At 62.9% G+C, this 57,671-nt stretch carries 50 protein-coding genes and 1 pseudogene (2 of these 51 only partly in view); 20 read left to right on the forward strand and 31 right to left on the reverse strand.

Annotated elements, in window-relative coordinates; translation table 11 throughout:
* Both CFE35_RS09475 and CFE35_RS09480 read left to right on the forward strand, forming a co-directional pair.
* Window positions 1-160: the 3' portion of a TonB-dependent receptor gene (locus tag CFE35_RS09475; protein WP_292930341.1), read on the forward strand. Its footprint begins 2,189 nt before the window's first position; the window shows 160 of its 2,349 coding nt (coding positions 2,190-2,349); its start codon lies beyond the left edge, outside the window; it ends in the stop codon at window positions 158-160.
* Between the two features lie 53 nt (window positions 161-213).
* Window positions 214-1,254, forward strand: coding sequence for a Rieske 2Fe-2S domain-containing protein (locus tag CFE35_RS09480; protein WP_292930343.1), 1,041 nt, complete (start codon window positions 214-216; stop codon window positions 1,252-1,254).
* Between the two features lie 178 nt (window positions 1,255-1,432).
* Here CFE35_RS09480 and CFE35_RS09485 read toward each other — a convergent pair whose 3' ends face one another.
* On the reverse strand, window positions 1,433-2,068 hold the full coding sequence (locus tag CFE35_RS09485; RefSeq protein WP_292930345.1) for a TetR/AcrR family transcriptional regulator: 636 nt from the start codon (window positions 2,066-2,068) through the stop codon (window positions 1,433-1,435).
* A 135-nt stretch (window positions 2,069-2,203) separates the two neighbouring features.
* On the opposite strand from CFE35_RS09485, the gene CFE35_RS09490 reads away from it, so the two are divergent.
* Together CFE35_RS09490 and CFE35_RS09495 are read left to right on the forward strand one after the other, a co-directional pair.
* On the forward strand, window positions 2,204-3,466 hold the full coding sequence (locus CFE35_RS09490) for an acyl-CoA dehydrogenase family protein (protein ID WP_292930346.1): 1,263 nt from the start codon (window positions 2,204-2,206) through the stop codon (window positions 3,464-3,466).
* 285 nt (window positions 3,467-3,751) lie between these two features.
* On the forward strand, window positions 3,752-6,235 hold the full coding sequence (locus tag CFE35_RS09495; protein WP_292930347.1) for a cytochrome P450: 2,484 nt from the start codon (window positions 3,752-3,754) through the stop codon (window positions 6,233-6,235).
* Window positions 6,236-6,253: 18 nt separating this feature from the next.
* Here CFE35_RS09495 and CFE35_RS09500 read toward each other — a convergent pair whose 3' ends face one another.
* The 4 genes from CFE35_RS09500 to CFE35_RS09515 form a co-directional block, all read right to left on the reverse strand.
* A complete protein-coding gene (locus CFE35_RS09500; protein WP_292930348.1) occupies window positions 6,254-8,350 on the reverse strand; it encodes a PQQ-binding-like beta-propeller repeat protein in 2,097 nt (698 codons plus the stop codon).
* The gene (locus tag CFE35_RS09505) at window positions 8,347-10,416 is read right to left on the reverse strand and encodes a PQQ-binding-like beta-propeller repeat protein (RefSeq protein WP_292930349.1); all 2,070 of its coding nucleotides are present in this window, start codon (window positions 10,414-10,416) and stop codon (window positions 8,347-8,349) included. The genes CFE35_RS09500 and CFE35_RS09505 overlap by 4 nt, the downstream gene beginning before the upstream one ends.
* 40 nt (window positions 10,417-10,456) lie before the next feature.
* On the reverse strand, window positions 10,457-11,131 hold the full coding sequence (locus CFE35_RS09510; protein WP_292930350.1) for a glutathione S-transferase family protein: 675 nt from the start codon (window positions 11,129-11,131) through the stop codon (window positions 10,457-10,459).
* Between the two features lie 140 nt (window positions 11,132-11,271).
* A complete protein-coding gene (locus CFE35_RS09515; RefSeq protein WP_292930351.1) occupies window positions 11,272-12,537 on the reverse strand; it encodes an acyl-CoA dehydrogenase family protein in 1,266 nt (421 codons plus the stop codon).
* 308 nt (window positions 12,538-12,845) lie between these two features.
* Here CFE35_RS09515 and CFE35_RS09520 point away from each other — a divergent pair, with 308 nt between their 5' ends.
* Together CFE35_RS09520 and CFE35_RS09525 are read left to right on the forward strand one after the other, a co-directional pair.
* Window positions 12,846-13,433, forward strand: a complete 588-nt coding sequence (locus CFE35_RS09520) for an NAD(P)H-dependent oxidoreductase (protein WP_292930352.1) — start codon at window positions 12,846-12,848, stop codon at window positions 13,431-13,433.
* 151 nt (window positions 13,434-13,584) lie between these two features.
* Window positions 13,585-14,793 (forward strand): TCR/Tet family MFS transporter, encoded by a 1,209-nt coding sequence (locus CFE35_RS09525; protein WP_292930353.1) that lies wholly within the window; start codon window positions 13,585-13,587, stop codon window positions 14,791-14,793.
* 38 nt (window positions 14,794-14,831) lie between these two features.
* Here CFE35_RS09525 and CFE35_RS09530 read toward each other — a convergent pair whose 3' ends face one another.
* The 11 genes from CFE35_RS09530 to CFE35_RS09580 form a co-directional block, all read right to left on the reverse strand.
* Window positions 14,832-15,617 (reverse strand): sulfite exporter TauE/SafE family protein, encoded by a 786-nt coding sequence (locus tag CFE35_RS09530; protein WP_292930354.1) that lies wholly within the window; start codon window positions 15,615-15,617, stop codon window positions 14,832-14,834.
* Between the two features lie 12 nt (window positions 15,618-15,629).
* Entirely contained in the window at window positions 15,630-16,553 is a 924-nt protein-coding gene (locus CFE35_RS09535; protein ID WP_292930355.1) for an MBL fold metallo-hydrolase, read from the reverse strand.
* A 183-nt stretch (window positions 16,554-16,736) separates the two neighbouring features.
* The gene (locus CFE35_RS09540; RefSeq protein WP_292930356.1) at window positions 16,737-17,621 is read right to left on the reverse strand and encodes an enoyl-CoA hydratase; all 885 of its coding nucleotides are present in this window, start codon (window positions 17,619-17,621) and stop codon (window positions 16,737-16,739) included.
* 66 nt (window positions 17,622-17,687) lie between these two features.
* Window positions 17,688-19,265 carry an acyl-CoA synthetase gene (locus tag CFE35_RS09545; RefSeq protein ID WP_292930357.1) on the reverse strand — a complete coding sequence of 526 codons (1,578 nt, stop codon included), beginning with the start codon at window positions 19,263-19,265 and terminating at the stop codon, window positions 17,688-17,690.
* 53 nt (window positions 19,266-19,318) lie between these two features.
* Window positions 19,319-20,077 carry an SDR family oxidoreductase gene (locus CFE35_RS09550; RefSeq protein ID WP_292930358.1) on the reverse strand — a complete coding sequence of 253 codons (759 nt, stop codon included), beginning with the start codon at window positions 20,075-20,077 and terminating at the stop codon, window positions 19,319-19,321.
* Window positions 20,074-22,467, reverse strand: a complete 2,394-nt coding sequence (locus CFE35_RS09555; RefSeq protein ID WP_292930359.1) for a xanthine dehydrogenase family protein molybdopterin-binding subunit — start codon at window positions 22,465-22,467, stop codon at window positions 20,074-20,076. Before CFE35_RS09555 ends, CFE35_RS09550 begins: the two co-directional genes overlap by 4 nt.
* Window positions 22,464-23,225 (reverse strand): N-acyl homoserine lactonase family protein, encoded by a 762-nt coding sequence (locus CFE35_RS09560; protein ID WP_292930360.1) that lies wholly within the window; start codon window positions 23,223-23,225, stop codon window positions 22,464-22,466. Before CFE35_RS09560 ends, CFE35_RS09555 begins: the two co-directional genes overlap by 4 nt.
* Entirely contained in the window at window positions 23,222-23,704 is a 483-nt protein-coding gene (locus tag CFE35_RS09565; protein WP_292930361.1) for a (2Fe-2S)-binding protein, read from the reverse strand. Before CFE35_RS09565 ends, CFE35_RS09560 begins: the two co-directional genes overlap by 4 nt.
* Window positions 23,701-24,564, reverse strand: coding sequence for a xanthine dehydrogenase family protein subunit M (locus tag CFE35_RS09570; protein ID WP_292930362.1), 864 nt, complete (start codon window positions 24,562-24,564; stop codon window positions 23,701-23,703). Before CFE35_RS09570 ends, CFE35_RS09565 begins: the two co-directional genes overlap by 4 nt.
* Window position 24,565: 1 nt before the next feature.
* Entirely contained in the window at window positions 24,566-25,354 is a 789-nt protein-coding gene (locus CFE35_RS09575; protein WP_292930363.1) for an enoyl-CoA hydratase-related protein, read from the reverse strand.
* Window positions 25,351-25,803 carry a thioesterase family protein gene (locus CFE35_RS09580; RefSeq protein ID WP_292930364.1) on the reverse strand — a complete coding sequence of 151 codons (453 nt, stop codon included), beginning with the start codon at window positions 25,801-25,803 and terminating at the stop codon, window positions 25,351-25,353. The genes CFE35_RS09575 and CFE35_RS09580 overlap by 4 nt, the downstream gene beginning before the upstream one ends.
* Window positions 25,804-25,968: 165 nt before the next feature.
* Here CFE35_RS09580 and CFE35_RS09585 point away from each other — a divergent pair, with 165 nt between their 5' ends.
* The 6 genes and pseudogenes from CFE35_RS09585 to CFE35_RS09610 form a co-directional block, all read left to right on the forward strand.
* The gene (locus tag CFE35_RS09585) at window positions 25,969-27,102 is read left to right on the forward strand and encodes a zinc-dependent alcohol dehydrogenase family protein (RefSeq protein ID WP_292930365.1); all 1,134 of its coding nucleotides are present in this window, start codon (window positions 25,969-25,971) and stop codon (window positions 27,100-27,102) included.
* Between the two features lie 12 nt (window positions 27,103-27,114).
* The gene (locus CFE35_RS09590) at window positions 27,115-27,831 is read left to right on the forward strand and encodes a carbon monoxide dehydrogenase subunit G (protein ID WP_292930366.1); all 717 of its coding nucleotides are present in this window, start codon (window positions 27,115-27,117) and stop codon (window positions 27,829-27,831) included.
* A 41-nt stretch (window positions 27,832-27,872) separates the two neighbouring features.
* The gene (locus tag CFE35_RS09595) at window positions 27,873-29,423 is read left to right on the forward strand and encodes a class I adenylate-forming enzyme family protein (RefSeq protein ID WP_292930367.1); all 1,551 of its coding nucleotides are present in this window, start codon (window positions 27,873-27,875) and stop codon (window positions 29,421-29,423) included.
* A 29-nt stretch (window positions 29,424-29,452) separates the two neighbouring features.
* Window positions 29,453-30,637 (forward strand): acetyl-CoA C-acyltransferase, encoded by a 1,185-nt coding sequence (locus CFE35_RS09600; protein ID WP_292930368.1) that lies wholly within the window; start codon window positions 29,453-29,455, stop codon window positions 30,635-30,637.
* Window positions 30,638-30,649: 12 nt separating this feature from the next.
* Window positions 30,650-31,444 carry an enoyl-CoA hydratase-related protein gene (locus CFE35_RS09605; protein ID WP_292930369.1) on the forward strand — a complete coding sequence of 265 codons (795 nt, stop codon included), beginning with the start codon at window positions 30,650-30,652 and terminating at the stop codon, window positions 31,442-31,444.
* Window positions 31,445-31,552: 108 nt separating this feature from the next.
* Window positions 31,553-32,332, forward strand: a pseudogene (locus tag CFE35_RS09610) (helix-turn-helix domain-containing protein); the annotation flags it as partial.
* 125 nt (window positions 32,333-32,457) lie between these two features.
* Here CFE35_RS09610 and CFE35_RS09615 read toward each other — a convergent pair.
* The gene (locus CFE35_RS09615; protein WP_292930370.1) at window positions 32,458-33,150 is read right to left on the reverse strand and encodes a TetR family transcriptional regulator; all 693 of its coding nucleotides are present in this window, start codon (window positions 33,148-33,150) and stop codon (window positions 32,458-32,460) included.
* 234 nt (window positions 33,151-33,384) lie between these two features.
* Between CFE35_RS09615 and CFE35_RS09620 the strand changes: the two genes are divergently transcribed.
* The 6 genes from CFE35_RS09620 (at window position 33,385) to CFE35_RS09645 (ending at window position 39,820) form a co-directional block, all read left to right on the forward strand.
* Window positions 33,385-34,527: an acyl-CoA dehydrogenase family protein gene (locus CFE35_RS09620; protein ID WP_292930371.1), complete on the forward strand. Its 1,143-nt coding sequence runs from the start codon at window positions 33,385-33,387 to the stop codon at window positions 34,525-34,527.
* Window positions 34,528-34,600: 73 nt separating this feature from the next.
* Complete coding sequence (locus tag CFE35_RS09625) at window positions 34,601-35,380, forward strand: SDR family NAD(P)-dependent oxidoreductase (RefSeq protein WP_292930372.1); 780 nt, start codon at window positions 34,601-34,603, stop codon at window positions 35,378-35,380.
* A 1-nt stretch (window position 35,381) separates the two neighbouring features.
* The gene (locus tag CFE35_RS09630; RefSeq protein WP_292930424.1) at window positions 35,382-36,428 is read left to right on the forward strand and encodes a CaiB/BaiF CoA-transferase family protein; all 1,047 of its coding nucleotides are present in this window, start codon (window positions 35,382-35,384) and stop codon (window positions 36,426-36,428) included.
* A 104-nt stretch (window positions 36,429-36,532) separates the two neighbouring features.
* The gene (locus CFE35_RS09635; RefSeq protein ID WP_292930373.1) at window positions 36,533-37,936 is read left to right on the forward strand and encodes an NAD-dependent succinate-semialdehyde dehydrogenase; all 1,404 of its coding nucleotides are present in this window, start codon (window positions 36,533-36,535) and stop codon (window positions 37,934-37,936) included.
* A 189-nt stretch (window positions 37,937-38,125) separates the two neighbouring features.
* The gene (locus CFE35_RS09640) at window positions 38,126-39,052 is read left to right on the forward strand and encodes an alpha/beta fold hydrolase (protein ID WP_292930374.1); all 927 of its coding nucleotides are present in this window, start codon (window positions 38,126-38,128) and stop codon (window positions 39,050-39,052) included.
* A gap of 24 nt (window positions 39,053-39,076) precedes the next feature.
* Complete coding sequence (locus CFE35_RS09645; RefSeq protein ID WP_292930375.1) at window positions 39,077-39,820, forward strand: glucose 1-dehydrogenase; 744 nt, start codon at window positions 39,077-39,079, stop codon at window positions 39,818-39,820.
* A gap of 116 nt (window positions 39,821-39,936) precedes the next feature.
* Here CFE35_RS09645 and CFE35_RS09650 read toward each other — a convergent pair whose 3' ends face one another.
* The 5 genes from CFE35_RS09650 to CFE35_RS09670 form a co-directional block, all read right to left on the reverse strand.
* Window positions 39,937-42,870 carry a TonB-dependent receptor gene (locus tag CFE35_RS09650; RefSeq protein ID WP_292930376.1) on the reverse strand — a complete coding sequence of 978 codons (2,934 nt, stop codon included), beginning with the start codon at window positions 42,868-42,870 and terminating at the stop codon, window positions 39,937-39,939.
* A 211-nt stretch (window positions 42,871-43,081) separates the two neighbouring features.
* Window positions 43,082-43,606, reverse strand: a complete 525-nt coding sequence (locus CFE35_RS09655) for a VOC family protein (protein WP_292930377.1) — start codon at window positions 43,604-43,606, stop codon at window positions 43,082-43,084.
* 28 nt (window positions 43,607-43,634) lie between these two features.
* Window positions 43,635-44,630: an NADP-dependent oxidoreductase gene (locus CFE35_RS09660; protein WP_292930378.1), complete on the reverse strand. Its 996-nt coding sequence runs from the start codon at window positions 44,628-44,630 to the stop codon at window positions 43,635-43,637.
* Window positions 44,631-44,700: 70 nt separating this feature from the next.
* The gene (locus tag CFE35_RS09665) at window positions 44,701-45,585 is read right to left on the reverse strand and encodes a crotonase/enoyl-CoA hydratase family protein (RefSeq protein ID WP_292930379.1); all 885 of its coding nucleotides are present in this window, start codon (window positions 45,583-45,585) and stop codon (window positions 44,701-44,703) included.
* 49 nt (window positions 45,586-45,634) lie between these two features.
* Window positions 45,635-47,269 carry a GMC family oxidoreductase N-terminal domain-containing protein gene (locus tag CFE35_RS09670; protein WP_292930380.1) on the reverse strand — a complete coding sequence of 545 codons (1,635 nt, stop codon included), beginning with the start codon at window positions 47,267-47,269 and terminating at the stop codon, window positions 45,635-45,637.
* 193 nt (window positions 47,270-47,462) lie between these two features.
* Between CFE35_RS09670 and CFE35_RS09675 the strand changes: the two genes are divergently transcribed.
* Window positions 47,463-48,320 carry an MBL fold metallo-hydrolase gene (locus CFE35_RS09675; protein ID WP_292930381.1) on the forward strand — a complete coding sequence of 286 codons (858 nt, stop codon included), beginning with the start codon at window positions 47,463-47,465 and terminating at the stop codon, window positions 48,318-48,320.
* A gap of 166 nt (window positions 48,321-48,486) precedes the next feature.
* Window positions 48,487-49,278 (forward strand): IclR family transcriptional regulator C-terminal domain-containing protein, encoded by a 792-nt coding sequence (locus CFE35_RS09680; RefSeq protein ID WP_292930382.1) that lies wholly within the window; start codon window positions 48,487-48,489, stop codon window positions 49,276-49,278.
* Here CFE35_RS09680 and CFE35_RS09685 read toward each other — a convergent pair.
* The 9 genes in view from CFE35_RS09685 to CFE35_RS09725 are tightly spaced (at most 21 nt apart) and all read right to left on the reverse strand, a layout consistent with a single transcriptional unit that may run on beyond the window.
* Complete coding sequence (locus CFE35_RS09685) at window positions 49,275-50,231, reverse strand: electron transfer flavoprotein subunit alpha/FixB family protein (RefSeq protein ID WP_292930383.1); 957 nt, start codon at window positions 50,229-50,231, stop codon at window positions 49,275-49,277. The two genes, CFE35_RS09680 and CFE35_RS09685, sit on opposite strands and share 4 nt — an antisense overlap.
* Window positions 50,228-51,007 (reverse strand): hypothetical protein, encoded by a 780-nt coding sequence (locus CFE35_RS09690; protein WP_292930425.1) that lies wholly within the window; start codon window positions 51,005-51,007, stop codon window positions 50,228-50,230. The genes CFE35_RS09685 and CFE35_RS09690 overlap by 4 nt, the downstream gene beginning before the upstream one ends.
* Window positions 51,007-52,398 (reverse strand): FAD-binding protein, encoded by a 1,392-nt coding sequence (locus tag CFE35_RS09695; protein WP_292930384.1) that lies wholly within the window; start codon window positions 52,396-52,398, stop codon window positions 51,007-51,009. Before CFE35_RS09695 ends, CFE35_RS09690 begins: the two co-directional genes overlap by 1 nt.
* A gap of 16 nt (window positions 52,399-52,414) precedes the next feature.
* Window positions 52,415-53,572, reverse strand: coding sequence for an acyl-CoA dehydrogenase family protein (locus CFE35_RS09700; RefSeq protein ID WP_292930385.1), 1,158 nt, complete (start codon window positions 53,570-53,572; stop codon window positions 52,415-52,417).
* Window positions 53,569-54,816 carry an alpha/beta hydrolase gene (locus CFE35_RS09705; RefSeq protein ID WP_292930386.1) on the reverse strand — a complete coding sequence of 416 codons (1,248 nt, stop codon included), beginning with the start codon at window positions 54,814-54,816 and terminating at the stop codon, window positions 53,569-53,571. The genes CFE35_RS09700 and CFE35_RS09705 overlap by 4 nt, the downstream gene beginning before the upstream one ends.
* Complete coding sequence (locus tag CFE35_RS09710) at window positions 54,816-56,069, reverse strand: cytochrome P450 (RefSeq protein WP_292930387.1); 1,254 nt, start codon at window positions 56,067-56,069, stop codon at window positions 54,816-54,818. Before CFE35_RS09710 ends, CFE35_RS09705 begins: the two co-directional genes overlap by 1 nt.
* Window positions 56,070-56,090: 21 nt before the next feature.
* On the reverse strand, window positions 56,091-56,783 hold the full coding sequence (locus CFE35_RS09715) for a glutathione S-transferase family protein (RefSeq protein ID WP_292930388.1): 693 nt from the start codon (window positions 56,781-56,783) through the stop codon (window positions 56,091-56,093).
* On the reverse strand, window positions 56,780-57,637 hold the full coding sequence (locus CFE35_RS09720) for an SDR family NAD(P)-dependent oxidoreductase (protein ID WP_292930389.1): 858 nt from the start codon (window positions 57,635-57,637) through the stop codon (window positions 56,780-56,782). Before CFE35_RS09720 ends, CFE35_RS09715 begins: the two co-directional genes overlap by 4 nt.
* Window positions 57,638-57,651: 14 nt before the next feature.
* A protein-coding gene (locus CFE35_RS09725; protein ID WP_292930390.1) for an aldehyde dehydrogenase family protein crosses the window boundary here: on the reverse strand, window positions 57,652-57,671 show its end. It continues 1,420 nt past the right edge of the window; 20 of the gene's 1,440 nt are visible here — the last part of the coding sequence; its start codon lies off the right edge, out of view — the gene reads right to left on this strand; its stop codon occupies window positions 57,652-57,654.

The raw sequence follows: 57,671 nt of genomic DNA on the forward strand, positions 1-57,671 counted from the left end.
CTCCTCAGACTCCTTGTGGCAGGTCGCTGCAGCGGTCACCAACCTCACGAACAAGTTCTATACGGTCGGCACTAGCGAGAACGTGGCCAACTTCGGCCTCGCCACTGCAATTGTGGGCCGCCCCCGCGAATGGTCGCTCAGCATCAAGCGCCGCTTCTAATAACCTGCTCGGGCCGGACACCGTCCGGCCTGCGCCCAATGTGAGCATACCCCATGTATCCCTTCACCGAAGGTAGCTATGCCCCGCGCAACGGCTGGTACGTTGCCGCTTTCACACACGAGATCGGCGAAGAACTGCTCTCGCGCTGGATCCTCAACCAACCGGTCGTGCTTTATCGCAAGGCTGACGGAACTGCCGTAGCAGTCGAAGGACGCTGCCCGCACCGGCACTATCCGCTCGGCGCCAGCAAGCGCGTCGGCGATGCCATCCAGTGCGGCTACCATGGCATTACCTTCAATTCGGGCGGTAAATGCACCTTCGTGCCTAGCCAGCAGTCGGTTCCGGGGGTCTATTCGATCCGCAGCTATCCGCTAATCGAACGCGGTCTATGGGCGTGGATCTGGCCGGGTGATCCCGAAAAGGCCGATCCCGCGCTCATCCCGGATATGGACGAGATCGGCTTCGGCATCGAAGGCTATCTCAGCAAGCCCTTCTACTTTCACGAGGTCGATGGCCGCTATCAATTGCTCAACGACAACCTGCTCGATCTAACCCATCTCGGCTATCTTCATGCCTCGTCGATCGGCACGCCGGATGACGCTGCCACACCGGAAGAGCGCGACGCCAACGAGCGCCGGATCCGCAGCCGCCGCACCATGCGCAACACCCAGCGCCAGGCGATTGCCGAAGGGCGGATCGATTTCGACGGGCCGATCGACCGCATATCGGGCATGGACTTCCACTTTCCCGGCTTCCACGCTGGCATTGGCGAAATGCTCGTTTCCGAAGGCCATCCCCGCGCGGGCGAAGTGCTCAATTCCTCGCGCGTGTGGCACGCGGTGACGCCCGCCAAGCGGTTCACAACAAACTATTTTTTCGCAATGGGCTCGAGCGACCACAAGGGGGTCGATGAAATGATCGAGTATCTTAAACCGGTGCTGGCCGAAGACATGTTCGCCACAGTCGAGATTGAGAAGATCATCCGCACGGTGGACGAGCTGCCGCCAGAACTGATGCTGAAAAGCGACGGCACTGCAGTGCTAGGCCGCCGCGCCTTGCAGAAGATGATGGATGCCGAGCGCGCCAACGGGTGAAGGTCATCCCGGGACGTGAGGCCAGCGAAGCTGAGGCGGTTATTGCATTGATTTTACTGCAATAAACAAGATCGATACCCCCAATGCTTCCCCCGAAAGGAGACCTTTTCGATGGTCAGTTTTCGACTTGCGGTGAGGTAATTCCGACAATACGACCCTGTCAAACTAGTACTACATCCTAGCTGCCCAGATCGGCCGCCGCAGGCCAGACCCGGCCCAGTTGCTCGAAATGGTAAGCAACGATCTCGCGCACGTGGGTGGGAGGAAAACGATCAGGTTCGCCCACGACGGCCATCATCAGTCCATCAACCAATGCACAAAGGCGATCCGCCTCGACCTTACAATTGCGCCGCGGATCGATGAAACCCCGCCCCTGACACCGGGCAATCAAGTTGGCGATATCGTCCCGAATGGCACCATATTCCTGACGATATAAAGCCCAGAGCTCAGGTTCCTGCCGGATTTCACTCACCACATTGGGCCAGATGTGACTGAACTGCGATTGCATGATCCCGTCTTCGGGCAGGAACATGATCTCCAAGGCCTGCCACGGATCAGGATCAGCCAACGCTTGCTTGAGCGACAGACGCCAGGGCTCAAGCGCCTTGCGCAGTGCCGCCTTCAGGATATCGCCTTTGTCCGCGAAGTAGTGCCAAAGCACGCCAGTGGTCAGGCCCATCTCGCCGGCAATCGCGCGAATGGTTGCCCGCCCCCAGCCGTCGCGCCGGATGACTCGGATCGTGGCGTCAATGATCTCCGCCTTGCGATCGGGCAGATTAGGGGTTGGCTCAATTGCCTGTGGGTTTGGACGCACGGATTGTCTCCAAGGTATAGAACCCATAAGCCCAGTTTTTCGCGCACATCAACCTCATAAGGAGGCCATTGACAGCTCCATATCAATTGGTATGTAACGGCTGTTACGCACTGGAGTGCATCAGGGAGAACGCGTGTGACCATCGCACTGAAGCAAGATGAGTTTCGCCCCGCTGCCGACGTGATCGCCGGCCGTTTTCCTGCCGATGTGCGTCCTTCGGTCAATCAACCGACGCTCGATTGCTATCTGGCTGCAGCGCGCGGGATTGTTCCCACTCTAGCCGAGCATGCGGCCCAGACCCGCGCACAGCGCCGCCCGGCCGATGAAAGTGTGGCAGCGATCGTGGGGGCCGGCCTGTCTGGCATCATGCGCCCGAAAATGTTCGGAGGCCCCGGCCTCGAACTATCCGACATGGTCGCGGTCGGCTCCGTGCTGGCCGAGGGCTGCGCTTCGACCGCATGGGTCTATGTAGTGTGGGAAGTCCACTGCTGGCTGGTCGGGATGCTGCCCGAACAAGGCCAGCGCGAATTCTATGCTGACGACGTCAACTTGTGCTGCGGTGCTGCCAACACCGCCAAGGCGCACGCACGCGCCGTTGATGGCGGATATATGGTTTCAGGCCGCTGGGGTTTCGGCAGCGGATCGACCCACGCCAACTGGACCTGCGTCTTTGCGGCGATCGAGGGCCAAGAGGCTAACGGTCGACCGCTGGTGCGGATGATGATCGTGCCGCGTCCGCAGTTTCACGTCGAAGATACGTGGCGGGTCGAGGGCCTGTCCGGCACTGGCAGTCACGACATTGTGATCGCCGAAGAAGTGTTCGTGCCCGAGCATCGCACAGTCACCCGTGCCGATGTCGCTGGCGGCACGGCCCCGGGCGGACGGCTGCACGGCACCGCCGCCTATCGCATGCCCCTGCCCCCCGGCGCGCACCTTGCCACGGACTCTTCGTCGATCGGCCTTGCTCGCGCGGTGATCGCGCTGTTCCGCGATGTGATCATGAAACGCACCTATGTGACCGGCAAGGCGCAGGTCGACATGCCCGCTTCGCTGATCCGCCTCGCAACCGCCGAGATCGAAGTGCGCGCCGCCGAACTTCTGCTGCAGGACACCATGCGCGAACTCGAAGCCCACTTGCGCACTGGTGCAGAACTGACGCTCGAGCAGCGCGCAAAGGCGCGCATGGTTGCCGGTTATGTGCCCGACATGTGCAAGCAAGTGATCACGTCCTTGGTCGCCGCCTGCGGCGCATCGGCGATGCTCGAAGGCTCGAAGCTGGCCTCGGCGCTGCTCGATGTGACGATGATGAGCCTGCACCAGTCGACCGAGTATGACCGGGGCCCGGAAAACTATGGCCGTGTTCTGGTTGGGCTGGAGCCGTCGAACATCGCGATCTGAACGCCCCGCGTGGAAGGTTCATCATGATGGCCGTTTCCAAGGGTGAAGCAGCTTCGGTAGCGCTCGCGAGAGCGGCCGATCCGCGTTTCCGCCTTACAGGACGTCCGCGGCGGTGAGGCCGACGGTGGCCGTAGTCTGCCCTGCCGGCACCGGCCTTTTTGAACGTCCGGGTCTGTCGTACACCCCTACTACCGCTTTGTGAGCATTGCTCCCTTGCGGGTAGCCCGAGTGCGGGGAAATGACTTCAAGATATTGAAATAATGACATATTGAGAAGGCTCCAACCATGTCCAATCCTGCCACGCCCTTGGTGAACCGCTTCGGACTGCATCCCGGAGTGCTGCCCTCGGTGCTGATCGGTTCGGTGGGCATGGCTCTGCCCAATGCCATTCCGGCCTATCTGGCGGCTCTGGGCCTGGTGCGGCATTTGAGCGAAGCCCAGACCGGCCTTGTAGCGATGGCCGATGTCGCCGGGATCACCTTAGGATCGCTCGGCTGCGCGGTGCTGCCGGACCTCGTCAAGCGGCTAAACTGGCGGCGCACAGTCATGGTGGGCATGGCGCTGGCGCTTTTCGCCAATATTCTGTCGATCGTCACCCCTTCGCTGGGCGCTCTGCTGGTGCTGCGCGCGGTGGCGGGGCTTGGCAGCGGCATGGCGCTGGCAGTGGTCTATGCAGTCATGGCTGAAGGCGATGCGGCGCGGAACCTTGGCGTGTTCACAGTGACCCAATTGGGGGTTGGCTGGCTGGCGGTGCTGGCGATGGGGGCGGTTTCAAGCCAGTTTGGATCGCTTGGCCTGTTCGGACTGGTCAGCGCAGCTGTGCTGGTTGCGCTCCTTTGTTCCACTCAGGTGCCGACCGCCTCAGTACGCCGCACTCTGGCGCAAACCTCGGGCAAGCCAGCACTAGGCCGCGTTTCCACGCTGGGCTGGGTCGGGATCGGCTCTGTCGTTCTGTTCTACGCCGGCGTCATCGCGGTCTATTCCTATCTGGTTTATATGGGCGCCGCATGGGGCGTTGAGCAGCAAACCGCCGATGCATCGGCGGCCTATGTGCTGTTTGCTGGGATGTTTGGCGGCGCGGCGGCCGCGCTGATCGGTTCGCGGTTCGGCTTCGTGAAGCCCATGGTGATCGGTTTTGCGGGGCTCCTCGCCACCACCGCGCTGTTCCTTGTGGTTACGCCTGTTCAGGCCTTCATCCCGCTGGCGATGCTGTTCGGGTTCTCCTTCAGCTATGTTCTGAACTATCAGTTCGAAGCGGTGGTAACGGTCGATCCGACCAGCAGCACGGCGATGTTCGTGAATGTGGCTGCGCTGATCGGCTTTTCAGCCGGCCCGGTGCTCGGCGGTGCGCTGGCGACAGGCGATTACCGGGTGGTCAACGGCACAGCTCTGGCGCTGATGGGGCTGGCCATGGCGGTCGTCTTGTGGGCTGTTGCGCGCAGCCGCGCCAAGGACAAGCGGGCAACCGTGCCCGTTGCTATCGCCAATACGCTGGTCGATCCGCGCGCTTATGCCGAGCTGGACGGGATTGAGGCTATCCTGAAGAATCTGCGCGCCAACGATCCCTTCCCCATGGCCCATCCCGACAAGTACGATCCGTTCTGGATCGCCACGCGCTATGAGGACATTCAGGAGATCGAGCGCAGGGCCGATGTCTTTTCCAACGCGGCCGGCTCGGTCATGCTGTTTGACCGCGCCTCGGTAGCCTATAGCATCGACACGTTCGGCGAACCCAATGTCACGCGTTCGGCCGTCGAAGTCGATGGGCGCGAGCACAAGGACTTGCGGATGATCGCCTTTCCCCGGTTCACGCCGAAAGCGATCAAGGATCTGGAAGACAGTATCCGGGTTCTGGCCCGCCGGTCGGTCGAGGAAATGCGCGCCATGGGGACCAGCTGCAATTTCGCGCAGGATGTGGGCTGGGTCTATCCGCTGCGCGTGGTCATGGCGGCGCTTGGCCTGCCCGCGGAGGACGAAGGCTTTTTCCTGCACAACGCGCATATGCTGCACGCCGCCAATGACCCCGATATCAACACCAGCGGCAAGGACGCGACCAGCAACGAGGCCATGCGCATGATCGATGAAGGCCTGAAAGACCTGCACGATTATTTTGAAGGTCGCACCGCGCAATTGCGCAAGGAACCCGACGATACGCTCACCAGCCTGATCGCCAATGCGCGCATCGATGGCGAATACCTCACCCCGCGCCAGCTCCACGGCTATTACCTGATCGCAACGACTGCAGGCCACGACACCACGGCCTTTACCACGAGCATGTCGATGTGGGTGCTGGCGCAACGGCCGGATCTGGTCGCGCGGTTGAAGGCCAATCCGGCGGATATCCCGTTGTTCGTGGAGGAAGCGATCCGCTGGGCAACGCCGGTCAAGAGCTTCATGCGCACTGCGCTGGAGGATACCGAAGTGGCCGGCAAAGCGATCCGCAAAGGCGATTGGATCATGCTCGCCTATCAGAGCGCCAACCGCGACGAAGCCGTGTTTGAAGACCCGTTCATCTTCAACATTGACCGCAAGCGCATTCCCAGCCTGACCTTCGGAACGGGTCCGCACATCTGCCTCGGCCAGCACCTGGCCCGGATGGAAATGCGTGTTCTGTGGGAAGAACTCCTGCCGCAGATCACCGACATCCGCATGAACGGCACGCCGCGCCGCACGATCTCCAACTTTGTTTGCGGCCCCAAGGACGTGCCGATTGCCTATCGCTGGGAAGAGAGCGCAACCACGGCGACGCGCGAGGAAGAACTCGCCTGAACCGGGTGTGGTGATGCGCTACATCTTCCCGCGTTTGTCCTCGCTCCCTTTGGCACCGATGTCATGCGCGTCCCATGCCTTGTTGATGATATGAGCATAGATCGCGCGAGCATCAGCGTCTGTCATGTCGCGGAACCGCGGCATCCCGGCGCTTGAGAGCAGACCCTGCTGCACAACCTTGCTGAAGGTCACAAAGTCTGGCGGTGGCATGCGGTTGAGATTGGGCACCCCGCCCCCAACCGAGGCACCGCCATCAGAGCCATGGCACAGCGAACAGCCATAGCCTTCGAACAAGTCCGCACCATGCTTTGCCATTGCGACATCCTGGCGGGGCTGCGCCGGCGCGGGCACGGGTTCAACATGCGCCAGCGCGGGGTATGGCGCCTTTCCGCCCAACCGGAACGCCAGCAACCGGGGCGGCGTGCGGGCTTCGGGCGTTGACGTGTACCGCGCGACAAGCGCCGCGGTGGATGAGGAAGCTCCGTTGCCGGTGGAAACAATCACATATTCCTCGCCATCGACCATGACCACCGAAGGGGCCGCTCGAATGGCGCCGCCGGTCTGATGGCTCCACAGCACTTTGCCGGTGCGATCATCGCGTGCGACAAGGCGCCCGTCAGCCATGCCCTGAAACACCAAACCGCCCGAGGTATGCAGCAGCCCGCCGTTGACCGGCATTCGATCGCGGGCGCGCCACAGCACTTTATTGGCGACAAGGTCGAACGCCACAACCTCACCGTGCGATTTGATCGGCGCATCGGCGCGTTCGCCCGCAAACAGGTCAAACGACACTCCCCCAATCTTGGCATCGGGCATCTTCGTGGTGAGGAAAGGGATGATCATGGCGGGAATATAGAGGACGTTGCGCGCCGGATCGAAAGCCAGCGCTTCCCAACCATGCGCGCCCATGCCGCCGGGATAGACCAGCATCTTCTTGCCGGGAAATTTCCAGAATGCCCCTGCATCTGCCATGATCGGCTGGCCATCAGGCTTCAGCCCGCTTGCCCAGTTTACAAAGACATAGTTGTTGCCCGAAAGAAACTTGCCGGTCTGCGCATCCAGCACATAGGCAAAGCCGTTCTTGGGCACGGAAACCACCGTGCGGCGCGGGCTGCCGGCAACTGGCAGATCGGCGATCATGATGCCGACGCTGGGTTCAAAGTTCCAGCCATCGTTAGGCACTTCCTTGAAATGCCACTTATAGGCGCCGGTGCGGGAATCGAGCGCGACCACCGAATTGGAGAACAGTTCATCGCCCGCATCGGCGGCGCGCTGGCTTGGATCTGTCGGCGCCGGACCGCCCACGCCGATATAGACCTGGTGCAGCTTTTCATCGAAGGTGATCGCGTCCCAGACGCTGCCACAGCCCTGGGTCTTTTTATACCAATCCGTGCCCCAAGACTTGGCCACTTTCTGATAGAACGGGTCCCTCTCGGTCGCCGGATCGCCGGGAACGGTATAAAAGCGCCATTTGCGCAAGCCCGTTTCGGCATCGAAGGCATCGACAAAGCCCCGCGTGGCGCCGGTATCCATGCAGGCATTGCCGATGAATACCAGCCCATCCCCCACGCGCGGCGCGCCCGAAATGCCATACATCTGCGATGCGTCGCAAGATTGCGCTTCCCACCGCTTCTTTCCGGTGTGCTGATCAACCGCGACCAACCGGCAATCGCCGGTCGCGATGATGGCCATGTCCTTGTAGAGCGCGAGGCCGCGGTTCATCTGCCGCCCCCACATCCCGGCGAGAGACTGGCTTTCGCCACTCACAGGATCGTAGGTTGCGGCAAAATGCCACTTCAGTTGGCCAGTGCGGATGTCGCTGGCAAAGATCTGCCCGCCCGGCCCGCCCTGAAACACCGTCCCATGCTGGATGAGCGGATTGCCGACAAGCCCATAGCTGGTGGGCATTTCGGCCGACCAGGCGAGGCCCAGCCTTGCGACCGTATCGCGGTTAATCTGATCGAGCGGCGCATGATGCTGCATCTCGGCCGTATTGCCCAGGAGGGGCCAGTCGGTGTTGTCCGCCGGACCAAGGCACCCGCCCAGCCCGAGGGACAATACCAACCGCGCCAGTCCTGCAAGAATTTTGCGGTCAAGTTCGGCGTAGATGCTCACTTGCCAGGCTTTGGCCTTCCCGTCCGCTCGTGGGCATCCCACGCCTTGTTGATGATATAAGCGTAAAGCGCCTTCACATCTTCGTCGGTCATGGAGCCGAACTTGGGCATGCCCAAGCCGGCAAGGGCGCCTTTCTGCACAACTTCGCTCAACATCGCGATATCGGGGGGCGGCATGCGGTTGAGGTTGGGGATCGCAGGCGTGGACGAATTGCCGCCATCCGCACCGTGGCACGTGGTGCAGCCATAGCCTTCGAACAACATCTCACCGTCCTTGGCCAGCATCGCATCCTGACGCGGAGCAGGTGGCTCGGGCACCGGCTCCGGAGCCCCGGCCATCGGGGGATAGGCATGCTTGCCGCGCAAGCGGAAGGCCAGCAGACGCGGCGGCGTGCGCACTTCTGGGGCGGAATCATACCGTTGCATCATCGGGCCCGAAGCTGCGCCAGTACCATCGCCTGTGCTGACAATGATGTACTGCTCGCCACCCACCATTACGGTTGAAGGTGCGCTGCGAATGGCGCCGCCGGTCTGGCGGCTCCACAGTTCCTTGCCGGTGCGATCATCGAACGCAATCAACCGGCCATCGGCCATGCCCTGAAACACCAGTCCGCCAGCGGTGTGCAGCAGGCCGCCGTTCATCGGCATCGGGTGGCGAGTGCGCCAACGCACCGCATTGGCAATCGGATCATAGGCGACCACTTCGCCAAAAGGCCGCAGTTCGGGGTCGGTGGAATCATGGCCGTAGGTGAAGTCGAAATAGACCCCGGTGAACTGCTTGGTCGCCTGCTTGACCAGCATCGGCGCGTGCAGGGTAGGAATGTAGAGCAGATTGGACTTTGGATCGAAGGCCATCGCTTCCCAGCCATGCGCGCCCATGCCGTTGGGGAACACGACGGCCTCGTGATCAGGCTTCTTCCAGTATTCGGCGGGCTCATTGTTGCGGATCGGACGTCCGGCTGCGTCTAGCCCACTGGCCCAGTTGACCTTTGTATAGGCGCTGCCGTGAATGAAGGCGCCGGTCTGGGCATCGAGCACATAGGCAAACCCGTTCTTCGGCACCGACATCACGGAGCGGCGCACCGTTCCGTTCATCGGAAGATCGGCGATCATGATGCCCATCGAGGAATCATAGTCCCATGCATCGTTGGGGGTCTGCGTAAAGTGCCACTTGTAGGCACCGGTGCGCGAATCCACGGCAACGATTGCGGCGGCAAACAGCTCGTCGCCTGCATCAGCCGCACGGCCCGTGGGATCAGACGGTCCCGGAGCGGCAGTGCCGATGTAGAGCTGGTGCAACTTGTCGTCGAAGGTCATCGCATCCCACGCGCTGGCGCAGCCATGGGTCTTTTCGTACCAGTTGGTGCCCCAGGTCGCGGCGGCCTTTTCATAGAGCGCGCTGTCCTGCGGCTTGGCCGGATCGCCGGGCGCCGTGTAAAAGCGCCACTTGCGCGCGCCGGTGCGCGCATCGAAAGCATCGACAAAACCGCGGGTCATCCCGGTGTCGCCGCAGCCGTTACCGATGAACACCAATCCATCGCCAACGCGCGGGGCCTGGGTTACGGCGTAGCGCTGGCGCGGGTCGCACGTTCTGGCTTGCCATACGAGCTTGCCGGTCTTTTCATCCACGGCATAGAGCACGCAATTGGCGGCAACGATGACATTGCCGCCCGCCAGCGCCACACCCCGGTTCATGTTCCTCGCGGCATAGCCACTGTTAGTGATGCCTTCGAGGTCATAGGGTGCCCTGTAAGTCCACAATACTCTTCCGGTGCGCACATCGTTGGCGATGATCGTGCCGTGCGGCCCGCCCTGGAAGATGCGGCCGTCCTTGATCAGCGGATTGCCAACTAGCCCGAAATCGCTGGGCTCCTGCGTCCACCACGCCAGTTCGAGCTGCCCCACGGTCTCGCGGTTGATCGCATCAAGCTCGCTGTGGTGCTGCATCTCGTTGCCATTGCCGAGTTGCAGCCAGTCCGTATTGCCTGCGGTTGTGGATCCAGCCCCGGCAAGGGCGGTCGCGGTCATGCTGAGCGCCGCCACCAAGCCAATCATGCGTTTGATCATGCTACTACCCTCAAGTGTACTGGCGTGTTGCCCAAGCCGGCTAGCCCAGCGGTGGACGAAATTCAGGTTCGGCCTTGGCCACCGCCGCCTGATAGGCAGGGCGCGCACCGATCCGCTGCAGATAGGCTCTGAGATGGGGATAGGGTGCCAGATCGCGCGGAGCAAAGGCGCGCAGGGACGTTAGCGGCCAGACCATCATGACGTCTGCGGCCGTAAGCTCCGCACCGGCAAAAAAGGTCGCTTCAGCAAGCCGCGCCTCGATCACATCATAGGCCTTGTCGAGGCGGGCATTGCCGGACGCGACGAGGAACGGATGATCGCTCTGCATAACTTGTGCGGCGAGGACTTTGGCTCCGGCTGGAAGCATCGTGCCATTCGCGAAGTGATACCAAAACAGGTATTCCGGGTAATCGGGCGAAGCCGGGCCGACCACAAGCCGCCCCTGCCCGTAGCGCGCCAGGATATAGTCGATCACTGCGCCGGATTCGCTCAGTACAACACCGCTATCCTCGATCACCGGGGCCACGCCCATGGGAGTCAGGGCCTTGAACGCAGGCGGGGCCAGCATCGTCTGAGGGTCGCGGTCATACCGACGCAATTCATATGGCAGGCCCAACTCCTCGCAAAGCCAGACAATCCGTTCAGACTGTGAAATGCCAAGATGATGCACGACGAGCAGGACGATTCCCTCTTCAACCGACTCCGGATCGGCCACCTTACCACGGGTAATATATCAGTTGGTATGCACTGCCTCGGGGCTTGTCAACACGCCTCCTGATCGCATGGCGACCGAATGCGAAAAGGGGTGCCAACGACCACCCCTTCCCACCACGCCCGGATTGTCGCGCGCCGCGCTCAGATCTTCGGATTCGACGGATCGAGTCCCATGAGGACGCGTCCGTAGTTTTCAGGGCCTAGATCATAATCGGTCGAGGCGTGGTTCGCCATGCCGGTCACGTCGAGCAGCAAAGCGATCAGTTCGTTGCCTTCCGCGAGCGCGGTGACACCAGATGCGCCGACCAACGAGGTGACCGCCTGCCGACAAAGATCGGGCACATAGCCCGAAACCATGCGCACTTTCGCGCGCTGCTCAAGCGTCAACGCACGGCCGGCGCGCACTTCGGCCTCAACATCGCGAACGGTCTTGCGCAGCAGCACGATCGCCGCTTCGGCATCGATGATTGCGCGGGCAATGCGCGCCAGCGGGGCAGCAGCTTCGTATTGCTTCGTCCCGTTCACGCGTACGCGCTTGGCGGTCAAGTTGCGGAATTCCGTGATCGCCGCCCGTGTCGCGCCTGCTGCGGTTGCGGCTCCGAACAAGTGTGCACCGGGCAGCACCGGCAAGCGGAACGTCGCTTCATCGTGCAGCAGCGCACCGGGCGCGGTGCCGCCATAGACCTCCGCACCGCTCAGCGTGCGATGCTCCGGAACGAAGACTTCATCCCCAATGCAGAAATCATGCGTGCCGGTGCTCGAAAGCCCGGTCACGTGCCAGGTGTCGAGCACGTCGAAATCCGTGTTCGGGAATACGAACATCCGGGCCTCAGGCGCAGCGCCCTCAACATCGGAGGGGACCATCGCGACCGAGCAGGCCCAGTTGGCGTGCGTCGAGCCGCTGCCATAGGACCAGCGCCCTTTCAGCATGTAGCCCCCTTCGACGCGCCGTGCATGGGCCAGCGCCGGATTGAATACCCCGCAACAGATGACCAGGTTGTCGTCGCTGCCGAACACTTCCGCCTGGCCCTGCTCTGGCAGCATGCCGACAATCCAGTTGTGCAGTTCCCAAACGCCATAGTCCCAAGCCGTGCCGGGGCAGCCTTCCGCCAGAAGGTCGGCAACATCGATCATGTCGCTTAGTTCCAGCCCAGGGCCGCCATAGCGCTTGGGCCGCAGGATGCCGATCAGGCCAGCCTCGACCACCGCTGCGACACTCTCATCAGCTGGGCGGCGGATCTGCCGCGCCTTCGCGGCGTTGGCCTTGAGCAACGGCTGAATCGAGCGGGCAGCGTCAAGATAGTCTTGCGCGCTGCTCAGTTTGGTGCGGCTTGTCAGATGTCCGGGAAATCGGGTGGGGATCACGGCGGGCTCAGCCTGCAATGCTCCGATGATTGGCGCGTTCATGGTCTGAATTCTCCTGTTCGTTCGGTGGATTTCTGACATACCATTTGATATGTCGTTTTCGCCTGGAGGCTTTGATCAGGATCAAATCACGTAAAGGAGCAGCACTTTGCGGAACGGCACTCTCGCCAGACGAACGTGCTGGGCAGAACGCAGAGACGACGGGCGCGAGTTCTGTGACGGCCCCGCAGCAAGAACCTTCAAACGACAGACCCTCAGCTTACTACTTGTAACTTCTGTCAGTCGATGCTTTATGCGGGGGTGTTGGCGTGATGGCGCCTGATTTTGACCAAACCGAAGGAAAAATCTCGATGAAGACCCTGATCGTTGTTGCCAACCCCGATGCAAATTCGCTGACTCACAGCATTGCCACGAAGATTTCCGAAGGCCTGACTGGCAGCGGCAAGGGTGGCACCGTCGAGATTGCCGATCTGATCGCTCAGGGCTTCAGCCCCACCTTCGCCGCAGCAGACCGCGCCGCATACCACCAGGTCCAGCCGCTGCCCGCCGACGTGCTGGCCGAGCAGGCCCGCCTTGATGACACCGACCAGCTGGTGCTGGTGTTCCCGGTCTATTGGTGGTCGATGCCGGCGGTGCTCAAGGGCTGGATCGATCGCGTTTTCGTCAACGGCTGGGCTTTTGAATACTCGGCCGAGGGCGGTTTCGTTCCCAAGCTCGACAAGCTGACCGTGCAGGTCGCGCTGGTGGCTGGCGGTGATATCGGCTCGTTCGAACGCCACGGCTATCTCGACGCCGTGAAGAAGGTGATCGGCGAGGGCATCTTCGAATATTGCGGCTGCAAGGTCGAGAATTTCCAGTTTTTCTGGGAATCGGAAACCTCTGACGCCGCTGCCCAACTGGTTGCCGCGCAGGATCTGGGCGCGCGAATCGCCAAGTAAGCAGTCCGATACCTATGGCTCTGAGCTGGTCGTCTCTGGCCCGCCCAGAGCCGGGCGGTGCAGCGGACTGAGCGGGCAAGACCTGCAGTTCGTTGCCGCAATCGGCCGTAGGACGAAACGGCAAGGCCGTTATCTGAAAGAATACGCCCCAGTGCAGCCAGCAACATCGCGCTTTCAGCCGGGCATCGCCTTCATCATTGTTTCGGCCTTCATGGATGTGATGGCGATGGGACTGGTTATTCCGGTCATGCCATCGCTGGTTGAAAGCCTGGTGGGAAGCGCGGCGAACGCCGGGTTCTGGACCGGCTTGCTGGTGGCGCTGTGGGGCGCGATGCAGTTTGCCTTCTCACCGCTGGTCGGCGCTATTTCCGACAGCTTCGGGCGGCGGCCGGTGCTGCTTGTATCGGCGGCAGGGCTCGCGGCAGACTGGGTGCTGATGGCGCTAGCTCCCAATCTCGGTTGGCTGGTGGTCGGGCGCATGCTCGGCGGCATCACCTCTTCCAGTTTCACCGCGATCTATGCCTACATGGCCGATATCACCGCGCCGGAGGACCGCTCGAAGGCGTTTGGCCTGGTCGGCGCGGCGTGGGCTGCAGGGTTCGTGATCGGCCCGGCGCTGGGCGGCACGCTGGCCGTCTGGGGGGCGCGCACGCCGTTCTGGGTGGCCGCAGCCCTGGCGGGCGTTTCCTTCCTTTACGGCTGCTTTGTCTTGCCGGAATCGCTTCCGAAAGATCGTCGGATGCCGTTTGCCTGGAGCCGGGCCAATCCGCTGGGTGCGCTGCGCTTGCTGCGTTCGCATACCGAACTGGCCGACCTCTCGCTCGTCAATTTCCTGCTCTATTTCGGATATCACGTGTTCTCGGCGGTTTACGTGCTCTATGCCCAGCACCACTTCGGCTTCAGCATGATGCAGGTTGGCCTGCTGATGGCCGCGATGGGCGCGCTTGATTTGATCATGCAAGGGTGGGTGATCGGCAAGGTTGTCGACAAGCTTGGCGATCGCAACACGCTGGTTGTCGGCCTTCTCGCGGGGACCATCGGCTTTGTTGCGATTGCCGCCGCGCCGACACCATGGCTCTTCGCGGCCGCACTTATTCCCAACGCGATGTGGGCGCTCGCCATCCCCACGCTGCAATCACTGATGAGCGCGCGCGTTTCCGAACGCGAGCAAGGCCAGTTGCAAGGCGCTATCACCAGCATGGGCAGCGTGGCGGGCATCGCCTCACCGCTGTTCTTCGGCTGGCTATATGGGGTAACGAGCGACACGGTCCCCTATGCGGGATTTCTCGTCGCTGGCGCAGTGTTTGCGCTCGCCGCTGCGATCGCCCAGCGTTCCGGTCGGAGCGCCGCGCTGGCCTGAACCTGAGCCCGCACAATGCAGGCCAGGAATCGGCGAACTCAACCGAAGAACGCCGCCCAGCTGCGCGACAGCATGTAGAGTGCGACCACCAGTACGACGGCGGCAAAGGCCGTCCCCAGAGCGCCTTTGTCTGCCGCGAGCTTCCGCCCCGCCGCCGCGCCAACCATGCTGCCCAAGAGGCCGCCCGCGATGAACATGGCGGCCAGCGTCCAGTCCACCAGGCCGGAAAGCGCATAGTTCGTTGCCGTGCTAAGCCCGAAGGCAGTGACTGCAACCAGCGACGTGCCGATGGCGCGGTAGGTCGGCATGCGGGTGGAGGCAACCAGTGCGGGCACAATGAGGAAGCCTCCACCGATGCCGAAAAATCCGGAAAGCAGTCCAGTCCCCAAGCCGAACAGGACCACGCGCGGGCTGTTCTGCGCGGTGCAGCGCATCCCCTCCTCGCCCTCGCGCTTGCGACCGGCAAACATGGCCGCCGCGATTGCGATCATCAACAGCGCGAACAGGAAAAGCAGCTTCTGTCCGTCAAACACCTTGCCCAGCGTGGAACCGGCCAGCGCCCCGGCGATGCCCGCGCCGCCAAAGATGAAGCCGCAGCGCCAGTTCACGTTGCCGGCGCGAGCGTGCGAGCGCAGCGCGAGGGCAGCGTTCGCCGCAACCGCCAGCGCACTCGTGCCGATTGCCAGATGCGGGCTGGCGACTCCGACGACATAGACCATCAGCGGCACCGCGAGAATCGAGCCGCCACCGCCGACAAGGCCCAGCGTGAACCCAACCAGCACCCCGCTGCCAGCTCCCAGCGCATCGTGAAGCAGATCGAGCATGGCGGGTGGTCCCTAAAACGCGTTCAACGGAAGCTTGAGATAGCGCACGCCGTTTGCTTCGGGTTCGGGCAGGCGGCCGCCGCGAATGTTGACTTGCAGCGCGGGCAGAATCAGGCGCGGCATCGACAGCGTCTTATCGCGTGCCTCGCGCATCACGGCGAAATCGACCTCGCTCACGCCTTCATGCACGTGGACGTTAGCCCGGCGCTCCTCGCCGATGGTGGTTTCCCACGCATAGTCGGTCCTCTCCGGCGCGAGGTAATCGTGGCAGACGAAGACCCGCGTGGCATCCGGCAGCGCCATCAGGCGCCTGATCGAGCGGAACAGCGTCCGCGCATCGCCGCCCGGAAAATCAGCACGCGCGGTGCCGTAGTCGGGCATGAACAGCGTATCACCGACAAAGACAGCATCGCCGATCACATAAGCGATGCAGGCCGGTGTATGGCCGGGCACGTGCAGCGCCAGCGCCGGGATCTTGCCCAGCGCAAACTGATCGCCATCGTCCACGAGCCGGTCGAACTGCGAACCGTCGCACGCAACATGCGCCGCCTCCCCCAGAATATCGACGAAGACGCGCTGCACGCCTACGATCCCCTGGCCAATCACAATCTCCCCGCCGAGTGCCTCTTTCAGATAGGGCGCAGCCGAGAGATGGTCGGCATGGGCGTGGGTTTCGAGCAACCAGTCAACCGTCAGCCTCTCCCCCTGCACATAGGCGATCACCGCATCTGCATTGTGGCTGGCGGTGCGGCCCGATGCAGGATCAAAGTCGAGGACCGGATCAATGATCGCCGCGCGGCGCGATGCCGGATCGTGGACGACATGTGTGGCGGTGTAGGTTTCAGGATCAAAGAACGTGCGGACAACCGGCCGCGCATCGGTCGCAAGGGCCTGGGCGACAAGATCCTGGGCCAGAAGGGCTGGAGAATCGTTCATGCTACAGCGCCATTTATTACTAATAGTAACTAATGGCGCTACGCCCTGCGAGGCGCGTTTGCAAGCGCGGTGGGTTGGTAATTCCGATGCCTCTGACACCGGCACGGATCAAGGACCTGCCGGGAGGCACAACAAGACCCACGCAGAGGCGGGTCCGGGTACATCCCGGCAGAACCGCCGGTCTTACTTCTTCTCGTTGTAGGCTGCGGCCTTCGACTTGGCAGCAGCTTCCGAGTTGGGATCAATCATCATCCCGTACTTCATCATGTTGTGCGAATGGCCGAGATTGTGGAGCGCAAACTGCGCGTTCATGACAGTCGAACGCCCGGCTGCGTCCTGCGCGTTGTTGATCGCCTCCTTGGTGCACTTCAACGCGAAGAGCGGCATTTTCGCGATCCGCTTGGCCAGCGTGAGCGTGAATTCCGGAAGTTCGGCGCGCGGCACGACATGGTTGACCATGCCGAGACGGTGCGCTTCCTGCGCATCCCACCAGCCGGAAGTGAACAGCAGTTCCTTCGCCTTGCGGATGCCAAGCTCATAGGGGTGATTGAAGAACTCGGCGCCGGCAAGACCCATGTCGACGGTGTTGTCCATGAACCGCGCATCGTCCGAGCACACGATCAGATCGCACGGCCATACCAGCATCAGCCCGCCGGCGATGCAGGCGCCCTGCACCTCAGCGATGGTCGGCTTGGCAAAATTGCGCCACCGTTCGCTGAAACCGAGGTAGATTTCCTTCTCGCGCTGGAAATGCCCTTCGGCGCCTTCGCAGCCGAAACCGCACCATGTGCCGACGGGCTCGTAGGGCGAGTAGTCGACCTTGCGCGGGTCTTCGTGGAGATCGTGGCCCGCCGAGAAGTGCTTGCCTGCGCCTGCCAGAATGACAACCTTGATCTCGTCGTCACGCGCCGCGATGTTGAAGGCGCTGTTGAGTTCATAAAGCAGGCGGGTGTCCTGCGCATTCATCATGGCCGGGCGATTGAGCACGATGCGCGCCACATGCGGCGCGGGGTTTTCATAGAGGATCGTCTCGAAAGTCGGGGCTTGTTCGGTCGCATTGTCAGTCATCTTGGGTCCTTTCAGATCTATCGTTTCGTTCGGGCAAGTCGGTTACTATCTATATCTGGCGCGGGGTCATGATTGACCTGCAGCCTCGCGGTACTCATCGCGCAGCTTGCGCTTGAACAGCTTGCCGGTGGGCTCGCGCGGCAATTCGGCGCGGAAATCGATCTGGCGCGGCAGCTTCACGCGGCTGATCTGGGGGCCAAGCCAATCAGTCAACTCGGCCGCAAGTTCGGGCCCTGCGGCAGCCATGTCCTTGGGCTGGACGACCGCAACCACGCGCTCGCCCATCGCCGCATCGGGCGCACCGATCACCGCGACATCCTGAACCTTGGGATGCATGATCAGCAGGTTTTCGATTTCCTGCGGATAGATGTTCACACCGCCCGAGATGATCATGAAGCTCTTGCGGTCGGTGAGGTAGAGATAGCCTTCCTCATCCAGCCAGCCGATATCGCCGACCGAGGCCCAGCCGTGCTTGTTGTAGGAATCGGCGGTTTTTTGGGGATCGTTGAGATAGCTGAAGCGGATGAACGGATCGAAGAATACATGGCCTTCGCTGCGCGCGGGAACCTCATTGCCATCCTCGTCGCAGATGTGGACCACGCCGATCACTGCGCGCCCGACCGAGCCCGGATGCGCCAGCCACTGCGGGCTGTCGATCATCGTGAAGCCGACGCCTTCGCTCGCGCCATAGTATTCCTTTATGATCGGCCCCCACCAAGCGATCATCGCCTGCTTGACACCGACCGGGCATGGCGCGGCAGCATGGGTGGCGTTGCGGTGGCTTGAGAGGTCATACTTGGCGCGCACGTCTTCGGGCAGATCGAGCATGCGCACGAAATGCGTCGGCACCCACTGGCTGTCGGTGACCTTATACTTCTCGATCAGCGCGAGCGCGTGCTCGGCATCGAAATGCTCCATGACGACAACCGTCGCGCCGATCCGGTGGAAGGCCATCGACCAGCGGATTGGGGCCGCGTGATACATCGGGGCCGGCGAGAGATAGACCGAATCCGGGGTAGCCCCGAACATCATGACCATATCGCCGATCCAGTGCCGCGCATCGACTGCCGGATCTTCAGGCAGGCCGACATTGACCGCCTTGGGCCGGCCGGTGGTGCCCGATGAATAGAGCAGATCGGTGCCGCCACGCTCGTCGGCAATCGGTGTGGCAGGCTGCGCGGCAAGCGCGGCCTCGAGGTTTGCATCGCCCTCACCGCCAAGGCGGAACTGGCGCACGCCCGGCACGAGCTTTGCTGTCTCATCGAGGAGCGGCGCAAATTTCTGGTGCGAGAGCAGCACCTTGCAGCCGCTATCTGTCAGGATATGTTCGGTCTCGGGCCCGGTCAGGCGATAGGGCACCGTGGTCATGAACGTGCCCGCGCGCTGCGCGCCCCAGGCCAGCACCAGATAGAGCGGATCGTTGTCGAGCAGGATGGCGATCTTGTCGCCAGTCTCGACGCCTGATGCGCGCAGCAGCTGCGCGACCTGGTTGCTCAGCCGGTCGAGTTCGCCGAAGCTGATGACCTGACCGCTCTCGCCCATGATGATCGCAGGCTTGTCGGGATTGGCCGCTGCAAAGGCGGCGGGATGGAAGCCATACTTCTCTGGGGCAACCGCTTCGCCCGCCGGGTTGGTTTCAGACATTTTATTCTCCCATGGATTCAGGGTTGCGGGGCACACCAGCGCCCCGCAGGCAATCACACCATTGCGAACCCGCCGTTGACGCTGATCGTCTGACCGGTGATCCAGCTCGCGCCCTCGCTGGCAAGGAAGGCGATGATCGGGGCGACATCGCCGGGCTGACCGATGCGCTTGAGCGGATAGTTCTTGACCATCTTGGGCAGAACATCTGCGAGCCATTGCGGATCCGAGTGGGCCGACTGGATCATGCCAAGGGTTACCGCGTTGCAGGTAATGTCATTGCGGCCAAACTCCTTGGCGAGCGACTTGATCAGCGCGATCGTCGCGGCACGCGAAGCAGCAGCCATCGAGAGATTGGCCTCACCCACGCGGCTGGAATCGCCGCCGAGCGAGATGATCCGGCCGCCCTTGCCGGCATCGACCATGTGCGGCAGCGCGGCGCGGCTTGTGTTGACCGTGCCCATCAGGCCCACATCGATGTGGGCCTGCCACTGCTCGGTGGTGGTTTCGAGGAAGCGCGCGCGCTGCGCCACGCCGGCATTGTTGACCACGATGTCGATGCTGCCGAAAACCGCGACGATATCGTCGACCATGGCCTTGGTGCTTTCGAAATTGCCGATGTCCGCGCCCCAGGCCTTAGCCTTGCCTCCGGCCGCAACGATCTCTGCAACGACCTTTTCGGCTGCATCGGCGCTTTTCGAATAATTCACCGCAACCGCCGCACCTTCAGCGGCCAGGGTCAGCGCAATCGCGCGGCCCACATCGCGCCCGGCGCCGGTTACCAGCGCGACCTTGCCGCTTAGCGAAGTGCTCATTTCGTGTTCTCCTTGGGATTGTTCAGATGGGGCCGGATCAACTGGAACAGCCGTTCGGGCGTTGCCGGCAGGGTTTGAATGCCCAGCCCCAGCGAGGCGAGCGCATCGGAAATGGCATTGGCGATGGCAGCGGGCGCGCCGATCGTGCCGCCCTCACCCATGCCGCGAAAACCGCCGACATTGTTGGGCAGTTCGGCCTCGATATGGACGATCTGCATGTCGAGCACGTCGCTGGCGAGCGGTAGGAGGTAGTCGGCAAGGCTGGCCGTGACGAGCTGGCCCTCATCGTCGTAGACAATCTCTTCGAGCAGCGCGGCACCGATGCCTTGCGCCACTGCGCCGTGGACCTGCCCGTCGACGATCATCGGATTGATGATCCGGCCGCAGTCCTCGGCCACCACATATTTGAGCAGCCGCACGCCAAAGGTCTCGCGGTCTACCTCAGCAACGCAGATATGCGTCGAGGAGCAAGCCGTGCCGAGGAACGGGTCGTAAGTCTCGGTCACGGTGAGGTCTTCGCGGATATCGCGCGGGATCGTGCCCATTTGCAGATAGACCGCGCGTGCCACGTCCTTGAACGTCATGCCCGCGTTCGAGGTGCGCGAGCGGATCCAGCCGCGCTCCGCTTCGAGATCCTCGACTGGTTCGGCCATGACATGCGCCGCCATGCGCAGCACTTTGCCCTTGAGCGCGCGCGAGGCCTGCGTCGCCGCGCCGCCAGCAATCACAGCCGAGCGGCTGGCATATGTCCCGCTCGACATCGGCACGAGCGAACTGTCGCCCTGCAGCACGACGACATCATCCATCGCGCAGCCGAGCTCATCTGCGATGACTTGCGCCAGCGTGGTTTCGAGCCCCTGCCCGTGCGAGGCAATGCCGAACGAGGCTTCGACCGCCCCGGTGGAATCGATGCGGATGATCGCCGTTTCGGTGCCGGTGTTGATCGGCATGCCCGGCGCGACGGCAATGCGCGAGCCGATGCCGGTCAGCTCGGCGTAGCTCGAAATGCCGATGCCGACCCAGCGCCCTTCGGCGCGCGCCTGTTCCTGCCACACCCGCAAGCCATCATAGCCAATCGCTTCGCGCGCGCCGGCCAGGCACTGCTGGAAGGCAGACTGGTCCCAGATGATCCCCGGTGCGGTGCGATAGGGAAATTCGCCGTCCGAGACGAGATTGTGCCGCCTGAGGTCGGCGGGGTCCATGCCCAGTTCGCGAGCGGCCATGTCGATCAGCCGCTCCATCGCGAACGTGGAGGAAGGCCGCCCCACCCCGCGATAAGGCCCGGTCGGCGGCTTGGGTGTGAGCACCGCGCGGACGCGGCCATGGTAGTGCTCGATCTTGTAGGGACCGGGCATGAAGCTGATGACCTGCACCGGCTCGATGCCGCCGGTCCAGGGATAGATCGAATATGCGCCGATATCGCCGATCACATCGCAGCGAAGACCGAGGAAGGTGCCGTCACGCGCAACCGCGAGTTCGCCGTCGATCAGCTGGTCGAAGGCCTGGCTGGAACTGGACAATTCCTCCAACCGGTCCGCCACATACTTGACTGGCCGCTCCAGCTTGCGCGCGAGAAGGCAGACCAGCATCTCCTCGTGATACAGCGAGCCCTTGCCGCCGAAGCTGCCGCCCACATCGGGCGCGACCACGCGCATCCGGCTGCCCGGCAGATCGAGCGCATCGGAGAGCGCATCGCGGATGATCCCGGGGATGTTAGACGAAGTCCACAAGGTCAGCGCGCGCCGCCGCGTGTCATATTCCGCCAGATAGCTGCGGCATTCCATCGACGTCGCCGTCTTGCGCGTCATACGGAACTGGCCGCGCACCACAACCGGCGCGCTGGCAATCGCATCCTCGATATCGCCGCGCATGAAGGTGCGTTCAACGATGACGTTGGTGCCTGCTTCCTCGTGCAGCAGCGGCGCATCGTCGCGCACAGCGTCCACCTGCCGGATGGCGAAAGGCAGCGGTTCGTAGTCGATCTCGATCAGCCCGAGCGCGTCTTCCGCAGCATAGCGGCTGTCCGCCACCACCGCGACAACCGGCTCGCCGACATAGCGCACTTTGCCGCGCGCCAGTGGCCAATAGGGCGTCGCGTAGTAGCCCTTCATCCGCGAGGTCGGGATAGCTGGGCGGACTTCTCCTTCGAGATCGGTCCAGTCGTAAATGCCGATGAGGCCGGGGACGGACGATGTGTCGCCCACCCGGATCTCACGGATCAGCGCGTGCGGCTGATCCGAGCGCAGGATGGCGACATGGACCATGTCTGCGAGCTTGATATCATCGACATATTGCCCCGTACCCGTCAGCAGGCGCGGGTCCTCGGTCCGCTTGACGCGGCTGCCGACCAGTTTGGGCCGCAGTTCGACGGAGATATCCGCCTGCGTCATGCGTAGAACGCGGCCCCCTTGCGCAAGGCCTGCCACTGCGCGTCATCGTGGCCGAAAATGATCGTTGCCCCGCCCTCGCCAATCTTGCGCAAGGTGTCGATTGCCTCGACCGCCTTGTCGAGATCCCAGCTGTTCTTGGGCGCGTAGCCTTCAGTCAGGTTGGCCTCGACCGCGATGGCATCGGAGGCGAGCAGGAAGTCGCCGCTTTCGTCGAGTGCAACCAAGGCTGCGGTCATGCCTACGGTATGCCCAGGCACCGGCAGCAGCACGATGCGTCCGTCGCCGAAGACGTCGTGCTGGCCTTCGAAGGTCTGGAAGCCCTGCGGCTGGTCCCAATCAGCGGGGAGATAGCCCTTGCTCAGCCCGTCCTCCGCCTGCGCGGCGGCGACTTCCGCTGCGTGGGCGATGATCGTGGCGCGACGGAAATGCTCGTTGCAGCCGCAATGATCGGGGTGAAGGTGCGAACAGATCACCACGTCGATATCGTCCGCGCCGAGCCCGGCGAGGCTGAGCTGATCGACCACGGTGTCTTCCTGCTGGAAGATCGGCACCATGGCGCGGGCGACCCCGCCCCAGCGCGCTTCGGCATCGACGGCGGCGGCAGGGCTGCAGCCGGTATCGAACAGCACATTGCCCTTGGGGTGGCGCAGCAGCGTGGAAATCACCGGCAGCTCGAAGGTCTCTTCGCGCGCGGCGCCGGGGTAATAGATTCCGCGCCGCATCCTGAGCCGTCCGCCTGACAGGAAATGCATCTTCATTCGATCGGTCCTCTCTCGCTCGCCAGCTCGCGCACGGCGGCCACAATGTTCTGATATCCGGTGCAGCGGCACAGATTGCCGGAGAGCGCCTCGCGGATCTGCTCGTCGTTTTCGAGCGGATGGTGGCGCAGCATGTCGGCGATGGTCATGAGAAAGCCTGGGGTGCAGAAGCCACACTGCAGCGCGTGATGATCGCGAAACGCGCGCTGGATGCGCCCCAGATCCTCCTGGGTGCCCTGCGCCTCGACCGTCTCGATATCCTGCCCATCAGCCATGACCGCGAGCGTGAGACACGAGCGCGCGCTGCGTCCGTCGAGCAGCACGGTGCAGGCACCGCAAACCCCGTGTTCGCAGCCGACATGGGTGCCGGTGAGCCCCAATTCGTGCCGCAGGAAATCGCTGAGGAGCAGGCGCGGCTCGACACTGCGGGTGTGCGCCGTGCCGTTGACGTTGACGGTGATGCTGACAGGATCGGTCATGCCGCGCGCTCCCATGCCTGAGCGATCACCTTGGCCACCAATGCGCCCGCAAGGTGGCGGCGATAATCCGCCGAGGCGCTGAGATCGGACATCGGCTCGATGGCAGAGCGCAGCGCAACGACGGCTTCGGCGATGACAGCGGCGGTCGGCTCGCGGCCTTCGAGCGCGGCTTCGGCAGGGGCGATCCGGCTGGCGATCTCGCCAACGCCCATCACAGCAACCCGCACATTGCGCGCCGCACCGTCCGCGCGTTCGATCAGCACCGAGACGGCTGCCAGCGCATAATCACCGTGCCGGCGGGCGAACTCGGCAAAGCCCCAGCCGGTGCCCGGCGCAGGCTTGGCAATATCGATCGCGGTGACCATTTCAGCGGGATCAAGCGCGTTGGTGAGCGAACCGGTAAGGAAGTCGGCTGCTGCAATCTCGCGCTCCCCATTGGGGCCTGCGATGCGCACAACGCCGTCCAGCAGCAAAGTCAGCATGGGCATTTCGGCGGCCGGGTCGGCATGGCAGACGCTGCCGCAGAAAGTTCCGCGATTGCGCACGGTGAGGTGCGCGACATTCTCCATCGCGGCATGGAGCACGGGGACATCGCGCGCTATGACAGCATCACTGGCAGTCATCCGGTGGCGCACGAGCGCGCCGAGGCGCAAGTGCTTGCCCCGGTCCTCAATGCGGTCGAGCCCGGAAATACGGTTGATATCGACCAACACGGCGGGGCGAACCAGCCGAAAGTTGATCATCGGCATCAGGCTTTGCCCGCCCGCAATGATCTTGCCGTCGCTGCCCGCCGCCGCGAGCGTCGCCACGGCGTGCTCCACGCTTTCGGCCCGGACATAGTCGAACGGCGCCGGCTTCACGTCAGGCGCCCTTGAACTGCGGCGGGCGTTTGGCGGCAAAGGCCGCACGGCCTTCGGCATAGTCATGGCTGGTGAGCGCGCGCCAGGTTACCTCATGCGCCACAGCCGGATCGTAGGCCTGCTCGGGCATGGCGATCATGTTGATAATGGCCTTGGAACCGGCAATCGAAAGCGGCGCGAGATGCGCGATGCCTTCAAGCCACGTGCGGGCTGCCGCGACGGGATCTACCTCGAGGCTATCGGCAAAGCCCGTTTCCAGCGCGCGCTCTGCGGTGAAGGGCTGCGCGGTGTAGAAAATGCGCTTGGCCTCGCTCACCCCGACGAGCGCGACGAGCCGTGCCATCCCGCGCGGGCTGTAGACAATCGAGAGCTTGGCGGCGGGAATCGAGAACTTGGCATTGCCCGCGACGAAGCGGAAATCGCTCGCCATCGCCAGATTGCAGGCCCCGCCGTAGCAATAGCCCTCGATCGCCGCGATGACCGGGCAGCCGAGACCTGCGATCGCATTGCAGGCTTCATCAACTGCGACTTCATAGGTGATGCCCTGCTCGGGCGTTGCGCGGGTCTGCTCGAAATCGCCGATATCCGCGCCTGAGGAGAAGCAGCCGTTCGCGCCTGTCAGCACCACGCCGCGCAAGTCAGGATCGGTGCCAAGCGCGGTGAACAGGTCGCGCAGGCCCTGCCACATCATGAAGCTGATCGAATTGTATTGCCCCGGCCGATCGAGCGTAACGGTGGCGATGGTGCCTTCGCGGGTGACAGTGACACCGGGAACTTCGGGAAGCGTCATGCCGTCACCGTGGTTTGCAGGGTTTCAAGGAAAGCGCGCTTGGCGGGCGGCAGAGGCACCGGACGCCGGGTTTCGGCATCGACGCAAACATGGACGAAGAACCCCTCCGCTGCAGCGAGCTCTTCGCTTTCAGCGAACACCCCGAGCTCATAGCGGATGCTCGATGTGCCGAGCTTGGCGACGCGCAAGCCCACTTCGACTGGCTGCGGAAACCCTACAGAGGCGTGATAGCGGCACCCGGTTTCGACCACGAGCGCGATCATCGATCCGGCTGCGGGATCAAGCAGCCCTTCCCCGATCAGCGTGGCGTTCACTGCCGTATCGAACAGGCTGTAATAGACCACATTGTTGAGATGGCCGTAGACGTCGTTGTCCATCCAGCGCGTCGCGACAGGCGTGAAACGGACATAGTCCGCGCGCTTGCCCCGCCCTGCCTTCGGCTCGCTCACGTCCATCTCCTGAATCGTTCAGATCAAGTTTGATTGCGCATTCAAACAATCGCACAACGCTAGTGACTTTCATTAATGGACTATGCTAGCACGCGTCAACCGAATTGACTCCGGCTGGACTCAAGCCGCCGCCGGACCGAGCAACCTGGGAAGAGGTGTCGCCGCATGAAGATCAACGCCGCCGTGTTGCGCGAAATGGGTGCCCCGAAACCCTATGCCGTTTCGCAGCCGCTGCGCATCGAGACGCTGGAACTGGGCGAGCCCGGGCATGACGAAGTGCTCGTACGGATCGCAGCGGCAGGCCTGTGCCATTCCGATCTTTCGGTGATCAACGGCAGCCGCCCCCGCCCGATGCCGATGGCGCTGGGCCATGAAGCCGCCGGCGTGGTGGTCAAGACCGGCGCGGGAGTGCGCGATCTTGTGCCAGGCGATCACGTGATCATGGTGTTCATGCCAAGCTGCGGTCACTGCCTGCCTTGCGCTGAGGGGCGGCCAGCGCTGTGCGAGCCGGGTGCAGCGGCCAACGGGCGTGGCAGCCTGCTCTCGGGCGCGATGCTCCTGGAACGCGAGGATCACTCAGCCGTTCACCACCATCTCGGCGTGTCGGCTTTTGCCGATCATGCCGTTGTCTCGCGCCATTCGCTGGTCAAGGTCGATCCGTCGATCCCCCTCGAAATCGCGGCGCTGTTCGGCTGCGCGGTGCTGACTGGCATGGGCGCAGTGGTCAACACGGCTCAGGTTAGCGCAGGGCAGAGCGTCGTCGTTATTGGTCTGGGCGGCGTCGGCCTTGCCGCGGTACTCGGCGCGGTCGCGAGCGGTGCGGCGCAGATCATCGCGGTAGATCTCTCCGAAGACAAAATGGCGCTGGCGCGAGAACTGGGTGCGACCGCAACGGTCAACGCCGGAGATGCCGACGCAGTCGACCAAGTCCGCGCGCTGACGCGCGGCGGGGCTGACTTCGCTTTCGAGTTCGCCGGGGTACTGCCTGCGCTTGAAAGGGCGTGGAAGATGACCCGACGCGGTGGCACCACGATTACCGCAGGTCTACCCCCGCCTGAGGCCGCACTTGGCGTCAATGTTGTCCAGCTCGTCGCCGAGGAGCGCGCGCTCAAGGGCAGCTACATCGGCACGTGCGTGCCGGTGCGCGACATTCCCCGCTACGTCGAACTTTACCAGCTTGGCCGTCTGCCGGTCGACCGGCTCATGACGGGCACGATCCCATTGTCCGAGATCAACGAGGGCTTTGACCGGCTGCACGAAGGCAGCGTCGTCCGCCTTGTCGTCACTTTCGGCGCCTGAGGAGAGACCGTAATGGACATGACCGGCGAACAGCGCATTCCAGCTCCACGCGAAGCGGTGTGGCGGGCGCTCAATGATGCTGACGTGCTGCGCCGCTGCATCCCGGGTTGCCAGGAACTGACCATGCATTCCGACACGGAAATGAGCATGGTTGCGGTGATCAAGGTCGGACCAATTTCGGCGCGCTTTCAAGGCGCGGTGACGCTCTCCGAGCTCGATCCGCCTAACGGCTACCGTATTGTCGGTGAAGGCCAGGGCGGCGTGGCCGGCCACGCGCGCGGCGGTGCGCTGGTCAAGCTGGTCGATGATGGCGAGGGCACGCTGCTGACTTATGTCGTCAGCGCGCAAATCGGCGGCAAACTGGCACAGCTTGGCGGGCGCATGATCGATGCCACGGCCAAATCGATGTCGGCAGCGTTTTTCCGCAAATTTGCCGAGGAAATTGCTAGCCCCACGGGGGCAGCGCCTCTGCCCCCTGCTGCTGCCGCGATCGCAGCGCCGGTTGCAGCTTATGCGCCTGCTGGCGTTCCCATGGCAGCACCGGCTTCCAACTGGGGCAGCCAGCTCGCCTATCTGCTGGCCGGGCTGGTCATCGGCTACATCGCGCTGCGTTTTGTCGGTGCGGTCCCCGGCGCACCAGCCGATCTGCACACACTGTTTGACCTCGCGCTGGCGGGCATTGCCGGGTTCTGCCTCGGCCGCCGCCCCACCGTCGTCATCCGTTCCTGAACATAGCCGCCAACGGCACCATAGCCCAGGAGAGGCCCGCCATGTTTCACGCCGAGCTGATCACCCCATTCGCCGCGTTGCTTGAACGCCATGCCCGTGAGCGCGGCAACAAACATGCCTACCGCGACAACACCCGCGCGGTTACATATGCCGACCTCTATCGGCGCACGGCCAATCTGGCCGGGCATATCGCGGCGCTAGGGCTGGAACCGGGCGACCATGCGGCAGTGCTGCTGCCCAATTCGGTCGACTGGATCGAGGCAACCATCGCCACGGTGCGCGCGGGCGGTGTGGCCGTACCGGTGAGCGCGGAAGCCACCCCCTCGGAAGTGCTCTACCGCCTTACCCACGCCGGGTGCCGGGTGGTGTTCACCAACACCGCCCTCGCCCCGGTGCTAGCCGAACTCGCCGGTGAGCTGCCCGATCTGCGCGCCGTCGTGATCGTCGATGCCGACCACACCAGCGCGCTCGAAATCCACCAGCACGCGCTCGACGTGCTGGCCGACCGCGCCCCGACCACTCCTGCGCGCGACCTTGACGACATCGATGTTCCCGCCTTCCTCGTCTATACTTCAGGCACCACCGGCAAGCCCAAGGGCGTGCAGCTTTCGTGCCGGGGCATGCTTTGGGTAACCGCCTCGTGCTGGGCCCCGGTGCTTGGGCTGAGCGAGAGCGACGTCGTGCTCTCTCCACTTCCTCTGTATCATTCCTATGCGCTCAATCTCTCAGTGATCTCGATCCTCGCGACCGGCGCGACGATCCATCTCATGGAGAAATATTCGACCACCGAGGCGCTGCGGTTGCTGGAAACGGGTGAGTTCACTGTGATGCCGGCGGTGCCGACGATCTTCCACTATCTGATGGAAGCCGCGCTGGCTAAGGGATCGACCGCGCTGAATGGCCTGCGCGCCTGCGTGTCAGCGGGGGCGATCATGCCCGCCACGCTCAACACCGCGTTCGAGCGCGCCTTCGGCGTGCCGCTGCTCGATGGCTATGGCATTACCGAGACCTCGACCATGGTGACGATGAATCCGCAAGGCGCGCGAGTCATGGGCTCCTGCGGTCTCCCCTTGCCCGGCCTTGCTGTGCGGATCGTCGATCCCGCCAGCCTTGCCGATTGTGCGCCGGGTAGCGAGGGCGAACTGATCGTGCGCGGCCCCAATGTCATGCTTGGCTATCTCAAGAACCCTGAGGAGACCGCGCGCGCTGTCCGCAATGGCTGGTATCATACGGGCGACCTTGCCCGCGCCGATGCCAATGGCTTCATCACGATCACGGGGAGGATCAAGGAACTGATCATCCGCGGCGGGCAGAACATTGCGCCTGCCGAGATCGAGGAAGTCGTGCTGGGGCTCGAAAGCGTGGCCGATTGCGCCGTGGCCGCCCTACCCGACAGTCAGCTGGGTGAAGTGCCCGGCCTCTTCGTTGTGCCGCGTGGGCCCGATTTCGATCCGGCAGAAGTGCTCGCGCACTGCCGCAAGCATCTCTCGAGCTACAAGGTTCCAGCCTCCGTCCATGTCATCGCCGAAGTGCCGCGCACCGGTTCGGGCAAAGTCATCCGTTTCAAACTCAAGGAGATGGTCGCGGACTGACCGCGGATCGTTCTCGAAAGGGCTTCACTATGTCGCATGATCCCGTTGTCATTGTTGGTTATTCACGCACCCCGATGGGCGGTTTCCAGGGCGACTTCGCCGGGGTGAAGGCGACGGATCTCGGCGCCGAGGCCGTCCGCGCGGCTGTAGAGCGGTCAGGCGTAAATCCCGACACCATCGACCGCGTCTACATGGGCTGTGTCCTGCCCACAGCGCTCGGCCAGGCTCCGGCACGTCAGGCGACATTGGGTGCCGGCCTGCCGCTGTCGGTCGAGGCGACCACGGTCAACAAGATGTGCGGGTCGGGCATGCAGGCGGCAATCATGGGCTACGAGGCGCTGGCGGCCGGCACCGTCGACATGGTGGTGGCAGGCGGCATGGAGAGCATGACCAATGCCCCTTATGCTCTTGCCAAGCACCGCTCCGGCGCGCGGATCGGCCACGACACCATCGTGGACACGATGATGCTCGACGGCCTTGAGGATGCCTATGAGCCGGGCAAGGCTATGGGCGTGTTCGCCGAGGAAGCCGTGCGCGACTACCAATTCACGCGCGAGGAACAGGACGACTACGCGCTGCGCTCGCTGAGCCGGGCCAAGACGGCCATCGCCGAAGGCTGGTTTGTTCGCGAAATCACGCCCGTCACCGTTTCCACGCGCGGCGGCGATCTGGTGATCGACACCGATGAGCAACCGGGCAAGGCGCGGCCTGAAAAGATCCCGCAGCTCAAGCCTGCCTTCGTCAAGGATGGCACGGTAACTCCGGCCAATTCGTCCTCGATTTCAGACGGTGCGGCTGCACTCGTGCTCACACGGCAGAGCATTGTGGACCGTGATGGCCTCACGCCAATTGCCCGCATCGTTGCGACCGCATCGCACGCGCAGGCCCCCAACAAGTTTGCTTCAGCCCCCGTCCCCGCGATGCGCAAGGTCCTGGACCGGGCTGGTTGGAGCGTTGCCGATGTCGACTTGTTTGAAGTGAACGAGGCTTTCGCCGTGGTCGCGATGATTGCGGCCAGGGAACTGGCAATTCCGGCGGACAAGCTCAACGTCAATGGCGGTGCGTGCGCGCTTGGTCATCCGATCGGCGCATCGGGCGCGCGGATCATTGCCACGCTGCTGAACGCGCTCGCAACACGCGGCCTCAAGCGCGGGGTTGCCTCCCTCTGCATCGGCGGCGGCGAAGCCACGGCCATTGCTGTCGAACTTGTCTGAGAAGGAACACCGATGAATCTGGTCAAACTCGACTGGCACGATACCGTTGCCATCATCTCGCTAAACCGCCCCGATGCCGCCAATGCGATCAGTATCGAATTTGCCGAAGCGCTGCGCGGCGTCGCGCAAGAGGTTGCAGGCGAAGGTCGTGCGCGCGCCGTGCTGCTTCGCGCGGAAGGTAAAATGTTCAGCGGCGGCGGCGATGTTGGCTCGATGCTGACCAAGAAGGCCGAACTCGACAAGGACGCCTATGGTGCGTTCTTTCAATCACTGGTGAACGGCTTTCACGAGGCGGTCCGCGCGCTGCGCGCCATCGATGCGCCCCTGATTGCAGCGGTCAATGGCACAGCTGCGGGCGGCGGCATGAGCCTAGCGTTGGCCTGCGATCTCGTCCTGGCCTCGCCGAAGGCCAAGTTCGTACCGGCTTATCCCGGGATCGGTCTTTCAACCGACGGCGGCATGAGCTGGTCCTTGCCCCGGATCGTCGGGTCGAAGAAGGCCATGCAAATGCTGATCGAAAACCGGCCAATTGGCGCGGACGAGGCCCTGCAGCTGGGCCTCATCTCGAACCTGCTCGACGAAACAGACTTTGATACCGCTGCGTTGGCGCGGGTGGAAGCGATTGCACGCCTGCCGCGAAAGGCGATTGCGGGAATTCGCAAGCTGATCGAAGACAGTGCGGGCGTCTCTCTTGAGCGTCAGCTCGAGATGGAACTCATGACAATCGGACGCCTAGCGACTGCGCCCGATGCGCTGGAAGGACTCGATGCCTTTGCCGCACGCCGCGCGCCTCTCTTTACCGACTGAGTGAGTCGTTGCCGCAGATCGCCTCTGGGCAGCATCCTCTTGCGCCGCTACTTGCAGGGGGCGGCGCAAAGGATGGGTTCGGTGCGTGAGATGACGGTCAATGCGCGCATGATCAGAAACTGTTCGGTCGAGCGAACGCTGACGATCGTCTCGGACACCTGGACGTTTCTGGTCCTGCGCGAATTCTATCTTGGCGCACGCCGGTTCGATCAGATCCAACGCGTGCTTGGTGTGCCACGCAGCACGCTGAGCAGCCGCCTTGGCGCGCTCGCCGAACATGGCGTGATCGCCAAAGTGCCCGATCCGGAGCGCAGCAACCGCCACGAATATCGCCTGACTGAACGGGGACGCGAGCTCTATCTCGTCATGCTCAGTCTGCTTCGCTTCGGTGACCGTCACCTGCATGGCGGCGCACCAGTGCCGCTGCGCCTCACCCACCGCACTTGTGGCCACGTATTCCAGCCCGAGACCGCCTGTTCGGCCTGCCGTGCCAATATCGAAGCGACCGAGGTCACATATCGTGACGGCCCAGGGGCCGGAACCAGCCCGGCCCCGGTTCAGGCGCAGCGCCGCCGGCGCGGCGAGCCGGGCGCCTTCGAGCGCAGCCGCCCGTCTTCGGTTTCGCGCACACTGGAAATCATAGCCGACCGCTGGACCTTCCTGATCCTGCGCGAATTGTTTCTGGGCTCGCGCCGGTTTGATCAGTTTGGCGCGCAGCTTGGCGTCGCCAGCGCGATCCTTGCGACGCGGCTCAACCGCCTGACCAAGGCAGGAATTATCCGGCGCTCCAAGTATCAGGATCTACCCGAGCGCTTCGAATATCGGCTGACCACCATTGGCCGCGATCTCTATTTGCCGATGATCCAGATGCTGCATTGGGGCGATCGCTGGCTGAGCCACCCCGCCCCCATGATCCTCACGCACCAGACCTGCGGACAGGACTTTGTGCCGCAGATCGTTTGCAGTTGTTGCCGCGAGGACATCGTGGCGCACGATGTCCGCTATGATCTCAATTATGCGGTGGCATCGCCCGATGTTGCAGCCTCGGCCCGGACGCCGCAGAACACGATGTTGAACAATTCATCGCCGAACGAGCGCGCGAAATTTGAATCGAACCCGGCCGATCCTACAATCGGCTCAAGCAGGCGGCGCCGCGCGACGAGGTGATCACCAGTGCCGACCAGAATGAAATAGAGATGGACCGGGTCAATCCGGCGAAACACACCCTCTGCCACACCCTGATCGATCAGGCGGCGATAGAATTCGATCACTCGGCCGACATAAAAATCCGAAATGCGCCGCGCCTCTTCCTCGGGCGAAGCCTCAATCAGGTGATGCAGCAGGCGGTCAAGATAAGGTGTCTTGGTATAGGTCGTGACGATGCCGCGCACATGCAGGCGCAGCTTATCCGTCGCCGACATTGTCATGTCGGCAAGGCCATTGATTTGCGTCACATAATGCGTCGAGCTATATTCCAGCAGGGCGGCGAGCAAGCCATGTTTGCTGCCAAAATGGTACTGCACAAGCGCCGCACTCATTCCCGACCGCGCACCAACTTCAGCCTGCGAAAACTCGAGATTTGAACGCTCACTCAGCAGTTCAGCCGTTGCATCAAGCAAGGCTTTCTTAGTGACTTCGTCCGTCCCGGTGCGGCTCGTCGGAGCGGACTCCTTGGGCTTTTTGGAACTGCCCGCACGTCCTGCCATTGCCATTCCTTGCCTCAACCTGCCGCCTGGAATCTTGAACCAGCACAAAAACACCAGCGGGAAACGGATCTATGCTCACAATCGGGGCGAGGGTGTCAACCCCAGCACAGCCTGTCAAACGGGGCAATCGCGTCAATCTGAATGAATTTGACTGCTCATTCAATCAAGCGTAACGGGCGTTATCCTCGCAGCGGCCGCCGTGGCCCGCGCATACCTCAGCTTCGGAGTCTGGCGATGCTCAAGACCGCAAACCGTGCCATTTTCAGCGAAGATCACCACATCTTCCGCGACAGCGTCCGCAAGTTTTTCGACACTGCCCTTGTCCCCAACCTCGACCGCTTCGAGGAAGAAGGTGTGTGCGACCGCGCGTTCTGGAAAGCCTGCGGCGAAGCCGGCATTGTCAGCCCGTCCGTGCCCGAAGCCTATGGCGGCCTTGGCCTCAACTTTCTGTTCAACACGGTGATCACCGAAGAAATCAGCTACGCCGGCTCGTCGGCCGGTGTTGTTCTGCAAAACGATGTCTGCACCGACTACTTCGTCCACTTCGGGACCGAAGAGCAGAAAGCCCGGTGGCTGCCGGGCATGGTGACAGGCGATGTGATCGTCGCCATCGCGATGACCGAGCCAGGTACCGGGTCAGACTTGCAGGCGATCCGGACCACCGCGATCCGCGAGGGCGACGAGTACGTCATCAACGGCTCGAAGACCTATATCACCAACGGTGTTCAGGCTGACCTCGTCATTCTCGTCGCCAAGACGGATCCCACCGCCGGGGGCAAGGGCATCAGCCTGATTCTCGTCGAGACCAACCGCGAGGGCTACAAGGTCGGGCGCAAGCTCGACAAGGTTGGCCAGCGCTCGGGTGACACCGCAGAGCTGTTCTTCAACGATGTGCGTGTGCCCGTCAGCAACCTGCTCGGCCAAGAAGGGCGCGGTTTTGCCTGCCTCATGAACTCGCTGCCGCAGGAGCGGCTCTCCATCGCGGTGCTGGCGCAGGCTGGCGCGCAGCGTGCATTTGACGAGGCGGTCAAGTTCACCAAGGACCGCAAGGCGTTCGGCACGACCGTGTTCGATTTCCAGAACACGCGCTTCGAGCTCGCCGACATGGCGGCCAAACTTCAGGTCGGCTGGGTTCACCTTGATTGGGCCATCGCGCGCCTTGTCGCGGGAAACCTCACTGCGGTCGAAGCCTCTGCCGCCAAACTTTGGCACAGCGAACTGCAGGGCGAGATCTGCGATCGCTCGCTGCAACTGCACGGCGGCGCAGGCTACATGAACGAGTATCCGATCGCTCGCCTGTGGCGCGATGCTCGCGTCTCGCGGATCTATGGGGGCACCAGCGAGATCATGAAGGAAGTGATCGCCCGCTCGATCTGATCCGCACGGGGCCTGAACGGCCCCGGCGGCTGAGCCAGCGCGCGGGGCACCAGATCAAGGAAGAGAAAAGACCATGGATATTTCTGGGATTGCCGCCGTTGTGACCGGCGGTGCCAGCGGCCTTGGCGAGGCGACTGCCCGCGCACTTTCGGCTGCAGGCGCGAAAGTCACCATTTTCGATCTCAACGAAGCGGCAGGCACGGCCATCGCGGCGGAAATCGGCGGCGCGTTTGCCGCTGTCGACGTGACCAGCGATGACAGCGTGGTGGCGGGCTTTGCCCTTGCCCGCGCGGCCCATGGGCAGGAGCGCATTCTGGTCAATTGTGCCGGGACGCTGGCCGCAGCCAAGACCGCCGGACGCGACCGCAAGACCGGCGATATCGTGCATTTCCCGCTCGACACATTCGAGCGCGTGATCCGCATCAATCTGGTCGGCACCTTCCGCTGTATCGCCAAATCGGCTGCGGGGATGATCGCGATTGATCGACTAGCCAATGGCGAGCGCGGCGTGATCATCAACACGGCCAGCATCGCTGCTGAAGACGGACAGATGGGCCAGGCGGCCTATTCTGCGTCGAAGGGCGGCGTCGTCAGCCTGACCCTGCCGGTGGCGCGTGACCTTGCGGCTGAGGGAATTCGCGTCAACGCGATCCTGCCAGGGGTGTTCGATACGGCAATGATGAAGGGTGCGCCCGACAACGTGCGCGAGGCGCTCGCCGCACAGATTCCTCATCCCAGCCGTTTCGGCGATCCGGCAGAATATGCCGATTTCGTCCTCGGCATGATCCGCAGCAGCTACCTGAACGGTGAAGACATCCGTCTCGACGGCGCCGTTCGCATGGGTGCGCGCTGACATGGCGGGTGCGCTTGCCGGATATCGTGTGCTTGAATTCGCCTCGCTCGGACCCGGACCATTCTGCGGGATGATGCTGGCCGATCACGGTGCCGAAGTGATAGTCGCCTATCGCCCCGGCGGTGCGCCCGATCCGCGTGATCCGGTGTTTCGATCGCGCAAGCTGGTCGAGATCGACATCAAAACGCCCGAAGGCCGCGCGCAGGCGCTTGAACTCGCCGCGACGTGCGACGCAGTGATCGAAGGCTATCGCCCAGGTGTGATGGAGCGCGCCGGGCTCGGCCCCGATGACCTGCTCGCGGTCAATCCAAGGTTGGTATACGGGCGGATGACTGGCTGGGGCCAGTTCGGCCCCCTCGCCCCGACCGCAGGTCACGACATCAACTACATTGCGATTTCCGGCGCGCTTGGCAGCTTTGGACGAGCGGGTGAGCGCCCGGTTGCCCCGCTCAATCTGGTTGGCGACTATGGCGGCGGCGGGATGATGCTGGCGTTTGGCATCGTCACCGCACTGCTCCATGCGTCGCGCACAGGCGAAGGCCAGGTGATCGATTGCGCAATGACCGATGGTTCGGCCGCGCTGATGGCACTGATCTGGGGCGCGCGGGCAACCTGGGGCTGGAAGGATGAGCGCGGTGTCAACATGCTCGACACAGGGGCGCACTTTTACGAAACCTATGAGACGTCCGACGGACTCCATGTCAGCTTTGGTCCGATCGAGCCGCAATTCTACAAGACCGCGCTAGGCTTGCTCGGACTGGCGGACGACCCGGATTTCGCCGCGCAAATGGACCAGGCCCGCTGGCCCCGGTTGAAAGAGAAACTGGCAGAGGTGTTCCGCACACGGACGCGCGACGAATGGACTCTGGTGTTCGAAGGCGCCGACGCCTGCTTCGCGCCAGTGCTCTCGCTTGATGAGGCTTACGCGCACCCACACAATGTCGCGCGCGGCACGTTCAGCGAGATCGAAGGGGTGCGCCAGCCCTCGCCCGCGCCGCGCCTATCTCGCACGCCTGCTGCAGCACCGCAGCGGCCATCAGCGCTCTAGTGATGTCTTTCATGCCGGCTCACCCTTGCACCAACCGCCGACACCGGACCTGGAACGCCGAGGATCACGACCAGAGCCGAACGTTTACGAGGTAACATTCTGAAATGTCGCAGTTGCCACACCTAGCAGAGCCGATTGCCTCCTCGCGTTCGATCAACCCCGCGACGGGGCAGGAGATCGCGCGGTACCCGTGGCATACTGATGGGGAGATCGAGGCGCGCCTTGCCGCGGCAGCCAAGGCGTTCGCCATCTGGCGCCAGACGCCGATTGCCCAACGCGTAACCGTGTTGGCGCAATTGGGCGCTATACTGAAGCGCGATTGCGAGGCTCTGGCTGAGTCCATAACGTTGGAAATGGGCAAGCCGCTGGCACGCGCCAAGGGCGAAGTGCTGAAATGCGCTGCGCTGTGCGAATGGTATGCCGCGAACGCTGAGCGTTTGCTGGCGGACGAACTGGTCGATCTCGGCGGCGATGGCGATGCCCGGGTCCGCTATGAGCCGCTAGGGCTGGTGCTGGGGGTCATGCCTTGGAATTTCCCACTCTGGCAGGTTCTGCGCGCAGCGGTTCCAGTCCTGGTTGCTGGAAATGGCTTCCTCCTCAAGCATGCCGACAACGTGCAAGGCTCAGCCCTCGCACTGGAAGTGGCATTTGCGCAAACCGATGCTCCAAAGGGCCTCTTTGCAAACCTCAATCTCGACCGCAGCCAATTGCCCAAGCTGATCAGCGATCCGCGTCTCGTGGGCGTATCCGTCACGGCAGGCGTTGCCGCCGGCTCGGCCATTGCGGCAGAAGCCGGGAGGAACCTCAAAAAATCGGTGCTGGAGCTGGGCGGGTCTGACCCCTTCATCGTATTGGCAGACGCCGATCTCGATCTGGCCGTACCGGCTGCCATTGAGGCACGCTTCCAGAATTCCGGGCAGGTTTGCATCGCGGGAAAGCGGATCATCTTAGAAGCACCGATAGCCGAGGCGTTCACCGCACGCTTTCTTGATGCAGCAAGCAAACTGCGGGTGGGCGATCCGCTTGATCCGGACGTCGACCTGGGTCCCCTTGCCCGCGCCCGGCAGCGCGATGAACTCACAGCACAGGTCGAGCGCAGTGTGGCACTCGGTGCAAAGCTCCTCTTGGGTGGTACTACGCCCGCAGGGCCTGGAGCCTTCTATCCGCCTACCGTGCTCGGTCATGTCACCTGTGACATGCCGGTCTTCACCGAGGAGACCTTTGGTCCGGTCGCGGCGCTGGTGATAGCTGCCGATGAATACGCCGCCATACGGCTCGCAAATACGTCAAATTTCGGGCTGAGCGGGTCGCTTTGGTCCAGTGACGTAGCGCGCGCGCAGGTGCTCGCCGAACGAATTGAGACGGGAGGCTTGTTCATCAACAAGGTCGCCGTTTCAGACCCGCGTGTGCCCATCGGCGGAATCAAACAAAGCGGCTATGGCCGCGAACTGTCGCATTTCGGCATTCGCGAATTTACCAACGCCAAGCTCATCTGGGCTTCACACTAAGGTGGCCTTCGCGGTGCTTCACGGCATTGCATGTTTTGTGGCCTCGACGCCGAAAAGGTCTGCTGCGGCCTTTCCTGCGCAGGTGGTCAAACTCGAACTTCGTCTGCGGGCCGAAGGATGTGCCGATCACCTATCGCTGGGAAGATGGGTTGGTTGATGTCGCCGCCTGACGCCGAAAGGAGTGCCTCCATGAAACGCCGCGAGATTCTGGGATCAGCCAGTGCCGCCATGATCGGTGCGCTGGGAGCTACTGCCACTGCAAAAGCACCTGCCCCCAACACGCGGTCGAAGACATTTCTATTCGTGCACGGTGCGTGGCATTGCTCGATCCACTGGGGCCTAATCGTCGAGCGCCTGACCGCGATGGGCCATGTGGCGGCCGCAATCGACTTGCCCGGCAGCGGGCTCAAGGCCGCCTACCCGCAGGCATACCTAGCGAACGACCCCGCCGCCTTGCAGACCGAGTCTTCGGCGCTGCGCGATATCGGGCTGGACGACTATACCAATGCCGCCGTCCGGGCTCTGGAAGGGCTGGCGCGCGAACATGGCAAAGTTACCCTGGTAGGCCACAGCTTCGGCGGCCTGACGATCACCCGTACGGCGGAGCGGCGGCCCGATCTGGTTTCGCGGCTGGTCTACCTCACCGCGTTCTGCCCGGCGCAGCGGCCAAGCGGCGATGCCTACGCGATGCTGCCTGAGAACGGCTCCAGCCTTATCGGCCCTGCCATGATCGGTGATCCGGCCAAGATTGGCGCATATCGGCTCGATGCCCGCTCCACCGACGGGGCTTATCTCGAAATCTGCCGAAAGGCTTTCTACAACGATCTGCCGATGGATACGTTCCTGCGCTTTGCAGCCTATCTCAACGCCGATGCCCCGGCCAAAGCCTCTTCCGAGGATGCGCGGGGCACTACAGCCCGCTGGGGCCGTGTGCCAAGAAGCTATGTGCGCTGCACGCTGGATCAGGCGCTGCCGCTTGCGCTCCAGGACCGCATGATCCGCGAGGCTGATGCGTTGACCCCGTCGAACCGGTTCGACGTGCTTACGCTGGAATCGAGCCATTCACCCTTCGCCTCGATGCCCGACAAGCTGGCGAGCCTGCTGGCTGGCGTATGATCTACAGAACAAAAAGGACTGAACATGTCTGAGAGACTAGCCGGAAAAGTCGCCCTCATTTCGGGCGCGGCTCAGGGTATTGGTGCGGCAATTGCTGCGGCCTTTGTTGCCGAAGGGGCGAAGGTCGTTCTGGGCGATATTGCCGCAGACGAACTCACGGCGCTGGCAGCGAAGCTAGGGCCGGACGCGGTTGCGGTGCCGCTTGATGTGACCGAACCTGCGGCATGGGAGCAGGCTGTGGCGCTCGCGGTGGAACGGTTCGGCAGCCTGTCGGTGCTGGTCAACAATGCCGGGATCGCACACAGGCTGACCCCGATCGATGCTATCAAACCAAGAACTTGGGACAGGGTGCTAGCAGTGAATCTCACTGGCCCGTTCAATGGCATTCAGGCTGCGACCTCTGCGCTGCGCCAGGCTGGCAAAGGCGCGATCATCAACGTTTCATCAATCGCCGGGATTCAGGCTGCCGAGGGCATTGCCGCTTACGCCGCATCGAAATTCGGCGTGCGCGGACTGACCAAAGTGGCGGCCTTCGACCTCGGCCGTGATGGCATTCGCGTCAATTCGATCCACCCGGGCCTTATTGACACGCGCATGGCGGTCGGCTCGGACTACCCGGTCGATGGACTGGCTCTGCCACGCATGGGCCTGCCAGAGGAAGTCGCGCAAATGGCGGTGTTCCTTGCCAGCAACGAGTCATCCTACTGCTCCGGCGGGGAATTCGTTGTCGATGGCGGGGATACGGCTGGGCGATTCCTTGGCCGCTGAAGCCATACTGCAGAGCTAGACTCCGCGAACCCATCCAAAAAAATGCCGGGGTATTTCTACCCCGGCAAGTCCGCTGAAGATTCGTACGCGAAAGATGTTTTCGCGAGGTATTCCGATCAGAACTTGAAGCCGGCGGTCAGGCCATAGCGGCGCGGTTCCAGCGTGAAGATGTTGGTGAAATTGCCCGAGGACTGGTCGGTCACGTAGAGCCCCGTGATCGGGTTTTCGTCGAACAGGTTCTGCACCCATGCGCGCACGAACCACTTGTCGCCCGGGCCATCGAACTGCATCTGGGCGTTGACCTGCGTGTAGGAAGGCAGTTCATTGACCGCGCCATTGAAGATCGTGCCCTGGCTCTTGCCGGTGTAGATCACGTCCACACGCGGGGTAAGAGTCGAGCTGCCGAGCTTTGCGACATATTGCACACCGCCGGAGAGCTTCACTTCGGGTGCGCCGGGCAGCTTGTTACCCTTGATGTTGACATCGATGCCCGGTGCGCCGGTGGACGGAGTACCGAAGGTGATACCACCAAAAGCGGCCCCCAAAGTTGGTGCCACGGCTTTCAGAACGTCGCAGACGCTGTAGGCACCGGCGGCATTGATGCCGCTGCCTGCCGGGAACTGGGTTGCGTCCTTGAGGCCCGTGCCTGCCTGAATACCGGGGATGGAGCCGGCGTTGATCAGAGCGTTGGCCTGATTGACGAACGCGACTGCCGATGCCTGCGTGCCGTTGTTGGCCGAAACGGCGCAGTTGGCCGCATTGCCGACGTCCTTGATCAGCACGGCATCGGTCCGGCCACCAGCGAAATCACGCGGGTTGCCGAGGAACTTGTCCTCCGAAACCTTGGTGTGCAGGTAGCTCGCGGTGAAATTCATCGTCAGCTCGGGCATCGGGCGCACGATTGCCTCTGCCTCAAGCCCGTAAATGTTGGCGCTGACGTTGTCGTTGACCGAAGTGCGCGCGACAATGCGCGAGAGCTGCAGATCCTTGTATTGGTAGTAGAACGCGGTGAGGTTCAAGGTCAGCTTGCCGTCAGCAAATGTGTTCTTCGACCCAATTTCGAAAGCATTGACGAACTCAGGCTTGAACGAGTTGGGAACGCTGAAGATTGGCGAGAGCGGGGGATTGATGCCGCCCGATTTGTAGCCGCGCGAGTACGAGGCATAGAGCAGGTGACCCGGCGCGATCTTCCAATCGAGCACGGCGCGGCCGGTGAGCGCGCGGAACGTGGTCGAGATATCCGAAAACTCCTGGTTGCCAGGCGCATTGGGATCGAAATCGACGTTGGAATAGCCCAGCGCTTCGGTGATCGAGCCGGCTCCCGTTTGCGTGAACAGGAACGAACCCTTGGTATCGTTGAGCAAGGTTGTGCGGGCGTGCGCGTCCTTCTTGTCGTGGTTGTAGCGCAGGCCAATGGTGAGCTTCACAGCATCGCTCACATCATAATAAGCTTCACCGAAGATGCCATACGAGCTCAGGCGAAGTTCCTGGTTGCTGCGATAATACGGTGAGGCAAGGAAGTAGGACTGGCCCGGCTTGATCGGTAGCCCTGCACCAGATGAAAAAATCCCGCCCAGCACGCCTGAAGCATAGTCCAGCGCGAACGAATTGGCGAAATAGTCCTGCGGCTTGAGTACATAGTGATCGTAGATCCCGCCCAGCAGGAAGTTGAATGGCCCATCCCACTTCGAAGAGAGAATGCCTTCCACGCTCCAGTTGCTTGAATGCTGGTTCGACCGATCAAGACTGATTGGGGTGTTACCGCAGACGCTGTGGCCGCTGAACACGCCGGTTCCGGTGTTCTCCGGCAGCGAAGTGCAAAGCTTGCCATTGGGACCGTCGGGCATCAGGGCATTTGCGATCGGGCCGAGATAGTTCTGCAGTGTCGTGCCGCCAGCACCGGCAGCCAGTGCGGCCAGGGTGTTGAGCGCGGGCTGCATCACGCTGCGATCCTGAATCGCCTGGTTGTATGACTGCGTCGAATCCAGATTGGTCTTCTGGTAGTTGCCGCTGAGCTTGAACTGAAGGCCGCTGCCAAGCTGCTGCTCGACGCTGCCCTGAATGATCAGCTCATTGGTCCGATAGGTTGGGTTGTAGTCAGTATTCACCACCCGCGGATCGGTTGGGTTCTTGGCCGCAGCGAACGGATCGCGGCCATATATGCTCCCGAGCGCCAGGCCCTGCAGTGCGGCCGGAAGGCCTGCGATGTTGTAAAACTCTTTGGAGCTCAGGATTTGGAAAACAGTGGCGTTTCCGTTCTGAAAGCCGGTGCCAAGCTTGTCGGCAAGGCAGCCCGCGACCCCACTAACATCGGTGTTGCACACCTGCTTTTGTGAGCGAAGGCGATTGTCATCCTCGTCGAAATACTGGGCCATGAAATTGACCGTCGTATCGCTTGATGGCTCCCAGCGCAGCGAACCGCGCAGACCGTACATGTTGCGGCCATCGATCCGCGAGTTATCGAACAGGTTCTTGGTGTAGCCATCGCGGTTGAGGTAGAAACCGGCAACGCGGACACCCAGAGTTTCAGTGAGGGGCACATTGAGCATCCCCTTGATCCGCACGCCGTTGTAATTGCCATACTCGGCCTCGCCAGCAGCGTGGATACCGCCGCTGAGATCCGGACGTGCCGTCTTGAGGTTGACCACGCCCGAGGTCGCATTGCGCCCAAACAGGGTGCCCTGCGGGCCGCGCAGAACTTCGATCTGCGCCATATCGAAGAATTCACCTTCAAAAATCCGGCTGCCAAGCAGCGGCGCATCATTGATGTGAATGCCCGTCGCCTGATCACACGAGCTGCCAGTGCAAAGATCGCCAATGCCGCGGATGGTGAAGCTGGATGAGGTGAAGTTGGTCTTGGTGAAGGTGATGTTGGGCAGGCTCAGCTGCAAATCGCTGGTATTGCGGATTTGCTGCTTGTCGATTGCCGCCGCATTGAAGGCGCTGATCGCGATTGGAACAGACTGGAGGGTTTCAGAACGGCGCTGCGCCGTAACAATGATCTCTGCCGTCCCGGTATTGTCGTCAACTGCACTCTGCGCCGAAGCCATTACTGGAAATGCAAATGCGCACACGCCAACAAGCAGGGAAATCTTGCCCCTCATCAGTCAATCCTCTCTAATGCCGGTCCCGCATTGAGCGCAGGAACTCACCGGCTTAGATGAACGAAAAGTGAGAGGTACTGTCAATTACTTGGTATGCAGCTCGCACATTCATTGCACTTGTAATGGATTTCCGACCAGAAAAGCGCCTTGCTGGTGGCTAAGGCGTGCGCACCGGATCTTCGCCTCGCCAATCGAGTGAGGCTTCCCTGACCCGCTCATAGAGCCGAGCAAGCGATGGTGTGAGCTCAGCGATCTCGAGCAAGGGCTGACCGGCCACGCCGGAGCCGAAATAAGTATACCGGGGACCTTTGGGGAGTTTTCCGCGACAGTCTTCCCGCATGCCCAACCCGTGCGCCAGCTTAACATGGTCGTCATAGCTTGTGGACCATACGGACACGTGATGCACCCCGCCGCCGGTCCCCTGCAAAAACCGATGCCATGTGGAATCGCCGTCACCGTGCGGACAGATGAGCTCGATCTGCAGATTGCCCCAGTTGCCCAGCGCAACCGACATATGCGGACTGGCAACCTCCCGGCCCTCGAACACGTAATACTCGTTGCGCAAGTTGTCCGTGCGGAAGAAGGGGCCAGCACCCATCTCGGTTGTCCAGTACGTCAGGGCCACATCAAGATCAGGGACCACCACACCGTTCTGCATGGCCGGGCCAAACAGTCTGCTCATTCAGGATTCTCCCGAAGACAAGGCGCCATCAGGCGACGCGGACGGCCATTTTGCCTTTGTTGCCGCCGGCGAGCAGCCGGATCAGGCCATCCGGTGCGCCTTCCAGCCCTTCGACAATATCCATCTTGGCCTTGAGCTGTCCGGCGGCAACCCATGCGGCCAGCTGCGCTTCCGCCTCGGTATTGGCCATGGCGTTGTCGAGGACAATGAACCCCTCCATGCGTAGCCGCTTGGTCACCAGAATACCCGGTATCAGGGGCGAGCCATAGGCTTCGCCGCGCTTGTCATAGCCCGAGACAGCACCGCAGCAGACAATGCGCCCACGCTGGTTCATGGCCCACAGCGCCGCCTCCAGCACCGTGCCACCAACATTGTCAAAGTAGATGTCCACCCCGTCCGGCGTGGCAGCGCGCAAGGCCTTGCGGAAATCGGGGGCTTTGTAGTCCACCGCCGCATCGAAACCGAGTTCACCCGTCAGCCAGGCGCACTTCTCCGGCCCGCCCGCAACGCCCACCACGCGGCATCCGGCGAGCCGGGCGATCTGCCCGACGATGGTACCGACCGCCCCGGCTGCGGCCGAAACCAGCACCACCTCGCCCTCGCGCGGGCGACCGATATCGAACAGCCCGTGATAGGCGGTGAGCCCGGTCACGCCGAGCACGCCGATCAGATGCGCGGGATCTTGGCGGTTGTCGCGCCTCGTCAGCGCCTCGGCCGGCAGCGCGGCGAAGTCCTGCCAGCCGCCCATGCAGTCGACCAGATCCCCCGGCGCAAAGCCGGATGCGTTGGACTCCACCACTTCCGAGAGCGTGAAGCCATGCATCACATCGCCCGGCAGAACCTGCTCACGGTAGCTCGGCCCGTTCATCCACGCCCGGTTGGCGGGATCGAGCGAGAGCATTCGCGTGCGCACCAGAACCTCGCCAGGTCCGGGCGAAGGGACCGGGCTTTCGCGCCATACGAAGTGATCGCTCGTCAGAGCGCCGGCCGGCGTGCTCACCAGTATCCACTGCCGATTGGTCATGATCTTTCCTTCTCCTCGCCGCTTTGCCCCGGAAGCCATCGCTCCGGGCGCAGGGCGGTGCGGCACGTGTTCAGGCGAAGGAGCGGTCGCGCCAGTTGACCCAGGGATCGGGCATGTCGGTGCTCACGCGATTGGGGAACGCAGGCGGGCGCTTCTCGAGGAACGAGCTTACGCCTTCGCGCGCATCGGCCGATGCCCCGCGCGACTGGATGGCCCGGCTGTCGGTCATATGCGCTTCCATCGGATGATCGGCCCCGGCCATGCGCCACAAGAGCTGGCGATTGATCGCAACCGAAACCGGCGCGGTGTTATCGGCAATCTCCCGCGCAATCGCACGCGCGGCGGGGAGCAATTCATCGGGTTCGTGCAGCGACTTGACCAGGCCTTGCGCCAAGGCCTCATCTGCGCCGAAAATCCGCCCGGAAAGACACCAGTCGAGCGCGGTCTGCATACCAACCAGCCGGGGCAGGAACCACGATGCCGCACCATCGATCACGATGCCGCGCCGGGCGAACACCAGGCCCCAGCGCGCGGTCTTTGTAGCGATCCGAATATCGGCAGCCAGTTGCATCGTCGTGCCGGCACCCACGCCCACGCCGTTGACCGCGGCGATGATCGGCTTGCAGCAATCGTACATCCGCATCGTGACGAGCCCGGCACCGTCGCGATAAACATCGCCGACACGCGTGACTTCCAGATCGGGGTCTGCGAGAGCCTCGTAGTCGAAAGTCTTGCCGCTGCCGAGATCCGCCCCTGCGCAGAACGCCTTGGTGCCCGACCCTGTAAAGATCACGCAGCGTACCCCATCATCGGCATCGACCGCGTCGAAGGCGCTAAGCAGTTCCTGCGTCATGCGGCTGGTCATCGCGTTCATGCGGTCGGGCCGGTTGAGCGTGATCGTCGCGATCCCGTCCTCTACGTCATAGAGAATGGTCTCATATTGGCTGGCAGTCACTCGAACTCTCCTCGTTACAAATCTTGTTGGGTGGGCGCGCTCGGCGGGTTCAGGTTGCCTCGGCCCGGATCAGCGCCGCCGCGCGTTCGCCAATCATGATGGCGGGGGCATTGGTGTTTCCGGAAACGATTGTGGGCATGATCGAGGCATCGGCCACGCGCAGGCCCGCGACGCCGTTGACCCTGAGGTCCGGCCCCACCACCGCTTGCCCCGCCGGCCCCATCGCGCAAGTGCCGACCGGGTGGAACATCGTTCCGCCGTGGGAGCGGATGAAACTGGTGAGCTGCGCATCATCGGCCAGATCGACGTCTTCGGCCGGCGTAAGGCGCTTCACCAGAATTTCGCGCATCCCCGGCGTATCGTAGATCCGGCCAACCAGCCGCAACGCTGTCATCGTGGCCACGAGATCATCCTCGTCGCCGAGGTAGTTGGCATAGATCTTCGGCGCGTGGGCCGGATTGGCGGAAGCCAGATCGATCCGCCCCCGCGATTTCGGACGCAGACACGCGACCGAGGCTGACCACGCAGGAAACCGGTGCTCGCCCAGCTCACCGCTGATCATGGATTCGTTCGAAAAGGCGCGAAAGCCGATCTGAGTATCGGGCGTGGCCGCGCCGGGCAGCGATCTGCAGAAGATATAGGCGCTGCTTGCCCCAGTGGTCAGCAGCCCCTTGCCCGTAAGATAGTAGCGCAGCACGTGGGGGATCAGCCGCGGCCCGCTTGTCTCGCCGTTGAAGCTGTAGCCCGGCTTCACCCGGTGGACCCAGTGAACATACATATGGTCTTGCAGGTTGCGGCCCACGCCGGGCAGATCGTGCAGCACATCGATGCCATGATCGCGCAAATGCGCCGCCGGGCCGATGCCCGAAAGCATCAGGATCTGAGGTGAATTGATCGCGCCGGCGCTCAGCACGATCTCCGATCGTGCCACAACGTGCATCGTCTGTCCGCCGCGCCGCAATTGCACCCCGGTCGCGCGTCCGCCTTCGATCACGATCCGCTCGACCAGCGAGTCTGTCCAGACGGCGAGATTGGGCCGATTTCGAGCAGGGGCGAGATAAGCCGTAGCGGTGGTATGGCGCCGGCCGCGATCATCGATGGTGTGATCGATCCAGCCGATACCTTCCTGCACCTCGCCATTGAAATCATCGTTCAGCGGCAGCCCCGCCGCCACACCGGCCTCGACAAAGGCGCTGGTAGCGCGATGTATCGAAGAGCCCGGCGGCTGGCGGTGCCGGGTGTTCGTAACCCGCACCGCGCCATCCCCGCCATGCAGCGCATCCGGCCCTCCCCAATAGCTTTCGGCCTTGCGGAAATAGGGCAGGACATCGTCCCAGCCCCAGCCGCGGGCACCCATCTGCGCCCACTGGTCATAGTCCTGCGGCTGCCCGCGAACATAGGCCATGCCGTTGACCGCGCTGCACCCGCCCAGTGTCCGCCCGCGCGGCCAATAGACCTTCTTGCCGCCCAGCCCCGGCTCAGGCTCGGTGAAATAGGGCCAGAGGTATTTGGGATCGAACAGGATCTTCTGCATGCCAGCGGGGATATGAATCCACCGGCTGCGATCGGGTGGGCCAGCCTCGAGCAGCAGCACCGTCCGGCGCGGATCTTCGGAAAGACGATTGGCGAGCGCGCAGCCCGCGGATCCTCCGCCTATGATCACAAAGTCGAACGCTTCCGCCACCGGGTGCTTCCTCTGCCCTTGATCTGTTTTCCTCGGCCAGGACCTTCCTCCCAGGCCGCGCTGCGGGCAAGCGCAGCAAGGGGCAACGGCAGAGTTATCACATTTGTAATGGCGCTTTTCAGCGATCACTCTGGCTCTGGTGCCCGCCTTCCCATAGCATCCTCCTAAAACAAGAGCGTCGAAGGAGAGCGGTATGTTGACCTGGCAAGTCGGGGCAGTGCGGATCACGCGCGTGGTCGAGGCGGAAATACCGGTTCCCTACAATCCGGAGTCGCCCTTCATAGTCGAGGCAAAGCCCGAAGCGCTGCGCCCGATCGACTGGCTCTATCCGCACTTCGTGGATGAAGAGGACCGACTGCGGCTCTCGTTCCATGCCCTGCTTGTCGAAGCCCCCGGTATCCGGCTCATGGTCGATACCTGCTTCGGCCACGGCAAGCATCGCAACGCGCTCGGCAACGAGGACATGATGCGGCCGTTTCTTGAGGACATGGCGCGGGCCGGTTGGCCGCCCGAAAGCGTCGATGCGGTGATCTGTACCCATCTCCATTTCGATCATGTCGGCTGGAACACGGTGCTGCGCGACGGAGTGCTTGTGCCGACCTTCCCCAACGCACGCTATTTGTTCGGCCGCACCGAATACCAGCACTGGATGGCCGCTGGCGACGAAGACCAGCAGGAAGTCCTTTCCCACTCGATCCAGCCGATCTTCGATGCCGGACTGGCCGAACTGGTCGATTGCGATCAGCGCATCAGCCCTGAGATCCGCCTCGTCCCGACACGCGGCCACACGCCGGGCCATGTCAGTGTCGTGATTGAATCCGAAGGCCAGTGCGCGGTCATCACCGGCGACATGGCGCATCACCCCTGCCAGCTGGCGCATCCGGACTGGGTGACGCCATTCGACAGCGACAATACCGAGGCAGTCGCCACGCGGCGATCCAGTTTTGCCGAATGGGCTGCCGATCAGCGTCTCGTCATCGGAACCCATTTCGCTGCACCGACGGCAGGGCGGATTCAGCCGGATGGCGAAGGCTTCCGGCTGATTTCCTGACAGGCCGCAATCCGCCCAACTTCCACAGCCATCACATATGTAATAATCAAGGCCTGCGGATTTAGTGTATCCGGCAGACCCGGTAAGCTCACAGTAACAGGGGAGCCGGGCGCAAGCTTGGTTCAGGTGGGGATGCACAGTGAAGCGAGGTACGCCGGTTGCGCATATGGAAGGGCTGGCGCCTTGGGAAGGCTCACTGCGTCCAACCGCCGAGCGCTCGATCAAGTCGGCCGAACGGACCCTCGCCCTGTTCGAGATGTTCTCGGTCAGCCAGACCCCGATGACCGTAGGTCAGATCGCGCGAACCATGGGTATTCCGCAGCCAAGCGCGACGATGCTTCTGCGCAATCTCGTGCGGCTCGGCTACCTGGAGCACAACCGCACCGACCGCACATATCTGCCGACAGTTCGGGTCATGCTGCTGGGGAGCTGGATTCACCGCAGGTTTCAGGTCGAGAACGATATCGAGCGGCATCTTGACGGGCTGGTGAAGCGGTGCGGGGAAACCGTTCTGCTTGGTCTGCAGAACAGCCTCTATTGCCAATACATCTACGCGCAGGTGCCCGATCTGCCCGAAAGCATGGACATCCAGTCTGGGATGCTGCGCCCGCTCACACGGACAGCGCTGGGCCGGGTGCTGCTCAGCATGATGAGCGACAGCGAGATCGAACTGCTGATCCGCCGCAGCAATGCCGAGTTTGCACCCGCCCTGCACGTTAATAAGACCGAACTCATGAAAGATATCCGGCATGTGCAGCATACCGGAATCTCGGAAAGCAAGGGCGAGATGACCCCGGGCCGCTCGGTCATCGCAGTCGCCATTCCCTCGGTGGTCGGCAATGTGCCAATGGCAATCGGAGTCGGAGGCGGGATCGAGCGGGTGGCGGCCAAGCGGGACATGATCATCGCCGCGCTGCAGGACGTCCGCGAACGTTTTCTGACCAGCCCGAGAGGCTAGCCCCGCCGCGCTCGGACCAGCGCCGTCAGTTGCGGCAGGATGCTGCTCGCATCGGCCACGACAGCCAAATCGGAAAAGGCCATGATCGGCGCGGCACGATCGGTATTGATCGCCACGATCGTGCCAGACCGCTCCATCCCCATGCGGTGCTGGTACTGGCCCGATATGCCGCAAGCGATATAAAGACGCGGCTTCACCACCGCCCCGGTCTGCCCGACCTGCATCGAACGCGGCGCCCATCCCATATCGACCAGCGGAAGCGAAACGCCCGCCGCACCGCCCAGCGCCTCAGCAAGATCGCGGACAAGCTCGAGGTTCTCGGCCGTGCCGAGGCCCCGTCCTCCCGCCACGATGACGTCCGCCTTGGCAAGGTCCTGCGCTGGCGCGCCCGCTCGCACCAGCCGGCACAGAGTTTTCCGGCCCGCGATCCACGGTATGGGATCGATACGGACCAGGTTTGGCACAGCCGACCGCTCCTGCGGCTCGAAAGCGCCGGGCCGGACCAAACCAATGCCTGGCCCGCCCAGCCATTCGGCCTGGACCATCGTGGTATCACCGTGGATGAGGCGCGTGGACCAGAGCGCACCGTCGCGCAGCGTCAGGTCCGTGATGTCCCAGATCACCCCGCCATCGAGCGTAGCGGCAAGCCGGCCGGCAATGGCGACACTGGTTGCGCTCTGTACCAAGAGCACCGCATCGAAGCGCATTTCCGCAGCAAGCGCCGCAATAACCTCGGCGCGCGTCTCAACCGGCACGTCGAGGATCGCGGCATGGGTGCACAAGCTGACTTTGGCGGCCCCGGCCATGGCGGCGGGTTCAAGCTCCGGTTCATCACCCGCAGCAAAGACCACCGCCTCGACCTCACCTCCCAGCTCCGCGAGCCTTGAGACAATGCCGAGCCCATCGGACGAGAGAACGCCCGCAGAAACCTCGATCACGACCAGCGCTTTCATAGGACGAAGCCCCGCGCCTGCAGAAATGCAAGGATCACCTCCGCCGCCTGTCCGCCCTCCACCATTTGCGTGGCGCGCTTGATGGGCGCGGGGCCCAAAACGGTGAAGCGCGTGCGGGCAGAAGGAACTTCGATCCCGAGCGCATCGAGCGCAATCAGCCTCACGGGACGCGAACGCGCCGCCTGCAATCCCCGCATCGTTGCACGGCGCGGCCGGTTGAGCGCCTCCGACACTTCGACCAGGCACGGACTGCTCGCCGCTTGCAGCACATCACCAGCCTCGGTCTGGCGCTCGGCGGTCCACATGTCTCCCTCGCAGGCAAGCGTCCGCGCCTGTCCCAGCAGCGGCATGGCGCAGTGCTGCGCAACCGCCGCCCAGAGAAGCGACCCTTCAATATCGCCGCTCCATGGCCCGAAAAGAGTAACCGAGGCTGGTAAGGTAAACAGCAAAGCCGCGACGACTTTCGCACGCGCCGCAATGTCCATGGTATCGATGCGGTCATCCGCCACCAGGAACGCCCGGTCCGCCCCCATCGCCAGCGCCTCGCGCACGCCGCCCAGTATCTCGGACGAGGCGGACACGGCAACGATCACGACCTCCGAAACGAGATCCGCCTCGCGCAGGCGCAGCGCCGCCTCGACCGCGTGAGCATCACCCGTGCTCAGTACGCCCGGCAAAGCCCGACCGGCCCGCTCGAAGGCATCCACGCTATCGGCCGCGCCGCCCGGTGCGGTCTTGACCAGCACCACCGCGCGCCGGGCCGCGCCTTCTTCCATCACAACGCAGCGATATAGGCACCGGCGCGCCGCCCGAAGGTCAGCGAGCGCAGGACCGAGGTTGCCGAGGGATATTGGTGATAGAACAACCCGACGATCTCACCCGCCGCGTAGAGGCCGGGAATGGGCTTGCCATTGGTGGCAATCACCCGGCCCAGATCATCAGCCTTGAGGCCGCCAAACGTGAAAGTAATTGCCGCTGTCAGCGGAAAGGCGATGAATGGCGGGCTGGTCAGCGGATAGGCCCAGTTGGATTTGGGCGGGTCGAGGCCCTCCGTTGCCTTGCCGTCGAGGATTCCCGGATCGAACGTGCCGGGGCCAACCGCAGCGTTGTATTCGGCGATCGTCTGGCCCAGCGCTTCGGGTGCAAGGCCTAGCTGATCAGCCAGATCCTCCACTGTATCCGCCGTGATCGGCGCGATATCGGTATCATAGGCGAACATCAGCTCGGGCCGCGCCGCCACCGTCTGATCGGCAATGAAGAATGCCGTCTGCTGCTGGTTGCGCCAGACTTCGTAAGCGATCAGCTCGAAGCTGGCATCAAGCGAGGTTGCGCCTTCATCGTAAAAACGCTTGCCCTCGCCGTTCACAACGATACCGTAAGTGTGGCCATAGATGACCGCATCAGCACGGCTCGTGCGCCGGTCGACGAGCTCGGCATGGAGCATGTCGAACTGCCCGGCGGTGGCTGCGCCGATCTCCATCGCCATGCGGATCCCCGTGCCCTTGTTCCCCGCCACACCCGGTGCGATCAGCGGCAGATCGACGGCATTGGGGCCGACATACTGGGTCAGCATCGCCTTGTTGCCTTCAAACCCGCCGCAAGCCAGCACCACATGCGGCGCCCGCAGTGTCTTCAGCAAACCATCGCCGCCGCGCATGACCACGCCGTCAACCCGGCCTTCCTCGCTCAGCGAAAGCCGCACGGCTTCGGTTTCGTAAAGGAACTCCGCCGCCGCGCTGGCGTCCAGGCGAGCGGCATAAGCTTCGATGATCGCCTTGCCGCCGCCGTTGGGGTTCATCGTGCGGCCGTTCATCTCGTTGGCGAGATAGAGCTCGTTGACGATGAGCTCCACGCCCAGTTCGCGAAGCTGCGCCACGGTCGTCGGCACCTCGCGCTCGAAGGTCCGGCAATAGGCCGCATCGGCAAGCCCCTTGGAAACCTCCTGCATGATCCCGACCCAGAACGGATCGAGCCTGTCCCGCTCACCCACGCGCAGGGTCGCCATGGTCCAGCGCGTAGCACCGCCGCGCTCGGTTTCGGGTGCACTTTCCAGAATGGCAACGCGCGGGGTCTTCCCGCTTGCCTTGCAGCCATCCACATAGGCCAGAGCGGCCGATAGCCCAGCAGCACCGCATCCGACGATAATGAGATCATACGTCGTGGTCATTGGGGCCTCCCGGTAATCAGCGCTTCACTTTGCCGAGCAGGCGATCCGAAATGATCCGCTGCTGGATTTCTGACGTGCCTTCGAAGATCTTGGTCAGCCGCGCATCGCGCCAGAACCGCTCGACCGGGTGCAGCGTGGTGTACCCCGCCCCGCCCAGGATCTGCAGCGCCTCGCTGGTGACCCGCTCCGCCATTTCGGCGGCATAGAACTTCGCCATCGACGTCTGGATCGAGGCCGGTTCCTTCGCATCGATCAGCGCGCAGGAAAGATACATCAGCTGCCGCGCCGCCTCGATCTCGGTCGCCATCGTGGCGATCTTGAAGCGGATCGCCTGAAAATCGATGATCGGATTGCCGAATTGCACGCGTTCGCGGGCATAACCGATCGCATGATCGAGCGCCGCCTGCGCCAATCCGATCGACCGCGCGGCAGTGTGCGAGCGCGCCAGTTCAAGGCTTGCTGCGGCTTCCTGAAATCCGCGCCCGCTGCTGCGGGGCTGGCGCGGCGCGCGAACGCCTTCAAAGCGCAGTTCCCAGGTCTTCCAGCCGAAATAGCCGATCTTGGGAATGGGCGATCCGGTGACGCCTGCCGGCAATTGCCCGCGCGGCTTTTCCACGATCACGCTCACCGTCTCGGGCTTTTCGCTGGGGTTTGCAGGATCATCGACGCGGCACAGCACGCTGATGAAATCGGCCCCGTCGGCAAAGGTGCACCAGTACTTGTTGCCGGTGATCACCCAATCGTCGCCCTCGGGCCGCGCCTTGCACGCCACGCTTGAGAGGTCCGATCCGGTCTGCGGTTCGGAGAGCGCCGCCGCGCCCAGATACTTGCCCCTCGCCATCGCCTCGATCTTTGCGCGGCGCACATCGTCAGGCCCCTGGATGGAGCGGTAGAACGTGTTGCCGCGCGCAATCACGCTGGCGACGCTCATCCAGCCCTTGGCCAGTTCTTCGGCGACAAGGCAGTATTCCATGGCGCCGAGGCCGAGCCCGCCGAACTCCTCGGGAATCAGGATACCGAAAAAGCCGAGCTCGCCCATCTGCGCGATCAGTTCGGGCGGCATATCGCCTTTCTCGGGGTCCAGCCGGTCCGCCACCGGGCGCACCACGTCGCGTGTGAAATCCCGCGCCAGTTGCTGGATCATCTTTTGTTCGTCGGTAAGGATGGGGCTCATGCCTTGGCAGCCTTGATCTGATCAAGCACCGGCAGCAGATGCTTGAGAAACGCCTCGGGGTTCTCCGACATCGGGAAGTGCCCCATGTCGGGCATCATCGCCCAACTCGATCCGGCAATCGCCGCGTGCGCTTCCTGGCCGAGTTCGGCCGTGCCGCTGGCGTCATATTCACCCGAAAGGATGTGAACGGCCGTCCGGCTCGTATCGATCTTCTGCGCCAGCCCGCGCAGATCACAATCGGCGGTGTAGTAGTGCAGATCACCCCGGAAGGCTGGCGGCCAGCCCGACGCATAGACGTAGCTCGTCTCCTTGCGATAGGCTTCGGGCGAAGTCGGGCACATCAACGCATTCATCAGCCGCGCCTTGTATTCGTTGCTGACCTGCGGGTGCCACATCGCCTCGAGCGAAGCCGGATCACCCTCGACCTTGAGAGCGCCTTCGAGCGAGATCACCGCGCTGAACACTTGCGGATGGTGCAGCGCCAGATCGAGCGCAAGGAGCCCGCCTACCGAGCACCCCATGAACACCGGCCGGTCCAGTCCCAGCGCCTGCGCAAGGCCCACCGGCACCGCGCGCAGGAACGCGCCGGTCAACGCATATGTCTCGCTCCACCAGCTCGGGCCGACCGGAGGAAGCGACTTGCCGTGGAACGGCAGATCATAGGCAAACAGCCGGAAATGATCAGTGATTTCGCGGCATTCGAACAAGTGCCGCCACTGCGATCCGTGGCAACCCGCAGTATGTTGCAGCAGCAGCGGAATGCCCTGCCCCGCTTCCTCGAAGTAGATGCGGTGGTCCTGCCCCTCGATGGACAAGTGAATGTAGCGGCCGATAGGCGCATCAAACGTGCCCGAAGGCCGCGCCTCTTCGCGCTTTGCCGGTTCAGCAGCAGCGGGGCGAAGAAGTTCGACCAGCCGCATCAGCGCCGGATAATACTGCGCAAAATGTACGGGATCGGCTTCGAGCGTCATCTCGCCCATCGCGATCACCAGTGCCACGTCGTTGTAGAACCGGGGCGGCTTGGCGGCGAGCAAGCGCGACCAGATCTCGTCCGAGGCGGTGAGCGTAATCGTAGGCTGGGCGGCATCGGCGCCTGCTCCGCTGATCTTGCCGCCTTCGAGCACGAGGGCCAGTTTCCAGCTCTCCCCACGCAAGCAGACAGCCCCGCTCCAGTGGCGGGCGGCCAGCATGAACTCGCCGTCGGAAGTTGCAGCTGCCGCAAGCAAATGCGCGTCGGGCTTCATCAGTTTTGCCCCTCCGGTGTGAAGGCAATGGGCATGTGCATGATCGCGTTGAACCAGATGGTACGCAGATACCGGGGCTCTCCGGCGATCCGGAAATCGGGAATCCGCGTGACCACTTGCTTCAGCAGATGCTTGAGCTGGAGCGAGGCAAGTCGCGCCCCAAGGCACACATGTGGTCCAATGCCAAAAGCCAGATGACGCGATGCGTTGGCGCGGGTGATATCGAACCGGTCAGGGTCCGGGAACATCTCGGGATCGCGGTTGGCCGCGGCATAGGACAAGTAGATCTTATCGCCCGCCTTGACGGGATAGCCGCCGATCTCGGTATCCTGCGTTGCCGTGCGGCGAAACTTGATGACCGGGGGTGAGAAACGCAGCACTTCGTCGATCGCACCGGACAGGTACTTGTCGATGTCGCTTTGCAGAAGCGCATATTGATCGGGATGCTCTGTCATCAGCCGGATGAAATGCGTCGCGGTTGCACGGGTGGTTTCGTGGCCAGCGATGGACAGCAGCACGAAAAACATCGCAACTTCCTCGGGCGCGAGCCGGTCGCCATCGACGATCCCGTTGGCCACCCGGCTCATCATGCTGTCGTCGGGGCTTTCCATCTTCTTTGCAGCGAGCGCGGCACCATATTGTACCAGTTGCATAACGACCGCTTCGTGATCGCGGCTTTCCGATTCCGTATCCGCAGCGCCATTGCCGAGATCGAAGATCAAATCGCGGTCTTCGGACGGCACCCCGAGCAGTTCGCAGAAAGTATAGACCGGCAGCTTCGATGCGACATCGAACACGAATTCGCACGAACCCTTTGCCGCCACACTATCGATGATCTCGCCCGCAACGCGCACGATGTTCGGCTCGAACTCACTGATCACACGGGGCGTGAACACTGGCGTAACCAGCCGCTTGGTCCGGATATGGCGCTGGGGGTCCATGCCCATCATCCCGGCGCGTTGGCGTTCCAGATATTCGCCCCGGTAGTCCCAGATCGTCGGTCCACCCAGCCACGAGGAGAACAGCTCCTGATTGCGCGATACGGTATCGACATCCTTGTAGCGGGTCAGCACCCAGAAACCCTGATCGAGGCCGGCTCCTGCCTGCTTGGAAACGTAACTGCCAGCCTCGGGTGCCGGGTTCCAATGGACCGGATCCTCCCTGCGCCAGCGGGCAAACAGCTCGAACGGCGGGCCCTTCCCATCAGGGATCAGGTCGATATCCACCAGATTGGTGTTGAAATCAGCTTGCATCACAGTCTCTCGGTTCATGCTTTAGCGGGGAGCAATTGCATCGATGCGCGCGCGCCACGCGGCTATGCGGGGATACTGGGCGAGCAAGTCGCGCGCCTCGGCAGCATAGAGCAGCGCGCTCACTTGCGCGGTCACGGCCAGATCGGCCGCCGAAAGCGTGGTGCCTGCCAGCCAGTCGCGCCCATCAAGCATGGCATCGAGCGCAGCGAAATGGCGCCCCACATCAGCCACCACAACTTCACGCGCCTTGCGGCCAAGCCCTTGCGTCTTGACCAGCGCCCCTGCGCCTTCCAGCACCATGGTGCGCAGCGTATCGCGCGGTATGCCGGGCATCGTAACCATGAACTCGTCAAGCGCGCCTTCGAGGTTGTGTTCCCACGAAAGCCGCATGGTGATCTCGTAGAAATAGAGACTCTCGTCCGCCCAGTCCTCGATCACATGCGCCAGCGCCGCCTCACGCGGGGCTTGCGGGTAGAGCCCAGGAGCGGGATGCGCCGCTTCCAGCGCGATCAGGATATCGGTCGAATCCTGCGTCGCGGTGCCATCGATCACGATCGAGGGAAATTTGCCCGAGGCGCTGACATCGGCATACCTGCCCTGCGGCACGGCGGCCCGTTCGACCTCGTGGATCTCGAACGGCACCTGCTTGTAGTTCAGCGCGCGGCGCACCTTCTCGGAAAACGGCGAGGAAGCAAGCTGATAGAGCGTAATCACTGTCCGCCTCCCTGAAGCTCGCCGATCACGCGCATCACATCATATTTAGCAGCGTCCTCGGTCCACGGCGCCTGCGCGGCGAAGGCTGTTTCGATCTCGTCCCAGCGCCGCCGCGCTGCCACGGCAGAGACGGCATGACTGACGACATAGAAATCACCCCGCATTGTCCCATCGACTGCCGCCTTGGCGACGACATCGGCGGGCATGCCTTGCCCCAGAATCTTGCCGCCAAATTCACTCGCCGCCGGATCGGCAGGCCCCCACGGGCTGTGGCGCTGGCTGTGGTGCAAATCCGTGGCAGTGAGGCCTGGGCAGAACGCGCTGATTGAAATGCTCTCCGGCAATTCGGCCCGGAAAATCTCGCAAAGGCCCAGCGCCGCATGTTTGGAGGCAGTGTAGAAGCCGCTGCCCGGATGCTGGAAGCCCAGCGCATGTTCGGAGGCCGTCACGCAGAGGCGGCCCGGTCGGTCCGCTGCCATCAGGCGCTTCGCGAAGACCGAAACGGTGTTCCAAACGCCCCGGCTGTTGATGCCGAACACCCAGTCAAACTGCTCCGGTGTGCCATTGATCAGCACCCCGCCAAACGAGACACCGGCATTGGCAAAGACAAGATCGACCGGCCCGAGCGTCGATTCCACCCGGTCTGCCAGCGCCGCCACCGACGCGTGGTCTGACACATCGCATTTGGTGGCGAGCGCCGGTCCGCCAAGGTCCGCGGCCACCGCCATCGCCCGGTCGAGATCCAGGTCCGCCACCATGACCCGGCAGCGCCGCGCGGCCAGTTCTTCGGCGATGGCCCGTCCGATCCCGGACGCGCCTCCCGTGACGACGGCGACTTTGCCAACGAGATCCATGCCTTGCTCTCCCATCACAGCTTGATCGTCACGC

The organism is Novosphingobium sp. PASSN1 (genome assembly GCF_002278815.1).

What these genes read in the sequence shown, in the direction of transcription:
- CFE35_RS09480 (WP_292930343.1), top strand. Translation starts at nt 214, where the DNA reads ATGTATCCCTTCACCGAAGGTAGCTATGCCCCGCGCAACGGCTGGTAC.
- CFE35_RS09495 (WP_292930347.1), top strand. Translation starts at nt 3,752, where the DNA reads ATGTCCAATCCTGCCACGCCCTTGGTGAACCGCTTCGGACTGCATCCC.
- CFE35_RS09505 (WP_292930349.1), bottom strand. Translation starts at nt 10,416, where the DNA reads ATGATCAAACGCATGATTGGCTTGGTGGCGGCGCTCAGCATGACCGCG.
- CFE35_RS09515 (WP_292930351.1), bottom strand. Translation starts at nt 12,537, where the DNA reads ATGAACGCGCCAATCATCGGAGCATTGCAGGCTGAGCCCGCCGTGATC.
- CFE35_RS09520 (WP_292930352.1), top strand. Translation starts at nt 12,846, where the DNA reads ATGAAGACCCTGATCGTTGTTGCCAACCCCGATGCAAATTCGCTGACT.
- CFE35_RS09530 (WP_292930354.1), bottom strand. Translation starts at nt 15,617, where the DNA reads ATGCTCGATCTGCTTCACGATGCGCTGGGAGCTGGCAGCGGGGTGCTG.
- CFE35_RS09535 (WP_292930355.1), bottom strand. Translation starts at nt 16,553, where the DNA reads ATGAACGATTCTCCAGCCCTTCTGGCCCAGGATCTTGTCGCCCAGGCC.
- CFE35_RS09540 (WP_292930356.1), bottom strand. Translation starts at nt 17,621, where the DNA reads ATGACTGACAATGCGACCGAACAAGCCCCGACTTTCGAGACGATCCTC.
- CFE35_RS09545 (WP_292930357.1), bottom strand. Translation starts at nt 19,265, where the DNA reads ATGTCTGAAACCAACCCGGCGGGCGAAGCGGTTGCCCCAGAGAAGTAT.
- CFE35_RS09550 (WP_292930358.1), bottom strand. Translation starts at nt 20,077, where the DNA reads ATGAGCACTTCGCTAAGCGGCAAGGTCGCGCTGGTAACCGGCGCCGGG.
- CFE35_RS09555 (WP_292930359.1), bottom strand. Translation starts at nt 22,467, where the DNA reads ATGACGCAGGCGGATATCTCCGTCGAACTGCGGCCCAAACTGGTCGGC.
- CFE35_RS09560 (WP_292930360.1), bottom strand. Translation starts at nt 23,225, where the DNA reads ATGAAGATGCATTTCCTGTCAGGCGGACGGCTCAGGATGCGGCGCGGA.
- CFE35_RS09565 (WP_292930361.1), bottom strand. Translation starts at nt 23,704, where the DNA reads ATGACCGATCCTGTCAGCATCACCGTCAACGTCAACGGCACGGCGCAC.
- CFE35_RS09575 (WP_292930363.1), bottom strand. Translation starts at nt 25,354, where the DNA reads ATGACGCTTCCCGAAGTTCCCGGTGTCACTGTCACCCGCGAAGGCACC.
- CFE35_RS09585 (WP_292930365.1), top strand. Translation starts at nt 25,969, where the DNA reads ATGAAGATCAACGCCGCCGTGTTGCGCGAAATGGGTGCCCCGAAACCC.
- CFE35_RS09590 (WP_292930366.1), top strand. Translation starts at nt 27,115, where the DNA reads ATGGACATGACCGGCGAACAGCGCATTCCAGCTCCACGCGAAGCGGTG.
- CFE35_RS09595 (WP_292930367.1), top strand. Translation starts at nt 27,873, where the DNA reads ATGTTTCACGCCGAGCTGATCACCCCATTCGCCGCGTTGCTTGAACGC.
- CFE35_RS09600 (WP_292930368.1), top strand. Translation starts at nt 29,453, where the DNA reads ATGTCGCATGATCCCGTTGTCATTGTTGGTTATTCACGCACCCCGATG.
- CFE35_RS09605 (WP_292930369.1), top strand. Translation starts at nt 30,650, where the DNA reads ATGAATCTGGTCAAACTCGACTGGCACGATACCGTTGCCATCATCTCG.
- CFE35_RS09615 (WP_292930370.1), bottom strand. Translation starts at nt 33,150, where the DNA reads ATGGCAGGACGTGCGGGCAGTTCCAAAAAGCCCAAGGAGTCCGCTCCG.
- CFE35_RS09620 (WP_292930371.1), top strand. Translation starts at nt 33,385, where the DNA reads ATGCTCAAGACCGCAAACCGTGCCATTTTCAGCGAAGATCACCACATC.
- CFE35_RS09625 (WP_292930372.1), top strand. Translation starts at nt 34,601, where the DNA reads ATGGATATTTCTGGGATTGCCGCCGTTGTGACCGGCGGTGCCAGCGGC.
- CFE35_RS09630 (WP_292930424.1), top strand. Translation starts at nt 35,382, where the DNA reads ATGGCGGGTGCGCTTGCCGGATATCGTGTGCTTGAATTCGCCTCGCTC.
- CFE35_RS09635 (WP_292930373.1), top strand. Translation starts at nt 36,533, where the DNA reads ATGTCGCAGTTGCCACACCTAGCAGAGCCGATTGCCTCCTCGCGTTCG.
- CFE35_RS09640 (WP_292930374.1), top strand. Translation starts at nt 38,126, where the DNA reads ATGAAACGCCGCGAGATTCTGGGATCAGCCAGTGCCGCCATGATCGGT.
- CFE35_RS09645 (WP_292930375.1), top strand. Translation starts at nt 39,077, where the DNA reads ATGTCTGAGAGACTAGCCGGAAAAGTCGCCCTCATTTCGGGCGCGGCT.
- CFE35_RS09650 (WP_292930376.1), bottom strand. Translation starts at nt 42,870, where the DNA reads ATGGCTTCGGCGCAGAGTGCAGTTGACGACAATACCGGGACGGCAGAG.
- CFE35_RS09655 (WP_292930377.1), bottom strand. Translation starts at nt 43,606, where the DNA reads ATGAGCAGACTGTTTGGCCCGGCCATGCAGAACGGTGTGGTGGTCCCT.
- CFE35_RS09660 (WP_292930378.1), bottom strand. Translation starts at nt 44,630, where the DNA reads ATGACCAATCGGCAGTGGATACTGGTGAGCACGCCGGCCGGCGCTCTG.
- CFE35_RS09675 (WP_292930381.1), top strand. Translation starts at nt 47,463, where the DNA reads ATGTTGACCTGGCAAGTCGGGGCAGTGCGGATCACGCGCGTGGTCGAG.
- CFE35_RS09680 (WP_292930382.1), top strand. Translation starts at nt 48,487, where the DNA reads ATGGAAGGGCTGGCGCCTTGGGAAGGCTCACTGCGTCCAACCGCCGAG.
- CFE35_RS09685 (WP_292930383.1), bottom strand. Translation starts at nt 50,231, where the DNA reads ATGAAAGCGCTGGTCGTGATCGAGGTTTCTGCGGGCGTTCTCTCGTCC.
- CFE35_RS09690 (WP_292930425.1), bottom strand. Translation starts at nt 51,007, where the DNA reads ATGGAAGAAGGCGCGGCCCGGCGCGCGGTGGTGCTGGTCAAGACCGCA.
- CFE35_RS09695 (WP_292930384.1), bottom strand. Translation starts at nt 52,398, where the DNA reads ATGACCACGACGTATGATCTCATTATCGTCGGATGCGGTGCTGCTGGG.
- CFE35_RS09700 (WP_292930385.1), bottom strand. Translation starts at nt 53,572, where the DNA reads ATGAGCCCCATCCTTACCGACGAACAAAAGATGATCCAGCAACTGGCG.
- CFE35_RS09705 (WP_292930386.1), bottom strand. Translation starts at nt 54,816, where the DNA reads ATGAAGCCCGACGCGCATTTGCTTGCGGCAGCTGCAACTTCCGACGGC.
- CFE35_RS09710 (WP_292930387.1), bottom strand. Translation starts at nt 56,069, where the DNA reads ATGCAAGCTGATTTCAACACCAATCTGGTGGATATCGACCTGATCCCT.
- CFE35_RS09720 (WP_292930389.1), bottom strand. Translation starts at nt 57,637, where the DNA reads ATGGATCTCGTTGGCAAAGTCGCCGTCGTCACGGGAGGCGCGTCCGGG.